Annotated in this window: 50 protein-coding genes (2 of these 50 running past the window's edge); 23 read left to right on the forward strand and 27 right to left on the reverse strand. The window is 70.3% G+C overall.

Annotation, left to right across the window (positions count from 1 at the left end; all coding sequences use genetic code 11):
* Positions 1–277: the 5' end (the start) of a glycoside hydrolase family 18 protein gene (locus ABT352_RS21575; RefSeq protein ID WP_350946664.1), read on the reverse strand. It extends 785 nt beyond the left edge of the window; the window shows 277 of its 1,062 coding nt (coding positions 1–277); it begins with the start codon at positions 275–277; its stop codon lies off the left edge, out of view.
* Between the two features lie 148 nt (positions 278–425).
* On the opposite strand from ABT352_RS21575, the gene ABT352_RS21580 reads away from it, so the two are divergent.
* The 4 genes from ABT352_RS21580 (at position 426) to mug (ending at position 6,626) form a co-directional block, all read left to right on the forward strand.
* Entirely contained in the window at positions 426–1,349 is a 924-nt protein-coding gene (locus ABT352_RS21580) for an LLM class F420-dependent oxidoreductase (RefSeq protein ID WP_350946665.1), read from the forward strand.
* A 233-nt stretch (positions 1,350–1,582) separates the two neighbouring features.
* Positions 1,583–3,334, forward strand: coding sequence for a 3' terminal RNA ribose 2'-O-methyltransferase Hen1 (locus ABT352_RS21585; protein WP_350946666.1), 1,752 nt, complete (start codon positions 1,583–1,585; stop codon positions 3,332–3,334).
* Positions 3,327–5,825 carry a polynucleotide kinase-phosphatase gene (locus tag ABT352_RS21590; protein WP_350946667.1) on the forward strand — a complete coding sequence of 833 codons (2,499 nt, stop codon included), beginning with the start codon at positions 3,327–3,329 and terminating at the stop codon, positions 5,823–5,825. The genes ABT352_RS21585 and ABT352_RS21590 overlap by 8 nt, the downstream gene beginning before the upstream one ends.
* 306 nt (positions 5,826–6,131) lie before the next feature.
* Complete coding sequence (gene mug, locus ABT352_RS21595; protein WP_350946852.1) at positions 6,132–6,626, forward strand: G/U mismatch-specific DNA glycosylase; 495 nt, start codon at positions 6,132–6,134, stop codon at positions 6,624–6,626.
* Positions 6,627–6,808: 182 nt separating this feature from the next.
* Here the strand turns inward: mug and ABT352_RS21600 are convergent, their stop codons facing one another.
* Together ABT352_RS21600 and ABT352_RS21605 are read right to left on the reverse strand one after the other, a co-directional pair.
* Positions 6,809–7,393 (reverse strand): DUF1707 SHOCT-like domain-containing protein, encoded by a 585-nt coding sequence (locus ABT352_RS21600; protein WP_350946668.1) that lies wholly within the window; start codon positions 7,391–7,393, stop codon positions 6,809–6,811.
* Positions 7,394–7,400: 7 nt separating this feature from the next.
* Positions 7,401–8,183, reverse strand: coding sequence for a PadR family transcriptional regulator (locus tag ABT352_RS21605; RefSeq protein ID WP_350946669.1), 783 nt, complete (start codon positions 8,181–8,183; stop codon positions 7,401–7,403).
* Positions 8,184–8,869: 686 nt separating this feature from the next.
* Between ABT352_RS21605 and ABT352_RS21610 the strand changes: the two genes are divergently transcribed.
* Positions 8,870–9,598 carry a metal-dependent hydrolase gene (locus ABT352_RS21610; protein ID WP_350946670.1) on the forward strand — a complete coding sequence of 243 codons (729 nt, stop codon included), beginning with the start codon at positions 8,870–8,872 and terminating at the stop codon, positions 9,596–9,598.
* Positions 9,599–9,788: 190 nt separating this feature from the next.
* Positions 9,789–12,584, forward strand: a complete 2,796-nt coding sequence (gene acnA, locus ABT352_RS21615; protein ID WP_350946671.1) for an aconitate hydratase AcnA — start codon at positions 9,789–9,791, stop codon at positions 12,582–12,584.
* A gap of 129 nt (positions 12,585–12,713) precedes the next feature.
* Here the strand turns inward: acnA and ABT352_RS21620 are convergent, their stop codons facing one another.
* Genes ABT352_RS21620 through ABT352_RS21630 form a run of 3 tightly spaced genes read right to left on the reverse strand, consistent with a single transcriptional unit; the run spans position 12,714 to position 15,779 of the window.
* A complete protein-coding gene (locus tag ABT352_RS21620) occupies positions 12,714–14,504 on the reverse strand; it encodes an ABC transporter permease (protein ID WP_350946672.1) in 1,791 nt (596 codons plus the stop codon).
* A gap of 4 nt (positions 14,505–14,508) precedes the next feature.
* Entirely contained in the window at positions 14,509–15,249 is a 741-nt protein-coding gene (locus tag ABT352_RS21625) for an ABC transporter ATP-binding protein (RefSeq protein WP_350946673.1), read from the reverse strand.
* Entirely contained in the window at positions 15,246–15,779 is a 534-nt protein-coding gene (locus tag ABT352_RS21630) for a PadR family transcriptional regulator (protein WP_350946674.1), read from the reverse strand. The genes ABT352_RS21625 and ABT352_RS21630 overlap by 4 nt, the downstream gene beginning before the upstream one ends.
* A 506-nt stretch (positions 15,780–16,285) precedes the next feature.
* Here ABT352_RS21630 and ABT352_RS21635 point away from each other — a divergent pair.
* The 4 genes from ABT352_RS21635 (at position 16,286) to ABT352_RS21650 (ending at position 20,856) form a co-directional block, all read left to right on the forward strand.
* Positions 16,286–17,395 carry a sugar ABC transporter substrate-binding protein gene (locus ABT352_RS21635; protein ID WP_350946675.1) on the forward strand — a complete coding sequence of 370 codons (1,110 nt, stop codon included), beginning with the start codon at positions 16,286–16,288 and terminating at the stop codon, positions 17,393–17,395.
* Between the two features lie 208 nt (positions 17,396–17,603).
* On the forward strand, positions 17,604–18,368 hold the full coding sequence (locus ABT352_RS21640; RefSeq protein WP_350946676.1) for an ATP-binding cassette domain-containing protein: 765 nt from the start codon (positions 17,604–17,606) through the stop codon (positions 18,366–18,368).
* Positions 18,365–19,612: a sugar ABC transporter permease gene (locus tag ABT352_RS21645; protein WP_350946677.1), complete on the forward strand. Its 1,248-nt coding sequence runs from the start codon at positions 18,365–18,367 to the stop codon at positions 19,610–19,612. Before ABT352_RS21640 ends, ABT352_RS21645 begins: the two co-directional genes overlap by 4 nt.
* Positions 19,613–19,647: 35 nt before the next feature.
* On the forward strand, positions 19,648–20,856 hold the full coding sequence (locus ABT352_RS21650) for an ROK family transcriptional regulator (RefSeq protein ID WP_350946678.1): 1,209 nt from the start codon (positions 19,648–19,650) through the stop codon (positions 20,854–20,856).
* 66 nt (positions 20,857–20,922) lie between these two features.
* Here the strand turns inward: ABT352_RS21650 and ABT352_RS21655 are convergent, their stop codons facing one another.
* Entirely contained in the window at positions 20,923–22,971 is a 2,049-nt protein-coding gene (locus ABT352_RS21655) for a glycoside hydrolase family 44 protein (protein ID WP_350946679.1), read from the reverse strand.
* Positions 22,972–23,194: 223 nt separating this feature from the next.
* On the opposite strand from ABT352_RS21655, the gene ABT352_RS21660 reads away from it, so the two are divergent.
* Positions 23,195–23,842, forward strand: a complete 648-nt coding sequence (locus tag ABT352_RS21660; protein ID WP_350946680.1) for a class I SAM-dependent methyltransferase — start codon at positions 23,195–23,197, stop codon at positions 23,840–23,842.
* A gap of 94 nt (positions 23,843–23,936) precedes the next feature.
* On the opposite strand, the gene ABT352_RS21665 is transcribed toward ABT352_RS21660, so the two are convergent.
* From ABT352_RS21665 to ABT352_RS21675, 3 genes are all read right to left on the reverse strand, one after another.
* On the reverse strand, positions 23,937–24,389 hold the full coding sequence (locus tag ABT352_RS21665) for a hypothetical protein (RefSeq protein WP_350946681.1): 453 nt from the start codon (positions 24,387–24,389) through the stop codon (positions 23,937–23,939).
* A gap of 296 nt (positions 24,390–24,685) precedes the next feature.
* Entirely contained in the window at positions 24,686–25,468 is a 783-nt protein-coding gene (locus ABT352_RS21670) for a neutral zinc metallopeptidase (RefSeq protein ID WP_350946682.1), read from the reverse strand.
* 147 nt (positions 25,469–25,615) lie between these two features.
* A complete protein-coding gene (locus ABT352_RS21675; protein WP_350946683.1) occupies positions 25,616–26,443 on the reverse strand; it encodes a neutral zinc metallopeptidase in 828 nt (275 codons plus the stop codon).
* A gap of 185 nt (positions 26,444–26,628) precedes the next feature.
* Between ABT352_RS21675 and dxs the strand changes: the two genes are divergently transcribed.
* The gene (dxs, locus tag ABT352_RS21680) at positions 26,629–28,548 is read left to right on the forward strand and encodes a 1-deoxy-D-xylulose-5-phosphate synthase (RefSeq protein ID WP_350946684.1); all 1,920 of its coding nucleotides are present in this window, start codon (positions 26,629–26,631) and stop codon (positions 28,546–28,548) included.
* A gap of 67 nt (positions 28,549–28,615) precedes the next feature.
* Here dxs and ABT352_RS21685 read toward each other — a convergent pair whose 3' ends face one another.
* Complete coding sequence (locus ABT352_RS21685) at positions 28,616–29,290, reverse strand: DedA family protein (protein ID WP_350946685.1); 675 nt, start codon at positions 29,288–29,290, stop codon at positions 28,616–28,618.
* Positions 29,291–29,441: 151 nt separating this feature from the next.
* On the opposite strand from ABT352_RS21685, the gene ABT352_RS21690 reads away from it, so the two are divergent.
* On the forward strand, positions 29,442–30,902 hold the full coding sequence (locus ABT352_RS21690; protein WP_350946686.1) for an amino acid permease: 1,461 nt from the start codon (positions 29,442–29,444) through the stop codon (positions 30,900–30,902).
* 50 nt (positions 30,903–30,952) lie between these two features.
* On the opposite strand, the gene ABT352_RS21695 is transcribed toward ABT352_RS21690, so the two are convergent.
* The gene (locus tag ABT352_RS21695) at positions 30,953–33,049 is read right to left on the reverse strand and encodes a 3-hydroxyacyl-CoA dehydrogenase NAD-binding domain-containing protein (protein ID WP_350946687.1); all 2,097 of its coding nucleotides are present in this window, start codon (positions 33,047–33,049) and stop codon (positions 30,953–30,955) included.
* Positions 33,046–34,245, reverse strand: a complete 1,200-nt coding sequence (locus tag ABT352_RS21700; protein ID WP_350946688.1) for a thiolase family protein — start codon at positions 34,243–34,245, stop codon at positions 33,046–33,048. The genes ABT352_RS21695 and ABT352_RS21700 overlap by 4 nt, the downstream gene beginning before the upstream one ends.
* 201 nt (positions 34,246–34,446) lie before the next feature.
* Here ABT352_RS21700 and ABT352_RS21705 point away from each other — a divergent pair, with 201 nt between their 5' ends.
* Positions 34,447–35,439 carry a LacI family DNA-binding transcriptional regulator gene (locus ABT352_RS21705; protein ID WP_350946689.1) on the forward strand — a complete coding sequence of 331 codons (993 nt, stop codon included), beginning with the start codon at positions 34,447–34,449 and terminating at the stop codon, positions 35,437–35,439.
* 156 nt (positions 35,440–35,595) lie between these two features.
* On the opposite strand, the gene ABT352_RS21710 is transcribed toward ABT352_RS21705, so the two are convergent.
* From ABT352_RS21710 to ABT352_RS21725, 4 genes are all read right to left on the reverse strand, one after another.
* Entirely contained in the window at positions 35,596–36,342 is a 747-nt protein-coding gene (locus ABT352_RS21710) for a hypothetical protein (protein ID WP_350946690.1), read from the reverse strand.
* A gap of 126 nt (positions 36,343–36,468) precedes the next feature.
* The gene (locus tag ABT352_RS21715) at positions 36,469–37,314 is read right to left on the reverse strand and encodes a sugar phosphate isomerase/epimerase family protein (RefSeq protein WP_350946691.1); all 846 of its coding nucleotides are present in this window, start codon (positions 37,312–37,314) and stop codon (positions 36,469–36,471) included.
* On the reverse strand, positions 37,311–38,459 hold the full coding sequence (locus ABT352_RS21720; protein ID WP_350946692.1) for a dihydrodipicolinate synthase family protein: 1,149 nt from the start codon (positions 38,457–38,459) through the stop codon (positions 37,311–37,313). The genes ABT352_RS21715 and ABT352_RS21720 overlap by 4 nt, the downstream gene beginning before the upstream one ends.
* Positions 38,459–39,601, reverse strand: a complete 1,143-nt coding sequence (locus ABT352_RS21725) for a Gfo/Idh/MocA family protein (RefSeq protein WP_350946693.1) — start codon at positions 39,599–39,601, stop codon at positions 38,459–38,461. Before ABT352_RS21725 ends, ABT352_RS21720 begins: the two co-directional genes overlap by 1 nt.
* Before the next feature lie 472 nt (positions 39,602–40,073).
* Here ABT352_RS21725 and ABT352_RS21730 point away from each other — a divergent pair, with 472 nt between their 5' ends.
* Positions 40,074–40,718: an HNH endonuclease family protein gene (locus tag ABT352_RS21730; protein WP_350946694.1), complete on the forward strand. Its 645-nt coding sequence runs from the start codon at positions 40,074–40,076 to the stop codon at positions 40,716–40,718.
* Positions 40,719–41,121: 403 nt separating this feature from the next.
* Positions 41,122–41,595, forward strand: a complete 474-nt coding sequence (locus ABT352_RS21735; protein WP_350946695.1) for an ATP-binding protein — start codon at positions 41,122–41,124, stop codon at positions 41,593–41,595.
* 108 nt (positions 41,596–41,703) lie between these two features.
* Here the strand turns inward: ABT352_RS21735 and ABT352_RS21740 are convergent, their stop codons facing one another.
* Both ABT352_RS21740 and ABT352_RS21745 read right to left on the reverse strand, forming a co-directional pair.
* The gene (locus ABT352_RS21740; protein WP_350946696.1) at positions 41,704–42,930 is read right to left on the reverse strand and encodes an HRDC domain-containing protein; all 1,227 of its coding nucleotides are present in this window, start codon (positions 42,928–42,930) and stop codon (positions 41,704–41,706) included.
* Positions 42,927–43,523 (reverse strand): DUF3000 domain-containing protein, encoded by a 597-nt coding sequence (locus ABT352_RS21745; protein WP_350946697.1) that lies wholly within the window; start codon positions 43,521–43,523, stop codon positions 42,927–42,929. Before ABT352_RS21745 ends, ABT352_RS21740 begins: the two co-directional genes overlap by 4 nt.
* Before the next feature lie 699 nt (positions 43,524–44,222).
* Here ABT352_RS21745 and hemE point away from each other — a divergent pair.
* On the forward strand, positions 44,223–45,260 hold the full coding sequence (hemE, locus tag ABT352_RS21750) for a uroporphyrinogen decarboxylase (protein ID WP_350946698.1): 1,038 nt from the start codon (positions 44,223–44,225) through the stop codon (positions 45,258–45,260).
* Positions 45,261–45,332: 72 nt separating this feature from the next.
* On the opposite strand, the gene ABT352_RS21755 is transcribed toward hemE, so the two are convergent.
* Positions 45,333–46,391 carry a DUF4349 domain-containing protein gene (locus tag ABT352_RS21755; RefSeq protein ID WP_350946699.1) on the reverse strand — a complete coding sequence of 353 codons (1,059 nt, stop codon included), beginning with the start codon at positions 46,389–46,391 and terminating at the stop codon, positions 45,333–45,335.
* Positions 46,392–46,545: 154 nt separating this feature from the next.
* Between ABT352_RS21755 and hemG the strand changes: the two genes are divergently transcribed.
* The 3 genes from hemG to ABT352_RS21770 all read left to right on the forward strand — a co-directional run bounded on the left by hemG (position 46,546) and on the right by ABT352_RS21770 (position 49,580).
* Positions 46,546–47,988, forward strand: a complete 1,443-nt coding sequence (gene hemG, locus ABT352_RS21760) for a protoporphyrinogen oxidase (RefSeq protein ID WP_350946700.1) — start codon at positions 46,546–46,548, stop codon at positions 47,986–47,988.
* A gap of 2 nt (positions 47,989–47,990) precedes the next feature.
* Positions 47,991–48,692, forward strand: a complete 702-nt coding sequence (gene hemQ, locus ABT352_RS21765) for a hydrogen peroxide-dependent heme synthase (RefSeq protein ID WP_350946701.1) — start codon at positions 47,991–47,993, stop codon at positions 48,690–48,692.
* A gap of 315 nt (positions 48,693–49,007) precedes the next feature.
* Positions 49,008–49,580: a hypothetical protein gene (locus ABT352_RS21770; protein ID WP_350946702.1), complete on the forward strand. Its 573-nt coding sequence runs from the start codon at positions 49,008–49,010 to the stop codon at positions 49,578–49,580.
* Here ABT352_RS21770 and ABT352_RS21775 read toward each other — a convergent pair.
* Positions 49,562–49,696, reverse strand: a complete 135-nt coding sequence (locus ABT352_RS21775) for a hypothetical protein (protein WP_350946703.1) — start codon at positions 49,694–49,696, stop codon at positions 49,562–49,564. The genes ABT352_RS21770 and ABT352_RS21775 overlap by 19 nt on opposite strands.
* Before the next feature lie 175 nt (positions 49,697–49,871).
* Positions 49,872–50,273 carry a peptide-methionine (R)-S-oxide reductase MsrB gene (gene msrB, locus ABT352_RS21780; RefSeq protein ID WP_350946704.1) on the reverse strand — a complete coding sequence of 134 codons (402 nt, stop codon included), beginning with the start codon at positions 50,271–50,273 and terminating at the stop codon, positions 49,872–49,874.
* Positions 50,274–50,790: 517 nt separating this feature from the next.
* Here msrB and ABT352_RS21785 point away from each other — a divergent pair.
* Entirely contained in the window at positions 50,791–51,279 is a 489-nt protein-coding gene (locus tag ABT352_RS21785; RefSeq protein WP_350946705.1) for an NUDIX hydrolase, read from the forward strand.
* 153 nt (positions 51,280–51,432) lie between these two features.
* Entirely contained in the window at positions 51,433–51,885 is a 453-nt protein-coding gene (locus ABT352_RS21790) for a YbaB/EbfC family nucleoid-associated protein (protein WP_350946706.1), read from the forward strand.
* A 169-nt stretch (positions 51,886–52,054) separates the two neighbouring features.
* Here the strand turns inward: ABT352_RS21790 and ABT352_RS21795 are convergent, their stop codons facing one another.
* The 4 genes from ABT352_RS21795 to ABT352_RS21810 form a co-directional block, all read right to left on the reverse strand.
* Complete coding sequence (locus ABT352_RS21795) at positions 52,055–52,864, reverse strand: hypothetical protein (protein ID WP_350946707.1); 810 nt, start codon at positions 52,862–52,864, stop codon at positions 52,055–52,057.
* A 16-nt stretch (positions 52,865–52,880) separates the two neighbouring features.
* The gene (locus ABT352_RS21800) at positions 52,881–53,270 is read right to left on the reverse strand and encodes a hypothetical protein (RefSeq protein ID WP_350946708.1); all 390 of its coding nucleotides are present in this window, start codon (positions 53,268–53,270) and stop codon (positions 52,881–52,883) included.
* Positions 53,271–53,496: 226 nt separating this feature from the next.
* Positions 53,497–53,865, reverse strand: a complete 369-nt coding sequence (locus ABT352_RS21805; protein ID WP_350946709.1) for a hypothetical protein — start codon at positions 53,863–53,865, stop codon at positions 53,497–53,499.
* A gap of 177 nt (positions 53,866–54,042) precedes the next feature.
* A complete protein-coding gene (locus ABT352_RS21810; protein ID WP_350946710.1) occupies positions 54,043–54,783 on the reverse strand; it encodes a pyrimidine reductase family protein in 741 nt (246 codons plus the stop codon).
* 145 nt (positions 54,784–54,928) lie between these two features.
* Between ABT352_RS21810 and ABT352_RS21815 the strand changes: the two genes are divergently transcribed.
* Positions 54,929–55,315: a hypothetical protein gene (locus ABT352_RS21815; RefSeq protein WP_350946711.1), complete on the forward strand. Its 387-nt coding sequence runs from the start codon at positions 54,929–54,931 to the stop codon at positions 55,313–55,315.
* A gap of 105 nt (positions 55,316–55,420) precedes the next feature.
* Here the strand turns inward: ABT352_RS21815 and glgX are convergent, their stop codons facing one another.
* On the reverse strand, positions 55,421–57,075 hold the 3' portion of the coding sequence (glgX, locus tag ABT352_RS21820; protein WP_350946712.1) for a glycogen debranching protein GlgX. It continues 466 nt past the right edge of the window; the window shows 1,655 of its 2,121 coding nt (coding positions 467–2,121); its start codon lies beyond the right edge, outside the window — the gene reads right to left on this strand; the stop codon is at positions 55,421–55,423.

The raw sequence follows: 57,075 nt of genomic DNA on the forward strand, positions 1-57,075 counted from the left end.
GGGCCGCGTCCACGAAGGTCACGAAGCCCGACGGGCGGGCGACGGCAGGTGTGGCCGACGGTGTGGCCGTCGGCCGCGAGACCGGCCCCGAGGACGTCGCACTCGGCCCGGCCCGCCCGACGACGGCCCACTCGCCGTGCGCCCTGGAGGGCAGCAGCCAGACCGCGGCCCCGGTGCCCGCGGCGAGCGCGATCGAGGCGAGCACCACGAGGGGCCGGGGTGGAGTGCCGGGCTCGCGGGTCCTGCGGGTGCCGGGGCGTTCGGTCGCCACAGACATGTGATCCCCTCCTCGACGGCCAGGGGACGATCGCTGTGAGTCGTCGGCCCGCTACCCGTTGCGTCAGAGGCCAGAACGTTAGCAAGCGTTCCCGCCACGGCGCGGGCTTTCAACGGATGCCGTCCGGAGTGCCCGGATAATGGCTCTCATGAAGTTGAGGATCTTCACTGAACCGCAGCAGGGTGCCACCTACGACGAGTTGCTGGCGGTAGCGCTGGCCGCGGAGCGGCTGGGGTTCGACGCCTTCTTCCGCTCCGACCACTACATGCGGATCGGCCCCGGCGAGGCGGGGGCCGGCTCCACCGACGCCTGGACGACCCTGGCGGGCCTGGCCAGGGACACCTCCACGATCCGTCTCGGCACCATGGTCACGCCGGTCACCTTCCGGCTGCCGGGCCCGCTCGCGATCAGTGTGGCCCAGGTCGACCAGATGAGCCGCGGGCGGGTCGAGCTGGGCCTGGGCACCGGCTGGTACGACGCCGAGCACATCGCGTACGGCATCCCGTTCCCGCCGGTCGGCGAGCGGTTCGGGCGGTTCGAGGAGCAGTTGGAGATACTGGTCGGGCTCTGGACCACGCCGGTGGGCGAGACCTTCTCCTTCGAGGGCGCCCACTACAGGCTGGCCGACTCGCCCGCGCTGCCCAAGCCCGCGCAGAGCCCGAAGCCGCCGATCATCATCGGCGGCACCGGCGCCAGGCGCACCCCACGTCTGGTCGCCCGGTTCGCCGACGAGTACAACGTGCCGTTCCGCACTCCCGAGGACACCTCGGAGGCCTTCGACCGGGTCAGGAAGGCTTGTGAGGCGGAGGGCAGGGAGCCGGTGCTCCTGTCCGTGGCGCAGACCGTCTGCGTCGGCTCCGACGACGCGGAGATCGAACGGCGGGCCGCGGCGACCGGGCAGGACCTCGCCGCGCTGCGGGCGGCGGGCCTGGCGGGCACCCCCGCCGAGGTCATCGAGAAGATCGGCCGGTTCGCCGAGCTGGGCGCCGAGCGGATCTACCTGCAGGTGCTGGACCTGGACGATCTCGACCACCTTGAGCTCATCGCGGACGAGATCCTGTTCCGCGTGTAGGTCACCGGCCTTCGCGTCGTCCACGTCCACGTCACCGCCCGTGGACGGGGTCCGTCCCTTCCCGGCCCCTCCTGTCGCCAGAGGTCACCGCGTCACCGGCGGACCGAACCGGAGCGGGGCGGGGCACGGGCTCACGGGAGATGAGGGGCGCGTCGTTCACGGGCGGGTCGGCCGCGGACCGGCCCGCCGTTAACCGATGGCCGTCCAGGAGGGCGTGCGGCACACTGGGCCGGGTGTTACTGACGATCTCCACCACCGTGCGGCCCGCCACGGACCTCGGCTTCCTGCTGCACAAGCATCCCGGCCGGGTCCAGGAGTTCGGGCAGTCGTACGGCGTGGCACGTGTCCTCTACCCCGAGGCGGGCGAGGAGCGTTGCACGGCGGCGCTGATGCTCGACGTCGACCCGATCCGCCTGGTGCGCTCGCGCGACCGCGCCACGCCCGACTACACGCTGGGCCAGTACGTCAACGACCGGCCCTACGCCGCCTCGTCGCTGCTCGCCGTGGCGCTGGCCGACGTGTTCCGCACGGCGCGCACCGGGCGCTGTGCGAGCCGTCCCGAGCTGGCCGCCGGGCCGATCCCACTGGAGATCACCTTGCCCGTGCTGCCGTGCAGGGGCGGTCCCGGGCTCGCGCACCGGTTGTTCGAGCCGCTGGGCTGGCGGGTCGAGGCGACCGCGCTCCCGCTCGACGAGGAGTTTCCCGAGTGGGGCGACTCGCGCTACGTGCGGCTGGTGCTGCGCGGTGAGGTCCGCCTGGCCGACGCGCTCAACCAGCTCTACGTGCTGCTTCCCGTGCTCGACGACGCCAAGCACTACTGGGTGGCCCCCGACGAGGTGGACAAGCTGATCAGGGCGGGCGGGTCGTGGCTGGCCTCCCACCCCGACCGCGGTCTGATCACCCGCCGCTACCTCGGCCGCCGCTGGGCCCTCACCCGTACGGCCTTCGCCCGCCTCGCCGAGATCGGCGACGACGTGGAGGAGGACCTCGAACCCCCGGTCGAGGAGGACCCCGCGGCCGAGCTCGCCACAGAGGATCACGCCGGGAAAGACGAGGAGGACGGGGAGGACGGGGAGGACACTGCCGCGGAGAGGGCCGCCGAGGAGGGCTCCGCTGCGGAGCGTTCCTCGGGGGAGGACCCCGCCGCGAAGGAGTACGCCGGGCGGAGCGGTCCCGCGCGTGGGGCCTCACAGGAAGGTTCCGCGCCCGCCGACGCCGTCAGGCGCCCGTTGAACACCCTGCGTCTGGAGGCCGTGCTCGCCACCCTGGAAAGGCTGGACGCGGGCACCGTCATCGATCTCGGCTGCGGTTCCGGCCGGCTGGTCGGGGCGCTGCTCGAACGGCCCCGCTTCACCAGGGTGACCGGGGTGGACGTGTCCTCCCGGGCGCTGGCGTTCGCGGCCAGGCGGTTGAAACTCGACCGGATGCCGGAGCGACGGCGAGAGCGGCTGGAACTGTTCCAGGGAGCGCTCACCTACACCGACGCCCGGTTCGCCGGATACGACGCCGCGGTGCTGATGGAGGTGGTCGAGCACGTCGATCCACCGCGTCTGGACGCGCTGGAGCGGGTGGTCTTCGGAGCGGCGCGGCCGGGGCACGTGATCGTCACGACCCCCAACGTCGAGCACAACGTCCGCTACGAGTCCCTGGACGGCATGCGCCACCCCGACCACCGCTTCGAATGGACTCGCGCCGAGTTCCGCGCGTGGGCGGCGAAGGTGTGCGGCGAGTACGGCTACCGCGTCGAGTTCCTGCCGATCGGCGACGACGACCCCGAGGTGGGCCCACCCACCCAGATGGCCCTGTTCGGCCTCGCGGGCGCGTCGGGCGGTTCCGGAGGCACGGAGGGTTCCGCGGGCACGGACGGGTTCGTGAGCGTCGGAGGCGCTGCGGGCCGTACGAGCGTGAGAGGTCCTGTGAGCGCGGGCAAGGATGGGCGCGCGGGCACGGGAGGCGCGGGAGACGCGGGAGGTGGAGATGACTGAGATCGCCGTACCGGAGATGTCGCTGGTCGTGCTCGTGGGGGTGTCCGGCAGCGGCAAGTCGACCTTCGCCGCCAGGCACTTCGCGCCGACCCAGGTGATCTCCTCCGACTTCTGCCGGGGTCTGGTCGCCGACGACGAGAACGACCAGGCCGCCACCCCCGACGCCTTCGACGTGCTCCACTACATCGTCGGCACCCGGCTGCGGCGCGGGCTGCTCACGGTCGTGGACGCCACGAACGTCCAGTGGGAGGCGCGCAAGCAGCTGGTCGAGCTCGCGAAGTCGCACAACGTGCTGGTCGACGCGATCGTCCTGGACGTGCCGGAGGAGCTGGCGGTCGCGCGCAACGAGACCAGGCCCGACAGGGACTTCGGGGCGCGCGTGGTCGTCAGGCAGCGCAAGGAGCTGCGCCGGTCCATGAGCAGGATCTCGCGCGACGGTTTCCGCCGGGTCCACGTGCTGCGCGGGGCCGAGGAGATCGAGGCCGCCACGGTCGTCACCGAGAAGGCGTGGACCGACAGGCGTGAGCTGACCGGCCCGTTCGACATCATCGGCGACGTGCACGGCTGCCGCGCCGAATTGGAGGCGCTGCTGCGCGACCTCGGCTGGAAGATCGACCCCGGTGGTGCGGGGGCCGTGCACCCCGAGGGCAGGACGGCGGTGTTCGTCGGCGACCTGGTGGACCGGGGGCCCGACTCGCCGGGCGTGCTCCGGCTGGTCATGGGCATGGTCGCGGCCGGGACCGCGCTGTGCGTGTCGGGCAACCACGAGCAGAAGCTGGCCCGCGCGCTCAACGGCCGCAAGGTCAGGGTGGCCCACGGCCTTCAGGAGTCGCTGGACCAGCTGGCCGCCGAGCCGGAGGAGTTCAGGCGCGAGGCGCTCGCCTTCATGGACGGGCTGATCAGCCACTACCAGCTCGACGGGGGCAGGCTCGTCGTCGCCCACGCCGGGCTCAAGGAGGCCTATCACGGCCGAGCCTCGGGCAGGGTCCGCTCCTTCGCGCTGTACGGCGACACCACCGGTGAGACCGACGAGTACGGCCTGCCGGTGCGCTACCCCTGGGCACGCGAGTACCGGGGCCTGGCCATGGTCGTCTACGGTCACACGCCGGTTCCCGAGCCCGAGTGGATCAACAACACGCTCTGCCTGGACACCGGGGTGGTCTTCGGCGGGCGGCTGACCGCGCTGCGCTACCCGGAGCGGGAGATCGTCTCGGTACCCGCCGAGCGTGTCTGGTACGAGCCGGTCAAACCGCTCACCGCCCCCGGCCACCGCGACCCCGGCCTGCTCTCCGTCGACGACGTGCGGGGCACCCACCACATCGAGGTGCGCCACGGCGGTGGCCGCGTCAAGATCCGGGAGGAGAACTCGGCCGCGGCCCTGGAGATCATGAGCCGGTTCGCGGTCGACCCGCGCTGGCTGGTCTACCTGCCGCCGACGATGGCGCCCCCGGAGACCTCCCGCCTGGACGGATACCTGGAGCACCCGGCCGAGGCGTTCGCCGAGTTCGCCGCGGCCGGGGTGACCCGGGTGGTGTGCGAGGAGAAGCACATGGGCTCGCGGGCGGTGGCCGTGCTGGCCGCCGACCCCGAGGTGGCGGCGGCGCGGTTCGGGATCACCGACGGCACCGCCGGAACGGTCTACACCCGTACGGGAAGGCCGTTCTTCGCCGACACCACCGAACTGGTCGACAGGCTCAGGCGGGTGTGCGCGCCGCTGATGGAGGAGCTGGGGTCGAACTGGCTCGCCCTCGACTGCGAGCTGCTGCCCTGGTCGGCCAAGGCCGAAGGGCTGATCCGCGGCCAGTACGCGTCGGTGGGTGCCGCGGCCCGTGCGGTGCTGCCCGAGGCGGTCACCGTGCTGGAAGCGGCGGCCGGGCGCGGTTTGGATGTGGGCGATCTGTTGGACCGCACCCGACGCCGTTCCAGCAACGCTGCCCGTTTCAGGCAGGCATATGCGCGTTACTGCTGGCCTGTCTCCGGGGTGGAGGACCTTCGCCTGGCACCGTTCCAGATCCTCGCCTGCGAGGGCCGGGCGACCGCGGTCCAGGAGCCGCACTCCTGGCACCTGGACCTGCTGTCCCGGCTCGACGACCCGCTGATCGCGCCCACCAGGCACGTGTTCGTGGATCCGACCTCGCCGGAGTCGATGGAGGCGGCCACGGCGTGGTGGTCGGCGCTGACCGCCGAGGGCGGCGAGGGGATGGTCGTCAAGCCGGTGGACCTACCGGACGGGCGCAGCCGGGTGCAACCCGGGATCAAGGTGCGCGGGCGGGAGTACCTGCGGATCATCTACGGTCCCGACTACACCGAGAGCCTGGACGTCCTGCGCCGCCGCTTCCTGGGCCGCAAGCGCTCGCTCGCCCTGCGCGAGCACGCGCTGGGGCTTGAGGCGCTCTCCCGGCTGGTCGAGGGGGAGCCGCTGTGGAGGGTGCACGAGGCGGTCTTCGCCGTCCTGGCGCTGGAGTCCGAACCGGTCGACCCCCGTCTTTGATCTCCCTGTCCGGGGTGAAGGCCGGAGTTCTCCCGTCACGGGTGAGCGGGGCGGGGGTGACGCTTCACGGACCGGGTACCCCCGAGGTCTCCCCGCCCCTGCCCCCCGCGTTCCGGTAGTCCTCCTCCTCCGGAGAAGGACGAAGCGCTCGGCTTTTCCGCCGGGGCGGGGGAGGAGATGGGTTAGGTTCGCATCGTGCCGTCCAGGAAACAGCGGGGTGCCCCGCCCGCGAGACGCCCGCCCTCCGAAGGGCGGGCCGTCGCGCGGCCGAGCCGTGCCGAGCTTGAGGCGGCGGGGGAGGCGACGATCGAGGACGTCCTCGGGCCTTCGCTGGAGGTGCTGTTCTGCGGGATCAATCCTGGCCTGTACTCCGCCGCCACCGGCCACCACTTCGCCCGGCCGGGCAATCGTTTCTGGCCCGCGCTGTACCGCTCGGGCTTCACCCCCAGGCTGCTGTCCCCGGCCGAGCAGGACCTGCTTCCCTCCTACGGGCTGGGCATCACCAACGTGGTGCGGCGGTCCTCCGCGCGGGCGGCGGAGCTGTCCGCCGAGGAGTTTCGCGCGGGCGGGGAGCGGCTGGCGAGGCTGGTCGCCGAGGTCCGGCCGAAGGTGCTGGCGGTGGCGGGGGTGACCGCCTACCGGCAGGCGTTCGGCGTTCCCAAGGCGGTGATCGGGCCGCAGGAGTCCCGGATCGGCGGCGCGGCGGTGTGGGTGCTGCCCAACCCGAGCGGTCTGAACGCGCACTGGACGCTGGACGGGATCGCGCAGGAGATGCGGCGGCTGCGGGAGTCTCTCACCTGACGGGCCGGAGCCCCTCGTACCGGTCGTTACGAGTCGAGACGTTTGGCTGGCTGCGCGGTGGCTTCTTCCTGTCGGGCTGTCGGGGCCCCTCGTACCGGTCGGTACGAGGGGCCCCGAGGAACGGCGGGCCGCCCGCTCGCCCGGAGCCGATCGGGGCAAGGGCGGAAGCGCCCGGGAGGAGATCAGAACGAGGCAGGGGGGCCGATCCGGTCGTGGCGCCTCCCGGAGCGTCCCCGTCCGCGGCGGAGCATTCCCAGCACGGCGATCACCAGCCAGGCGAGGAAGACGAACTTGAGCACCCCGAATCCACCGATCAGCACCCCGGCCACCAGCACCAGGAACATGAGGGGGAAGAGCGGAGGCCCGCCACGGTGGCCCAGGTGGTGGCCCATGCGGTGGTGGCTCCAGCCGGGGTGGTGACGGCGGCCCCCGTGCCGGGGAGGGCCCCAGGAGTGGGCATGCCCGCGGCGCCCGTCCGGCCCCCACGGCCCTCCGCCCGGCCCCCAGGGCGATCCGGGGCCCCAGGGGGCTCCCGCGCCCCAGGGACCCCGGGAGTTCTCGGGCTCCTCCTGCCGCCAGGCGTGCGGGCCGGGAAGGTCCGCGCTCACCCGGGCCAGCTCGCCGCCGGTCCGCGCGGCCAGGGTCAGTTCGAGGCGTTCGTCGAGCTCATCACGGGTCAGGCGGCCCTGTGCGTAGTGCTCGCGCAGGGCCTCCATCGCCACGTCGCGCTCGGCGTCTCCGATGCGGAGGTCGTCTCGGGGGATCATGGTCAGGTCACTCCTCGCCGGTGTCGCCGTCGGCCAAGATCTGGTAGAGCTTGCGGCGCGTCTCGATCAGGGTCTGCTTCGCCTGCCGGATCTGCGCGTCACTGCCGGTCTGCAGGATCTGGAGCATGGCGAACCCCGACTGGCGGGTGATGTCCATCAGCTCCCAGGTGCTGTCGTCGACCTCGGGCGTCATCTCCTCCCACGGGGCGCGCACCTCCTCGGAGTGCTCGGCCACGTAGGCGCGGCCGGCGTCGGTGAGGCTGAAGGTCTTGCGGCCCTCGTTCTCCTCGGCCAGGACCAGGCCCTCGTCGGTGAGCTGCTGCAGGGCCGGGTAGACCGCTCCGGGGCTCGGCTTCCAGCCGCCCTCGCTGCGCCGGTCGATCTCCTGGATGATCTGGTAGCCGTTGCGGGGGGACTCGGTGAGCAGGGCGAGGATCGCGGCGCGGACGTCGCCGCGCTTCGCCTTGCGTCCGCGTCCGAACGGCGGCCCGCCGCCGAAGGGCCCCCCGCCGAACGGGCCTCTGCCCCCCCTGCCGCCCCGGCCGAGGTCCCAGGGGAACCCGGGGCCGAAGGGGAAGGGGCCGCCGCGGTGGCCACGGTGCCGGTGCTCGTGCGGCCCGCCCTCGTGGTGTCCGTGGTGTGGCGTGCGGGGGCCGTGCTCCGGGCCGCCCTCGTGCCATCCGGCGGCCATCTGCCGCCATGCCTCCCTGGCCGCGCGCTTCATCTCGCGCCTGACCTCGTGGGATCCGAATCCGGCCCAGGGGCCGCCCATCGCGTTCGACGATGTCATGTCGTACCTCCGTACCGCGATCGTCTTTTGATCGCTCTCGATGCTTCAAAGATATATCGCGAACGTTCTGACGACAACCCCATGTCGCGAAATGGGGGATTTGTCCGATGGTTACACAGAGTAATTTTTGATTACTCTAAGTAGAAGTGAGGCAGATCACGTAATTCTTGCCGGATTCTGGAACAAGTCCTGAGACCTGCACGTTACAAAGGACGTGGACGGGATCCGTTCCGTACCGGAAGGGCTGGGGGGTGCTTTCGGTACGGAACGGTCCCGTCTGTCGTTTTCGCATGTCCGCACTTGATCGCGACCCTTCCGGGTGCGCGTTCCGCCCTCCGGTGAAGACTCCCCGGAGGGCTTCTCGCGCGAGACCCGCCTCATGGGAACGACCACTCCGCCGCGAGGCTTCCCGATCGCCGTTCCAGGCACTGTTCGCCCGTTCCATCCGTTCCCCATTCGTAGGAAGATGCGGATGGCGGTCATCTTTCGTGGAGGGGCGGAGAGATCGAAACGGGCCATCGTCGCCTTCGGGCGACCCTGGAGTCGACGGAAAACGATCAGTGTTCGCGTGCCGGGGCCGTTCCGCCCCTGCGACACGCCGATGGTGTGCGATGGCACGGTCCTCCATCTGGGGGAGGCTTTGACGTACAGTCTCCCAGGGTGATCTTGATGGGGGTGTTTGACCGATGATGGGGCATACGCATGCGCTGACGGGTGCGATCGCCTGGCTGGGGGTGGCGCCCGCGCTGGCCGCGCTGCCCTTGCTGACCGAGACGTCCAGGTTCATCGAGACCGGCGTCATGGTGAACGCGCTCAATCCGGCCGAATTCGTCGCCGGAGCCATCATCTGCGCCGGTGCCGCGATGCTGCCGGACCTCGACCATCCGAGCGCGACGATCGCGCAGACGTTCGGGCCGGTCACCTGGGGGCTGAGCAAGGCGGTCTCGTGGCTCGCCGGTGGCCATCGCAACGCCACCCACTCGCTGGTCTTCGCGATCGCCGCGGGTTTCGGCGCCCACTACCTGGCCAACACCTATCCGATCGGCCGCGACATCCTGGTGGTGCTGCTCATCGGCCTCGCGCTGCGGGCGATCGGCATCGGCATCCCGGGCAAGAAGTTCGCCTCGGCGATGCTCAACATCGGTATGACGGCCGGGCTGTTCGTGGTGTTCCGCAGCGACAACGTGGGATACGCCTGGCTGGGGCTGGCGGTCGCGATCGGATGTCTCACCCACGTCGTGGGTGACTGCTGTACGGAGAAGGGATGTCCGGTCCTCTGGCCGATGCGGCAGAAGTGGCTGCTGCCGTGGAAGATCGGCATCAAGACGGGGCGCGCCTTCGAGCAGAAGTTTCTCGCCCCGGTGCTTTCCGTCGTCGTTCTCGGGCTGCTGTACCTCCGGCTCGCTCCGCAGTGATCATACTGGGGGGTAATTTGATGTCGAGATACCCGGAGGGATATCTTGATGTCGAGACATTTGTCGCGGCCTGTCGGTGACCTGGAAGTTAGGCAGACCTAACAGTTCGGGGCACTCGGGCGGTGCGGCAGGATTCAAGCGCGCCCTATGTGCCGGCGCGCCAGACATCAGGTGATGAGGGAGGCGAACCGTGTCCGCGAACAGCTTTGGCAGCCGTGACACGCTCCGCGTCGGTGACGCGGAATACGAGATCTACCGGCTGGACGCCGTGGAGGGCTCGGGGCGTCTCCCGTACAGCCTGAAGATCCTTCTGGAGAACCTTCTCCGCACGGAGGACGGCGCGAACATCACCGCCGACCACATCCGCGCGATCGGCCAGTGGGACCCGAAGGCGAACCCGAACGTGGAGATCCAGTTCACGCCGGCCCGCGTGATCATGCAGGACTTCACCGGCGTCCCGTGCGTCGTCGACCTGGCCACCATGCGCGAGGCCGTCCGCGACCTGGGCGGCGACCCGGCCAGGATCAACCCGCTCGCCCCGGCCGAGATGGTCATCGACCACTCGGTCATCGTCGACTTCTTCGGCGGGGCCGACTCCTTCCAGCGCAACGTCGAACGGGAGTACGAGCGCAACCGCGAGCGCTACCAGTTCCTGCGCTGGGGCCAGACCGCCTTCGACGAGTTCAAGGTCGTCCCGCCGGGCACCGGCATCGTGCACCAGGTCAACATCGAGCACCTCGCCCGGGTCGTGATGACGCGAAGCGTCGAGATCGACGGCGAGACCGTGCTGGCCGCGTACCCCGACACCTGCGTCGGCACCGACTCCCACACCACCATGGAGAACGGCATCGGCGTCCTGGGCTGGGGCGTGGGCGGCATCGAGGCCGAGGCCGCGATGCTCGGCCAGCCGATCTCCATGCTCATCCCGCGCGTGGTCGGTTTCAAGCTGACCGGCAGGCTCCCCGCCGGAGCCACCGCCACCGACCTGGTCCTCACGATCACCGAGATGCTCCGCAAGCACGGTGTCGTCGGCAAGTTCGTGGAGTTCTACGGTGACGGGGTCTCCAGCGTGCCGCTGGCCAACCGGGCGACGATCGGCAACATGAGCCCCGAGTTCGGCTCGACCTGCGCGATCTTCCCGATCGACGGTCAGACGACCGAATACCTCACGCTGACCGGCCGCTCCGCCGAGCAGGTCGCCCTCGTCGAGGCCTACGCCAAGGCCCAGGGCATGTGGCTCGACCCCGAGGCCGCCGAGCCGGTCTTCTCCGAGTACATCGAGCTGGACCTGTCCACGGTCGTCCCGTCGATCGCCGGCCCCAAGCGCCCTCAGGACCGCATCGCGCTGTCGGACGCCAAGAGCGCCTGGCGCGCGGCCGTCAAGGACTACGTGTCGAGCGTCCAGGGCCCGCTCGACGAGGCGTCCGGCGAGTCGTTCCCCGCCTCCGACCCCCCGGCCGTCTCCCGCCAGGACAACGGCGACAAGCCGACCCCGGCCGGCCACGACGGCGACCGGCCGCACAAGGTGGTGCGGGTCACCCTCGCCGACGGCACCGACTTCGAGATCGACCACGGCGTGGTGACGATCGCCGCGATCACCAGCTGCACCAACACCTCCAACCCGTACGTCATGATGGGCGCCGCGCTGCTCGCCAGGAACGCGGTCGAGAAGGGCCTGACCCGCAAGCCGTGGGTCAAGACCTCCCTCGCCCCCGGCTCGCAGGTCGTCACCGGCTACTTCGAGCGCTCCGGCCTGCAGCCGTACCTCGACAAGATCGGTTTCAACCTGGTCGGCTACGGCTGCACCACCTGCATCGGCAACTCGGGCCCGCTGCAGGAGGAGATCTCCGCCGCGATCCAGGACAACGACCTCGCGGTCACCGCCGTGCTGTCGGGCAACCGCAACTTCGAGGGCCGGATCAACCCCGACGTCAAGATGAACTACCTGGCCTCGCCGCCGCTGGTCGTCGCCTACGCCCTCGCGGGCACCATGGACCTCGACCTGAACAACGAGCCGCTGGGTGTGGGCTCGGACGGTGAGCCGGTGTTCCTCGCCGACATCTGGCCCGCGCCCGAGGAGATCGCGGCGGTCGTCGCCTCCTCGATCGACCAGGAGATGTTCCTGCACGACTACGCCGACGTGTTCAAGGGCGACGAGACCTGGCGCTCGCTGCCGATCCCGACCGGCAACACCTTCGAGTGGGACCCGGACTCGACCTACGTCCGCAAGGCCCCCTACTTCGAGGGCATGCCTCCCAAGCCGGAGCCGGTGACCGACATCTCCGCCGCCCGGGTGCTCGCGAAGCTGGGCGACTCGGTCACCACCGACCACATCTCCCCGGCGGGCGCGATCAAGGTCGGCACCCCCGCCGCCGACTACCTGAAGGAACACGGCGTCGAGGTCAAGGACTTCAACTCCTACGGCTCGCGCCGCGGCAACCACGAGGTCATGATCCGCGGCACCTTCGCGAACATCCGGCTGAAGAACCTGCTGCTCGACGGCGTGGAGGGCGGCTACACCCGCGACTTCACCGCCCCGGGTGGTCCGCAGTCCTTCATCTACGACGCCTCGGCCAACTACCAGGCCGCGGGCATCCCGCTCGTCGTCCTCGCGGGCAAGGAGTACGGCTCGGGCTCCTCGCGCGACTGGGCGGCGAAGGGCACCGCCCTGCTCGGCGTTCGCGCCGTCATCGCGGAGTCCTACGAGCGCATCCACCGCTCCAACCTGATCGGCATGGGCGTGCTGCCGCTGCAGTTCCCCGAAGGGGAGACGGCGAGCTCGCTGGGCCTGACCGGTGAGGAGACCTTCGACGTCATCGGTGTCGAGGCACTCAACGAGGGTGGCGTCCCGCAGACCGTGACGGTGCGGGCCGACGACAAGGAGTTCCAGGCGATCGTGCGCATCGACACCCCCGGAGAGGCCGACTACTACCGGCACGGGGGCATCATGCAGTACGTCCTGCGCTCCCTGCTCGCCAAGAGCTGAGCAGGGGGGCGGGGCCGCACGCCGGCCCCGCCCGCTCGGGGGCACACCCCGGACGAGAACCGCTCGGCGGGACACCATCCCGCCGGGCGGTTCCGTGCTTTCAGAGCTTCCACCGCTGAGCGGGGCCGGTCACGCCGTTTCCGCGCTGAGCGCCCGCGCCACGGGACGGCGGGCAGCCAGGCGTGCGGGCAGGGCGGTGAGTGCCGCCGTCGCCAGGAGAGTCGCGAGTGTGGCACCGAGCAGCCAGGAGAAGGGGGGGTCCACCGCGTTCCCGGCGGCGAAGAGCGAGAGCAGGCCGATGCCCGCGGGGACGCCGACGACGGCACCGCCCAGCGCGGGCAGGAGCTGGGCGGTGGACAGCCCCGAGGCGACCTGGCCGGGGGTGGCGCCGAGCGCACGTGCGACGGCCATGTTCGCCCGGGCCTCCATGGCGGTGGTCCAGGTGAACGTGACGGTGTTCACGACGGTGAGGGCGATCACCAGGATGGTGACGGCGAGCATCAGCCGGCGGTCGTGCTCGCCGCGCAGGTTGGGCAGGATGGAGGAGCCGTCCAGACCGTAGCCTCTCTCCGGCTGGGCGTAGAGGGTCAGCAGGGCCACGATCGCGATCACCGTGGTGGCGGTGGAGCACGCCTGCAGCACGGCGCGACCCGGTCGGCGGGCGGTCAGCCGCAGCCCGAGCAGCAGCGGCGTGGGCAGCAGCGCGGACAGCGCGGTGAGCCAGGGGCGGTGACGGGGCTGGTGCGCGGTGGCGGACAGCGCCGTGACGGTCGCCGTGCGACTGGCCCGCAGCGTGGGACGCAGCGTGGACAACACCGCCACCGCCACGGCGAGGACGGTCGTCGCTGCGACGGTGGCGCCGCCGGGCCCGGCCACGTCGCCGATCCGGCCGGCGGTGGGGCCGGCGACGGCGGGCACGACCAGGCGGGCGATCACCAGCCCCAGCGCGTCGCCGGCCAGCGCCAGTGCCAGATACTCGGTGAACAGGACGGTGGCGATCAGACCAGGGGTGGCGCCCACGGCCTTGAGCAGCCCGGCCCGGCGCGTCTGCTCGACGGCGCGTCCCGCGGCCAGCGCCGCGACCCCGGTGACGGCCAGGAAACCGAGCAACCAGCTGCCGACGACCAGGATCGGCCGGCTGTTCCTGAGGACGACCATGTCGTGCTCGGCCGTGAACTGCCAGGAGTGGACGTTCACCCCGAGGGCGGCGACGCGGGAGGACTCCAGGAATGCCTCGGTGGCGGCCGGGTCGCGCAGCTTGAGGTCCAGGGCCGTGGTCACCGGGAGATCTTGGGACGACGCCAGGGCCCGGGCATCCGACCGGGTCATCCAGGCCAGGCCGCTGTAGTCGATGGGACCACCGTACGGGCCGATCTGCGCGGCCCCGGGGTAGATGGAGGTGGCCGCGGTGACGGCGATCCCGACGACGGGATACGACCGGCCGGCGATGACGACGCGGTCGCCGACGCCGACGCCCAGCGCGGTGGCGAAGCCGCGTTCGAGGACCGCGCCGCCGGAGCGTACCCACTGCCCCGAGGTCACCAGCGGCCGGTTGAGCGTGCCGGGCCTCTCGGCGAAGCCGTGCACCACCACCGGGGACGAGGTGGAGGAGCGCGCGGTGAGGGTGGCGTAGACGATGCGGTAGGGGCCGTGGTGGGCGACCACTTCGGGATCGTTCGCCAGCGAGGTCAGGGCCGAGGTCACGGCGGGGCCCGTGTCACCGGAGAGCGCCACCACGTCCGGCCCGGCGGTGGCCGCCCGGGTCTGTTCGTACAGCGCGTCGCTCGCGCCGCGCAGGGACAGGCCCAGGGCCATCGTGGCGGTGGCCACGGTGACCGCGAGCAGGAGCGTCAAGGCCTGGAGCCTGTGCCGGCGCACGTCGGCCGGCACCAGGCGCGCGACGAGCATGATGTGGCCCATGAGCTCAGCCCTCCAGCCCGATCAGCCCGCCGAGCCCGCGCGGGTGGGAGCCGGCCAGCCGGGTGTCGTCGACGAACATCCCGTCGCGCATCGAGATCAGCCGGTCCGCGGTGGCCGCGACCCGTTCGTCGTGCGTGACGACCACGAGGGTCTGTCCCCCGGCACGCAGATCTTCGAAGATCCTCAGCACATCGAGGGTCGCCGCGGTGTCGAGGTTGCCGGTCGGCTCGTCGGCCAGGACGACCAGCGGGTCGTTGACCAGCGCGCGGGCGACGGCGATCCGCTGGCGTTGACCGCCGGACAGTCGTGAGGGCAGGTGGCGGGCGCGGTCGGCGAGCCCGACCCGTTCCAGCAGCAGGCCCGCGCGCCGTCTGGCCTGGCGGCGCGAGCGCCCGGCCAGCAGCGCGGGCAGCTCCACGTTCTCGGCCGCCGACAGTTCCTCCACCAGGTGGAAGGCCTGGAAGACGAACCCCACCGACCGGCGCCGCATGCGCGCCAGAGCTCGCTCGTTCAGCGTGTCGATGCGCCGTCCGGCCACCCACACCTCTCCATCGGTAGGCCGCTCCAGGCCACCCAGCAGGTGCAGCAGGGTCGACTTCCCGCAGCCGCTGGGCCCCATGACGGCCAGTGTCTGTCCCTGCGGCACCTCCAGGTCGACCTCGTCCACCGCGCGGACCCGGCTCTGCCCCCGGCCATGCGTCTTCACCAGGGCGCAGGTCCGGACCGCGGCACTTGACACGTTCATCCACCCTCGATCTCGTCATCGGCCCTGGACCAGGCCCGTTCGCAGGCATCCAGCCAGCGCAGGTCCGCCTGCAACCGCAGCACGACCCCTTCCAGCAGCAGGCCGGCGCCCGACCCCGCCGGCTGGGCCAGCGCCGCCTGCTGCGCCTCACGCAAGCGGCGCAGCAGTTCACGGCGCTGCGCCGCCACCAGTTCCACCGGGTCGGCCAGCCGGGCAGCGGCGGCGGCGGCGAGCTTGAGATGAAACTCCGCCAGGTCTGGTTTCGGCCAGCCCACCTCGGCCAGCCAGGCGGCCACCCGTTGTTGCCCGTCCGGCGTCAACGCGTAGACCTTGCGCTCCGGCCGCTCGGGCAGGCCGTCCGTCCGCTCGCAGACAACGAGCCCCGCTCGCTCCAACCGGGCCAACGTCACATAGATCTGGCCACGGTTCATCGACTCGCCCAGCGGGCCAAGACTGCGTCGCAGTCGAGCGTGCAAGTGATATCCGTGCGCCGGCTCCTTGGCGAGCATCGCCAGCACTGCGTCCTGCATGTCACCCCTAACGGTTGGCTAATAGATAGCGGTTATCCATGCGGGGTGTCAAAACGGGCACCCGGCGATCTTCTGCACCGGTTCGCCGTCGGCTTCGGCCGAGAAATGAAGGGAAAGGCCGATCGGAGCAACGGGCGATCCTCGGCGACCGCGGACGAACAGGTGCACTCGCGGCTGTCACGCGTGAACCGTGGGGGCGTCCTCCGTCGCGGGCCGCGGCGCGACCCGGGGCCGGTTTGACGGCGACGATCGTGGTCAGGTGACATCTGGCCTGGCGGGTCGCACACGGTCCCGAGACGGTTAAGGGTGCGTTTCTGGATTGTTACCGGCCACAACAAACTTTACCTATGGAGGGTCTGGCGCTCCAGGCCAACGGCGGAATACGTTGCCGCAAACAACATTCAACGGAATGGTGAGCCGAGACCCGGCACAGCCGTACCCGCGAATTCGGCATGCCGCCCGTCCGTACCCCCCGTCTTTCTAAGAGAAGAAAGGACCCGTGCACCATGCGCAAGGGGATCCTCAGCCTTACCGCCGCCGCCGCGGCGATGACCCTCGGCCTCACCGCTTGCGGGAGCGACAGCCCCGACACCAGCGCCGCCCCTGCGGAGAGCACGGCACCCGCCGCCGAGGGGAAGGTCGGCGTCATCCTTCCTGACAGCAAGTCCTCGGCCCGCTGGGAGACCGCGGACCGCAAGTACCTGGAGGAGGCCTTCAAGGCCGCGGGTGTCGCCTACGACATCCAGAACGCCCAGGGCGACAAGACCCAGTTCCAGACCATCGCCGACCAGATGATCACCAACGGGGCCACGGTCCTGATGATCGTCAACCTTGACAGCGGCACCGGCAAGGCCGTGCTCGACAAGGCCAAGGCGCAGGGCGTGGCCACCATCGACTACGACCGCCTCACCCTCAACGGCGGCGCCCAGTACTACGTCAGCTTCGACAACACCAAGGTCGGCACCCTGCAGGGTGAGGGCCTGGTGAAGTGCCTGACCGACAAGAAGGCCGAGAAGCCGATCGTCGCCGAGCTCAACGGCTCGCCGACCGACAACAACGCCACGCTGTTCAAGAACGGCTACGACGGCGTGCTCAAGCCCAAGTACGACTCGGGCGACTACGTCAAGGGTCCCGACCAGTCGGTCCCCGACTGGGACAACGCCCAGGCGGGCACGATCTTCGAGCAGATGCTCACCGAGCAGCCGAAGATCGCCGGCGTCCTCGCCGCCAACGACGGTCTCGGCAACGCCGCCATCTCGGTACTCAAGAAGAACAACCTGAACGGCAAGGTCCCGGTCACCGGCCAGGACGCCACCGTGCAGGGCCTGCAGAACATCCTCGCCGGTGACCAGTGCATGACGGTCTACAAGGCGATCAAGAAGGAGGCCGACGCGGCGGCCGAGCTCGCCATCGGCCTGGCCAAGGGTGAGAAGCCCGCGGCGACCGGCTCGGTCAAGGACACCGAGAGCGGCGCCGACGTGCCCGCCGTCCTCCTCGACCCGCAGCCGATCTTCTTCGACAGTGTCAAGGACGTCGTCGCCGACGGCTTCGTGACCAAGGACGAGCTGTGCACCGGCGACTTCGCCGCCAAGTGCACCGAGGCCGGAATCCAGTAGGGCATGGAGGGTGCGGCCGGTCGTTCTCCGGCCGGCCGCACCTTCGCGCTCGACCGCGGCATCCCCCACCCTGTGACACCGAGAAGACACCGAAAAGACGCGGCAGGCGAAGCGTCTCCCGGCGACGGCGACAGGGCGGGGCGCCGCTCGCAGGCGCCCGACCCGCGCGAACTTCGCCGCGCGAAATGAACACAGGGAGCACAACCCCATGACCCCCGCACTGGAACTCCGCGGGATCGACAAGAGTTTCGGTCCCGTACAGGTCCTGCACGACGTCTCCCTCTCCGCGTACGCCGGAGAGGTGACCGCGCTGGTCGGCGACAACGGCGCAGGAAAGTCCACTCTCGTCAAGTGCGTCGGCGGCATCCACCCGATCGACTCCGGTGAGTACTTCTTCGACGGCAAGCCGATCCAGATCGGCAGCCCGCGCGACGCGGCCGAACTGGGCATCGAGATCGTCTACCAGGACCTCGCGCTCTGCGACAACCTCGACATCGTCCAGAACATGTTCCTCGGCCGCGAGCACAAGCGCGGCATCGTCCTCGACGAGGACACGATGGAGGAGATGGCGGCCAAGACCCTGGAGAGCCTGTCGGTCAGGACCGTCAAGTCCATCCGCCAGCTCGTCGCCAGCCTGTCCGGCGGCCAGCGTCAGACGGTGGCGATCGCCAAGGCCGTGCTGTGGAACAGCAAGGTCGTCATCCTCGACGAGCCGACCGCCGCCCTCGGCGTCGCCCAGACGGCGCAGGTGCTGGAACTGGTCCGGCGCCTGGCCGACCAGGGCCTGGCCGTCGTGCTCATCTCCCACAACATGAACGACGTCTTCGCCGTGTCCGACCGGATCGCCACCCTCTACCTCGGCCGGATGGCGGCCCAGGTCAAGACCTCGGACGTGACTCACGCGCAGGTCGTCGAACTGATCACCTCTGGCCGCAGCGGGGACCTCGGCCTCACCAACGGAGTCACCGTATGACCGCCACGATCTCGCAGAAGACCGTACCCGAGGCACCCTCGATCAGAAGCAACTTCCGCGGCTACGCCGAAAGGGTGCGCGGAGGCGACATGGGCGCGCTGCCCGCGGTGTTCGGCCTCGTGGTGCTCTGCACGGTCTTCGCCGTCCTGCGCCCCGCCTTCCTGACCGCGGGAAACTTCGCCAACCTGTTCACCCAGGGCGCCGCGGTCACCGTGATCGCCATGGGCCTGGTGTTCGTGCTGCTCCTCGGTGAGATCGACCTGTCGGCGGGCTTCGCCAGCGGGGTCTGCGCCGCGGTGCTCGCGATCATGCTCAGTAGCCAGGGGCTGCCCTGGTACGTGGCGGTGGGAGCGGCGATCCTCACCGGTGTGGTGATCGGCACCACGATCGGCTCCATCGTCGCGAAACTCGGCATCCCGTCGTTCGTGGTGACGCTCGCGGCCTTCCTCGCCTTCCAGGGACTGGTCCTGCTGCTCGTCAAGGGCGGCACCATCATCGCCATCCGCGACGAGACCATCCTCTCGATCGCGAACAAGAACCTGCCGCCCACGCTGGGCTGGATCCTGCTGGCCGTGGGCGTCGCCGCCTACGCCGGACTCCAGCTGGTGCGCTCCCAGAAGCGTGCAGCCCGAGGGCTGACCTCCGACCCGATCTCGCTGATCGCGGTGCGGGTCGGCGCCCTCGCTCTGCTCGGCGGCCTCGCGGTCTACTTCCTCAACATCGAGCGCAGCCGCAACGTCGCCGTCGTCTCCCTGGCGGGCATGCCGCTCGTGGTCCCCATCATCGTGGTCCTGCTGCTGGTCCTGACGTTCGTGCTCCGCCGCACGGCGTACGGCCGGCATCTGTACGCGGTCGGCGGTAACGCCGAGGCCGCGCGCCGGGCGGGTATCAACGTCGACCGGATGAAGATCAGCGCCTTCATGATCTGCTCTTCCATGGCCGCGGTCGGCGGCGTCATCGCCGCCTCGCGGGCCAGTTCCGTCGACCCCAACACCGGCGGCAGCAACGTGCTGCTCTACGCTGTCGGCGCAGCCGTCATCGGCGGCACCAGCCTGTTCGGCGGCAAGGGCCGGGTGCTGGACGCCATCCTCGGCGGCGCCGTGGTCGCGGTCATCGAGAACGGTATGGGCCTGATGGGTTACAGCTCCGGTGTGAAGTTCATGGTGACCGGCTCTGTCCTGTTGCTCGCCGCCGTGGTGGACGCCCTGTCTCGCAAGCGGGCGGCCGCCACCGGCCTAAGGTGACCAGCGACTCCGATTCACCGAAGGAACACCACGCCATGCGGGCAGGTCCCTCCCAAGAGGAGATCAGGCGTCACAACCTTGGGGCCCTGCTCCGGCACGTCCATCTGAGCGGGCCCACCTCGCGTGCGGAACTCACCAACCGGATGGGCCTCAACCGCAGCACCATCATGGCCCTCACCGCCGATCTGACCGCCGCCGGGCTGGTCAGGGAGGAGCTCCCCAGGGAGACGGGCAGGGCGGGACGTCCGTCCCTGGTGGTCCGCCCCGAGTCGGCGCGGGTCTACGTGTTCGCCTTCGACGTGGGCGTCGACCGGCTGGTCGCCGCCCGCGTCGGTCTGGGCGGCACCATTCTCGACCGTCGCGAGACGATACGGCGGCGCGGGGACTTCTCCCTTGAGGAGATCGTCGGTCCGCTCGCCGCCTTCGCCCGGCAGATGCATCGCAAAACACGGCCGGACACGGTGTGCGTCGGGGTGGCGGCGGCGTTCTCCGGGGGAGTGGGCCGCGGCGACGGGGTCGTCAGGTTCGGTCCCAACATGGTCACCGTGGAGGACGTGCCGTTCGCCGACGAGATGGCCCGCCGGCTCGCTCTCGGCCTGCCGGTCACCGTCGGCAACGACGCCAACCTCGCAGCCCTCGCCGAGCAGACCCGAGGCGTCGGTGTCGGCTGCCGCGACCTCGTATACCTCCACGGTGACGTCGGCATCGGCGGGGGAGTGATCGTCAACGGTCAGCTGCTCGGCGGTCACCTGGGCTTCGGCGGCGAGGTCGGACACATGATCGTCAACCCCGACAAGGGCCGCCTCTGCGGGTGCGGCTCGCACGGGTGCCTGGAGGCGGAGGTCGGAGAGCGTGCCTTCCTGGAGGCCGCCGGCCGCTTCGGCTCCCAGGTCGGCAGGGACGCCGTCCGCGCCGCGGTCGACGCCGCCGACCGCGGAGACGTCGTCGCGCAGGCGGCGCTGAGCCGCGTCGGCGACTGGCTCGGCCTGGGCGTCTCCAACCTCGTCAACCTGTTCAACCCCGACATGGTCGTCTTCGGGGGCACGCTCAGGGAGATCTATCTCGGCTCCGCCGCGCAGGTCCGCAGCCGCCTCGCCCTCGACGCCCTGCCTCCGTGCCGTGAGCAGCTGCGCCTGCGCACCTCGGCCCTCGGCGATGACGCCACTCTCGTCGGCGCCGCCGAACTGGCCTTCTCCCAGGTCCTCGCCGACCCCCTCGAAGTCCTCGCCCGCGCCGGTTCCTGACCCCACGCGGGTTTCCCTCTCCGAGCGAGATCGGCCGACGGACCCGTTGTACGGAAAACTGGCTGGTCAGGCGATGGAGCAGGGGGTGCCGTCGAGGGTGAAGGCGGTGGGTCTGTCGTTGGCGGTTCCGGTCAGGCTCGCCAGGAAGCCGAACTCGGCGCTGCCGCCGCCCGCGGCGAGGGTGCCGTTCCAGGAGGCGTTGGTGACGGTGACGGCCGCGCTGTTCTGGGCGTGGGTGCCGTTCCAGGACTGGGTGATCTTCTGGCCTCCTGCGAAGGTCCAGCCGACCTTCCAGCCACTGACCGGGGTGGTGCCCAGGTTGGTGATCTTCACGCCGCCCTGGAAGCCGCCCTGCCACTGGTTGACGACGGTGTAGGTGACACTGCAGGAGGCCGAGGGGGTCGGGGTGGGCGTGGGAGTCGGGGTGGGGGTCGGCGTGGGCGTGGGGTCGGTGCCGCCCGGCGGGATGACGACGGTGGTGATGGAGTTGGCAGGGAAGGTGCCGGTGAAGCCGTCCGCGCCCACGGGCTGGTCGGCGGCCCGCTGGATGGCCGTCAGGTCGGCGGCGCCGTAACGGTAGACCTGGGCGGTCGACGAGCCGGTGCGGCCGGCGATCGCGACGTCGCTGGTCAGCTCATCGCCGGTCTTGTTGACCACGACGAGGGTGAGCGCCTCGTCGGAAGCGCGCTCGGCGGCGTAGACGGCCAGTTTGCCCTGGTCGGCGCTGGCCGCCCTGACCGAGGTCTCTCCGAACGCGCCGCCCTCGCCGTCGTAGTTGCGGTACATCCGGAAGGCGTGCGCCACCGGTTGGGTGGGCTCGGGCGCCGTCCACAGCGTGGCCAGGTCGAGGCGCTCGCGGCCGAAGATGCCCAGGATGTCGGCCTGGGCCAGCGCGCCGTTGATGTGGCCGTAGGCGCCCCAGCTGTACTCGGTCATGGCGACCTTGGTGCCCGGGTAGTGCTGGGCGGCCAGCTCGCGCATCCGGGGGATCATCCGCACCGGTTGGTTGATCCAGCTCTCGTCGACGTAGGCCGGGTCCCACAGCTGCCGGGTGGAGCGCAGCCGACGCTCCTGGGTGGCGGCGTCACCGGCGTCCTGGTTGTGCACGCCGGCCTGCTGCGGGTAGATGTGGATGTCGAAGTAGTCGAGGATGCGCGTGCCGTGCTCCTGCTCGTAGGCCCTCATCTGCTGCAGGTACCACGGGCCCAGCTGGACGCCGCCGTGTGCCGCCCGGTCGGGCGGGTCGCTCCAGCAGCCCGTCCTGCTGCAGGTGTCCTGGTCGAGGCCGGAGTAGAAGATCGAGTTCAGGCCCCAGCCGACCGGGCCGAGGGTCTTGGCGCCCGGGTCGGCCTCCTTGATCGCGGCGGCGTACTCGTAGGTGCGGTCGCGCAGCTCGTCGTAGCCCAGTCCCGTGGGGCGCACGTCCCGGTGGGTGGAGTGCCACAGGTCGGGCTCGTTGTCGAGGTTGTAGTACTTCACCCCGCCGGTGGCGGCGGAGCCGTACCTGCCCTTGAGGTGGGCGATCCAGTCCTTGACGTACTGCGGGCCGACCTCGACGCTGGTGTCCTCCGGGTCGTTTCCGGTGATCGGCGTGCCGTCGGGCTTCTTGCCGTCGCCGCAGTCGGTGGCCCACGGGTCGACGGACTGCTGCTCGCCGTACTTGGTGACGCTGAACCCGCACGCCTTGGCCCGTTCCTTGGCCACCCAGCCCAGCAGCGGCACGGTGAGGATGCTCTGGGTGCCGGTCGCCCTGTTCCGTTCGACGAACCTGTCCGTATCCGAGCCGTCCGGCAGGTCGCCGGGGCTGGGGTTGTCGTTGGGGATGTTCTCGAAGTACCAGTCCGAGGCCCGGTTGGTGGTGTCGTTGCGGAAGTTGTAGCGGGTTGTGGCGTTGCCGCCCCAGCGGTGGACCGGCAGCCGCAGGTCGCGGGCGAGCGACTCGTCGGCGAAGTTCATGCCGTAGATGTCGGGGCTGATCGCGTGCCTGTCGGCCAGGTCGACGCTCAAGGCCGGGCCCGTGACGGCGGCGCCGGCGAGGCCGGTGAGGTGGCCCAGGCCGAGGCCCGCGACCAGCACCCCGGCCGTGGCCGACAGCAGCGCTTTTCTGTGGCGCACGTTGGTTCCTTCCGATGCGTGTGGGAGCTCATGCGCGCCCCCACACGCCATGGGAGCGCTCCGCGCAGCTTTGGGTCCGGGGCCCGGGGTGTCAAGCAAGCGCTTTCCGGGGTGGGGAAACGCCAGGACGGCACTGAAACTTTCGGCTCTCACGGGAGCCTCGTACCAGCATGCGTCGTGATTCTTCCGACTTGCCTGGGTGCCAGGAACTACTGTCGCGGGCATGGTTGAACACGATGTCCTCGATGCCACCCGTGCGGCCTACGATGCCGCCGCCCCCCTGTACGCGCAGTTGTTCCGCGAAGAGTTGCGTGACAGGCCCATGGACCGCGCGATCCTGGGTGCCTTCGCCGAGGTTGTGGGCGCGAGTGGCGACGGTCAGGTCGCGGACCTGGGGTGCGGACCCGGCCATATCACTGCTTATCTGGATGAGCTGGGGCTGGCGGTGTTCGGTGTCGACGCCTCTCCCGCGATGATCGAACTGGCTCGGCACGCCTATCCGGGCCTGCGGTTCGACGTGGGCTCGATGGCCGCCGTGGACATCGCCGACGGGGTGCTGGGCGGCGTACTCTCACGGTGGTCCGTCATCCACACGCCACCGCGAGAACTCCCCGTCATCTTGGCCGAGTTCTACCGCGTACTGGCACCCGGCGGTCACCTTCTGATCGGCTTTTCGGCGAGCGATGATCCGTCTCACCCGACACAGGTCTTCGACCACGCGGTCGCACCGGCCTACCGGTGGTGGCCGGATCACCTCGCCGCGACGCTGCGCGAGTCCGGGCTCGCCGAGGTGGGCCGGATGGTGCGTCAGCCTCAGCCCACCGACCGACGGCAGTTCCAGGAGATCCACCTGCTCGCCCGCAAAGGGTAGAGCGCCGGTCGTGTAACCCGGGGTGGGGTCGGATGACTCACGGAAGCCGGGCCGTCGGCACCCGGGGCCACGGGTGCCGACGGCGGTGCGGGTGTTACTTCACGAGGTCCGCGACCAGGTGGCGCAGCTCGATGTGACCGGCCTTGAGCTCGGCGACGTCACCCTCGACGCGCTTCATGGAGAGCTCGAGGTTTCCGGCGGAGCGCTTGACCACGGAGATCTCCTCGCGGAGCTCGGCGTGACCGGTGCGCATCTCGGCGCGCAGTTCGTCCTGTCCGGTGCGGAGTTCGTTCACCTCCGTACGGAGCCCGGCCATCTCTGCCCGGAGGCTGTCCTGTCCGGTGCGGAGCTCGTCCAGTTCCGTGCGGAAGCCCGTCATCTCCGTACGGAAACCGGTCATCTCCGTCCAGAGTTCCGTCGTCACGGTTCGCAGGTCTTTCAGGACATCCAGGATCCCTGCGTTGATCACCTTGCTCTCCTGGCTCTGCGCGCGGAGCGCGGCGACGTCTGTCTCCAGGACGCGCAAGCGGATGTCGGTCGTGTCCAACTCGTCTTTCTCCTTGCCCTTGTACCAGCGGGGGGACCGGACCTGGCTCCGTGGCGTGGAGGGCGCTCACGGGGAGGGGTGTTCAGGCGGCGTCGCCAGACTACTGAATGTCATCGGTTCGTCGCCACTCGTGTTCGCGTTCTGCGGTTGTCTCGCGCCGGCCGGTGGCGGGGGTGGGTTTCGCACCCCCGGAGGATGTGGCTTGCACCGGGTGGAAAAGAACGACCACCCGTCGCGTGCTCGCGGGAACGGCGGCGGGTGGTCGCGAGAGAAAGGGCGAGAGAAGGGGGAGGGGGTCAGGCGACCTTGGACCTGGGGGCGGAGAAGGTGTTGCAGGAGCCGGGGGTCTCCTGGTCGAAACCGCGGGTCACCCAGTAGGCGACGTTCTTGGCGGTCCCGTGGGTGGCCGTGCTGTAGGCGGCGCTCAGGACGTACTTGAAGTCCGACTCCTCACGGTTCAGGGAGTGCCAGATGCTGCCGATGAAGGCGCCGCTCAGGCACTCGGCCTGGAGCTCGATCTTGCGCAGCTCGCGCAGCACCGCCTTCTCGTTCTTGTAGTCCCGTGAGGCGAAGGCCGTCATGATCCCGGAGAGCTGCTGGACGTGGTGGCCGTACTCGTGGGCCAGGGTCTGCAGCAGGAACAGCTCGGTCGCCTGGGAGAGGATGTCCTTGTTGAGGTAGAAGGTGATCTTCTTGTTCGCCGGGCAGTAGACCGCCTGGGCGTCCTTGGGGAACTTGCCGCAGCCGGTCGGGACGCCGATGCGCGAGGTGACCGCGAACCTGGGCTTGGAGAAGGGCAGCTTCACCTTGGCGAACTGGTACTCCCAGCCCTCGTTGAGGCAGTCCAGGGCGAAGTCGAGATAGATCTCCGCGCTCTCCCGGTCGTCGTTGTAGACCGGCTGCTCAGGGCAGGCGTCCGGTTCGAGCTTGCCCGTCTTGTAGATCGGGTTGGCGGTCAGGGCGGCCTGGCCCGTGGGCACGGGCGCGAGCCGCCCGCCGCTGATCTCCGCGCCCGCCGTACCGGCGAGCAGCGTGCTCACGAGCACGCCGGAGAGCAGTGCGATAAGGGGGATGCGCATGATGCCCAACCCTAGGGAAGGTTCAAGAGGGGGTAAAGCCGATATGCGGCCATGCTTGGAAAGCATGGCCGCATATCGCGGGGTTCGTGCCGAGGGTCAGGAGGTGCGGGAGGCGCTGAAGATCAGGTGGTGCGGGGTGTGCCGGGGTCAGGCGACGCGACCGGTCGGGGCCGACCAGGTGTTGCAGGCGGAAGGGGAGCCCGCGTTGAAGCCGCGCTCCATCCAGTAGGCCTGGCTGCGGCCCTTGCCGTGGTCGTTCTTGGGCCAGTTCTTGTGCCCGTTGTCGCGGACCCAGCTGACCATCGCGTCCCAGTGCGCCGGATCGACCGGGAGGTCGTCGGCGGCCTGACGCAGGAAGGCGGAGCCGAGGCAGTCGGCCTGCAGTTCGAGGCGGCGGGAGAAGGCGAGCTTGGTGGACGAGGAGGCCCGCCAGATGCTGCTGCTGTAGTAGTTGATGATCCCCGCGAGGTGTTGCACGTGGTGGCCGTACTCGTGGGCGATGAACTGGGCGTGGTTGGGCACGAAGGGGTTCTTCAGGACCTCACGCGTGACACCGATGTAGATGGTGCGGTTGCTGGAGCAGTACATCCCCCCGGCGCTGCTGGGCCACCGACCACAGGGGGTGGTCACCTTGGTGGTGGAGGAGAAGCGGAGGTTGGGGTGGGAGAACGACAGGTTCGTCTTCCTGAACTGGGTCTTCCAGGCCCGATTCAGACAGCGAACCGTCTTGGTGACGAAGGTCCGGTAGGAGGCCGCGCTCCCCGCGCGGATCTGTCCGGCCTGGCAACGCATCGTGGGCAGGGTGCCGGTGCGGTAAAGAGGGCTCGCCGTCGCGGCGGCCCGGCCGCGCGGGGGCGCCTGCCTCCCCGCGGAGGTGGTCGTACCCTGTGCCGTCTCGACGGTCGGCGCGACCTGCTGCGAGGCCAAGGTCGCGGTGGCCGACGAGGCGGAGGCGCCGGCTGTGTCCAGGGTCATCACCAGGGCAAACGTCAACGAGACGGCAACAAGCGATGATAGTTGCCTAAAGGGGAGAGTTTTCATGGTGAGGCAAAGGTTATTGCAACTGTGGATAAAACGTGCAGAATCGCCGCTCCTGGGGGTTGCGTCCCCCATCGCAACTAGACTCGTCGTGACGTTGACTGGACAGAGGGGATGATTCCGTGAGCGAGCGGACCGGGCAGCCTGGAAATCTTCTGGAGTCGGTCAAGGGGCCAGAGGACCTCAAGCGCCTGGCGGCGGACGAGCTACCGGTCCTCGCCGCCGAGATCAGGGACCTCCTGATCGCCTCCACCGCCCGCAGCGGCGGCCACCTCGGTCCCAACCTCGGTGTCGTCGAGCTGACGATCGCGATGCACCGGGTCTTCGACTCGCCGCACGACCGCATCCTGTGGGACACCGGTCACCAGGCGTACGTCCACAAGATGCTCACCGGCCGGGCCGGGCAGTTCGACACGCTCCGCCAGGAGGGCGGCCTGTCGGGCTACCCCAGCCAGGCCGAGTCCGAGCACGACATCATCGAGAACTCCCACGCCTCGACCGCGCTGTCGTACGCCGACGGCCTGGCCAAGGCGTACCGGCTGCGCGGCGAGGTCGACCGCACGGTCGTCGCGGTGATCGGGGACGGGGCGCTCACCGGCGGTATGGCCTGGGAGGCGCTCAACAACATCGCGGCGCGCAAGGACCTGCCACTGATCATCGTGGTCAACGACAACGGCCGCTCCTACTCGCCGACCATCGGCGGACTCGCCTCGCACCTGGCCTCCCTGCGCACCGATCAGCGCTACGAGGACGTGCTCGAGTTCGTCAAGGGCAACCTGACGAGGGTCCCCGTGGTCGGCGCCCCCGTCTACGACGCCCTGCACGGCGTCAAGAAGGGCCTCAAGGACGTCCTCGCCCCGCAGGTCATGTTCGAGGACCTCGGCCTGAAGTACATCGGCCTCGTCGACGGCCACGACGAGCAGGCCGTGGAGTCCGCACTGCGCAGGGCCCGCGACTTCCGCCGCCCGGTCATCGTGCACGTGCTCACCAAGAAGGGCTTCGGCTACTCCCCGGCGGAGAACCACGACGAGGACTGCTTCCACTCGCCGGGCGTCTTCGACCCGCTCACCGGTGAGGAGAAGCCGAAGCCGCACGGCTGGACCAACGTCTTCGGCCAGGAGATGGTGCGCCTGGGCGCCGAGCGGCGCGACATCGTGGCGATCACCGCCGCGATGCTCGGCCCCACCGGCCTCATCCCGTTCTCCGAGGCCTACCCCGACCGTCTCTACGACGTCGGTATCGCCGAGCAGCACGCCCTGACCAGCGCCGCCGGTTTGGCGCTCGGCGGTCTGCACCCGGTGGTGGCCGTCTACGCCACCTTCCTCAACCGGGCCTTCGACCAGCTCCTGATGGACGTCGCCCTGCACCGGCTCCCGGTCACGGTCGTGCTCGACCGGGCGGGCGTCACCGGCGACGACGGCGCCAGCCACAACGGCATGTGGGACCTGTCGATCCTGCAGGTCGTCCCGGGCCTGTCGGTCGCCGTTCCCCGCGACGAGCCCCGCCTGCGCGAGCTGCTGGCCGAGGCCGTGGAGATCGACGACGGCCCGAGCGTCGTGCGCTACCCCAAGGGGGCGGTGGCCGCCGAGACCGAGGCGGTCGGACGCCTCGGCGAGATGGACGTGCTGCGCGCGGGTGATCCCGACGTGCTGCTCGTGTCCGTGGGGCCGATGGCCGAGCTGTGCCTGGAGGCCGCCGACCTGCTCGACGCCCAGGGCATCTCCGCCACGGTGGTCGACCCGCGCTGGGTCAAGCCGTTGGACGAGGCCCTGGTGCCGGCCGCCCGCGCTCACAAGCTGGTCGTGGTGGTCGAGGACAACGGCAGGGTCGGCGCGGTCGGCGACGCGGTCGCCCGCATGCTGCGCGACGCCGACGTGGACGTGCCGGTCCGCACGTACGGCATCCCGCAGCGCTTCCTCGACCACGCCAAGCGCCCGAAGATCCTCAGCGAGATCGGCCTGACCTCGCAGGACATCGCCCGTCAGATCACCGAGGCGATCGCGAAGCGCTCCGCGGACCTGGAGGAGCACCCGAGCCGCTGAACCGCGTCCCCTCCGTCCGCGCGGTACCTCCACCGTGCGGATCCCCGGTAGCCCGCGTCGATCCGGGTCAACCGGGGATCCGCTCGCTCGCGTCGCCGGAGCCGGTCGTGTGGCCCGAGCCGTCGGCGTCACCCGTGCCCGCCGCCTCGCGCGCCGGGCGGGCACGGTGGTTGATCACGACGAGGCCCGCGACCACGACCGCCACGCACCCGAGGATCGGCACCAGCAGATGCCGGTTCTGCCGCAGGGCCTCACTCGCGAGGGAGCCCAGCCACAGGTAGACGGTCACCCAGGCCGCGCCGCCCGCGAGGGTCCAGCGGATGAAGCGCGCGTACGGCACGCTCAGGGCCCCGGCGACGATCGGGGTGAGCGAGCCGGTCACGGGCAGGAAAGGGGCGGCGGCCAGGGCCGGGCCGGTGCCGGCGCCGCTGTCGGCGCCGGTGCTCGTGGCCAGCCGCTCGGCCCGCGACCAGCGCCGTTCGCCGATCCTGCGTCCGAGGCCGCTCAGGCGCAGCCGCGATCCGTACCGGCGGCCGACGAGCCAGCCGCCGGTGGCGTACAGGGCGTACCCGGCGCACCCGGCGGCCGCCACCGCCGCGATCTCCCACGGACCCGTCAGCGCCGCCCCCGCCACGAGGATCGCCGCGACCCCGGGTATCAGCGAGCCCGCCACCGTCAGCACCGCGAGGAGTATCGAGCCGACCAGGTACGGAGACGACGACTGCAGCATGTCCAGGAGCATGCCCCCAGGATCGCGGCCGGGAGCGGCGGACGGCATCGGGGACCTTCCCCTAGACAACCCCGACTTTGAAACAGCCTTGAGTTTCGCCGTTCGTCCGCCGATCCAATGGGCATGTGACCTGCGACACAGAACCGGCGGTCGAGGAGGGGCCATGGGGGTCTTGCGCGTCAAGTCGGTGGAGCAGTCGATCTCGGACACCGAGGCACCGGAACACCGGTTGCGCAAGGACCTCAGCGCGCTGGACCTCACCGTCTTCGGGATCGGCGTCGTCATCGGCACCGGCATCTTCGTACTCACCGGCCGGGTCGCGAGGGAGATGGCCGGGCCCGCGGTGGCACTGTCCTTCGTGGTCGCGGGCATCGTCTGCGCGCTGGCGGCGCTCTGCTACGCCGAGTTCGCCTCCACCGTCCCGGTGGCGGGATCCGCCTACACCTTCGCGTTCGCCACCCTCGGTGAGTTTCCCGCCTGGATCATCGGCTGGGACCTCACGCTGGAGATGATGCTCGGCGCCGCGGTCGTCGCGGTCGGCTGGTCGGGATACCTCACCTCGCTGCTGGCGTCCCTGGGGATGACACTGCCGGAGACGATCGCGGGGGAGGGGGCGGCGTTCAACCTGCCCGCCGCGCTGATCGTGCTGGTTCTCACCGCGATCCTGGTCGTCGGGATCAAGCTGTCGTCCCGGTTCAACCTGATCATCGTCACGATCAAGCTCGCGGTGATCCTGCTGGTCGTCGTGGCCGGGCTGTTCTTCGTCAGGGGCGCCAACTACTCGCCGTTCGTCCCGCCGTCGAAGGCGACCCCGGCCGTGGAGGGGCTGTCCGCGCCGCTGATCCAGGTGCTGTTCGGGATCAGCCCGGTGGCGTACGGGGTACTGGGCATCTTCAGTGCCGCGGCCATCGTGTTCTTCGCCTACATCGGCTTCGACGTGGTCGCCACCGCGGCGGAGGAGACGCGCAACCCGCAGCGGGACCTGCCCATCGGCATCCTGTCCTCGCTCGCCATCTGCACGGCGCTGTACGTCGCGGTCTCCCTGGTCGTCGTCGGAATGCAGCCCTACGGTCAGCTCAGCGAGGCGGCGCCGCTCGCCGACGCGTTCAAGGCGGTCGGCCAGACGTGGGCCGCGTCGCTGATCAGCGTCGGCGCGCTGGCCGGTCTCACGACGGTCGTGATGATCCTCATGATGGGCATGTCGCGGGTGATGTTCGCCATGTGCCGCGACCACCTGCTGCCGAGCGGGCTGGCCAAGGTGCACCCCAAATACCGGACCCCGTACGTCATCACCATCATGATGGGTGTCGTCGTCGCGGCCCTGGCCGGGCTGGTTCCGCTGTCCACCATCGCCGAGCTGGTCAACATCGGCACGCTCTTCGCGTTCGTGGTGGTCTCGATCGCGGTGGTCATCCTCCGCCGCACCCGCCCCGACCTGCCGCGTTCCTTCCGCACCCCGCTGGTGCCGGTGGTTCCCGTCCTGTCGGTGCTCGCCTGCGTCTACCTGATGCTCAACCTCCCCGTGGAGACCTGGCTCAGGTTCGTGGTGTGGATGCTGCTCGGGATCCTGCTCTACTTCGGGTACGGCTACCGGCACAGCAGGCTCTCGGAGCGCTCGCGGTGATCTCCTTCTCGCGGCCCGTTCCCGAGGGAAGGGGCCGCGAGAAGGAGACGTCAGGCGGGGACCGAGGCCACGCCCGGCGGCAGGAACCGCGGCTCGGCGATGCCCGTCCGGTCCAGGTACGGGGTGACGCCGCCCAGGTGGAACGGCCAGCCCGCACCGAGGATCATGCACAGGTCGATGTCCTGGGGAGCGGAGACCACGCCCTCCTGGAGCATGAGGCGGATCTCCTCGGCCAGCGCCCGCAGCGCCCGCAGCCGCACCTCCTCCGCCGTCGACGGGGAGGTGCCGCCGGCGAAGAGGGCGACCGCCTCGGGGTCCAGCGAGAAGTCCGGCGCGTAGACACCGGGCCTGCCCGCCGCGACGAGCCGGGCGAGGTTCTCCGACACCCCGTAGCGGGCGGGGAAGGCCTCGTGCATCGTCTCGGCGACGTGCAGCGCCACGGCCGGGCCGACGAGTTGCAGCAGCGCGAACGGGGTCATCGGCAGGCCCAGCCCGTCCAGCGCGTGGTCGGCGACCTCAAGCGGGGTGCCCTCGTCGACGGCGCCGATGACCTCGCCCATGAAGCGCGTCAGCAGGCGGTTGACCACGAACGCGGGCGCGTCCTTGACCAGCACGGACGACTTCTTCAGCGACCGTCCGACGGAGAAGGCCGTGGCGAGCGTCGCGTCGTCGGTCTTCGCTCCCCGCACGATCTCCAGCAGCGGCATCACCGCGACCGGGTTGAAGAAGTGGAAGCCCACGACGCGCTCCGGGTGGCGCAGCCCCGAGGCCATCTCGGTCAGCGACAGCGAGGAGGTGTTCGTGGCGAGCACGCACTCGGCGGAGACGACCTCCTCCACCTCGGCGAACACCTTCCGCTTGACCTTCATGTCCTCGAAGACCGCCTCGATGACGAAGTCGGCGTCGGCGAACGCGTCCTTGGTCAGCGAGCCGGTCACCAGGGCCTTGAGCCGGTTGGCCTGGTCGGCGGAGAGGCGCCCCTTGCCGAGCAGCTTGTCCACCTCGGCGTGGACGTATCCCACGCCCTTGTCGAGGCGGTCCTGGTCGAGGTCGGTCAGCACGACCGGGACCTCCAGGCGGCGCGCGAACAGCAGCGCCATCTGCGAGGCCATCAGGCCCGCGCCGACGACGCCGACCTTGGTCACCTTGCGGGCCAGCGCCTTGTCGGGGGCGCCCGCGGGCTTCTTGGCCCGCCGCTGGACCAGGTCGAAGGAGTACAGGCCGGCGCGAAGCTCGTCGCCCATGAGGAGGTCGGCGAGGGCCTCGTCCTCGGCGGCGAACCCCTCGTCGCGCGAAGCGGTGCGGGACAACTCGACCAGCTCCAGCGCCCGGTAGGGGGCCGGGGAGGCGCCGTGCAGCCTCATGTCGAGCAGGAAGCGCGCGTCGGCGACCGTCTTGGCCCAGTCGTCCCCGGTGTGGTCGGTGCGGGAGACCGTCACCTCGCCGCGCAGCACCTGGGCGGCCCAGCGCAGCGACTCCTCCAGGAAGTCGGCGGGCTCGAACATCGCGTCGGCGACGCCGAGCGCGAACGCCTCCCCGCCCTTGATCATGCGGTTCTGCGCGAGCGGGTTCTCGACGATCAGCTTGACGGCCGCGGCCGGGCCGATCAGCCGGGGCAGCAGCTGGGTTCCGCCCCAGCCGGGGACCAGGCCGAGGAAGCACTCGGGAAGCGCCACCGCGGCCACGCCCGAGGAGATGGTCCGGTAGGTGCAGTGCAGCGCGACCTCCAGGCCGCCGCCCATGGCCGCGCCGTTGACGAACGCGAACGAGGGCACGTCCAGCTCGCCGAGACGGCGGAACACGTCGTGCCCCAGCCTGCCGATCAGCAGCGCCTGCTCGCGCTCGGAGACCAGCGCGGCGCCCTTGAGGTCGGCGCCGACGGCGAAGACGAACGGCTTGCCGACGACACCCACGGCCGCCAGGTCGCCGCGTGCGGCGACCGCGTCCAGGGCCTCGCCCAGCGAGGTCAGCCCGGCGGGGCCGAACGTCGAAGGCTTGGTGTGATCGAAGCCGTTGTCCAGCGTGATCAGGGCCATGGTGCCCGCCCCGTAGGGCAGTTCCACGTCGCGCACGGCCGCCCGGGTGACGACCTCGTCGGCGAAGAGCCGCGTGATGTCCGTCTCGCTGTTCGTCTTGTTGTCCGTCACTTCTCGCCCTCCCAGCCGAGGTTCTCCCAGATGACCGTTCCGCCCATGCCCAGGCCCACGCACATCGTGGTCACGCCGTAGCGGACGTCGGGGCGCTCCCCGAACTCGCGGGCGAGCTGCGTCATCAGACGCACCCCGGAGGAGGCGAGCGGGTGGCCGAAGGCGATGGCGCCGCCGTAGGGGTTCACCCGGGGGTCGTCGTCGGCGATGCCGAAGTGTTCGAGGAACGCCAGCACCTGCACGGCGAACGCCTCGTTGATCTCGAACAGTCCCATGTCGGAGACGGAGAGCCCGGCCAGCCGCAGGGCCCGCTCGGTGGACGGGATCGGCCCGACACCCATCACCTCCGGGTCCACGCCCGCGAAGGCGTACGAGACCAGGCGCATCTTCGGCGCGAGGCCGAGCTCTTCGGCGACGTCGGAGGCGGCCACGACGCAGCCGGTGGCGCCGTCGTTGATGCCGGAGGCGTTGCCCGCGGTGACCCGGCCGTGCGGGCGGAACGGGGTCTTCAGCCCGGCGAGGCCCTCCAGCGTGGTGCCGGGGCGGGGGGCCTCGTCGGCCGTGGCCAGCCCCCAGCCCTTCTCGGCGGACCTGGTCGCCATCGGGACCAGGTCCTGCTGGATCCTGCCGTCGGCGTACGCCTTGGCGACCTTCTCCTGGGAGGCGAGGGCGAAGGCGTCCGCGCGGTCCTTGGTGATGGAGGGGTAGCGGTCGTGGAGGTTCTCCGCGGTCATGCCCATGACGAGGGCGGATTCGTTCACGAGCCGTTCGGCCAGGAACCGGGGGTTGGGATCGACGCCCTCGCCCATGGGGTGGCGGCCCATGTGCTCGACGCCACCGGCGATCGCGACGTCGTAGGCGCCGAAGGCGATGCCGCCGGCGACCGAGGTAACCGCGGTCATCGCGCCCGCGCACATACGGTCGATCGAGTAGCCGGGCACGGTCTTGGGCAGCCCGGCCAGGATCGCGGCGGAGCGGCCGAGGGTGAGGCCCTGGTCGCCGATCTGCGTGGTGGCCGCGATGGCCACCTCGTCGACGCGCTCGGGAGGCAGATTCGGGTTTCGCCGGATCAGCTCGCGGATGACGCGGATCACCAGGTCGTCGGCGCGCGTCTCGGCGTACAGGCCCTTGGGGCCCGACCTGCCGAATGGTGTGCGCACACCGTCGACGAATACGACGTCACGAGACGAAGGCACGGGTTCGCTCCTCGTTGCTGGATGGCTTCCCCACCATGCTACTCGTCAGTAACAAGGTTTGGTGCGACCGGGTGGACGGGAGGTGGGTAAGTTGTCCCCAGGAGTGTGCGGGCTCACGCCCCACCTCGCGGGCCCGTGTCCGGGGTGCGGGGCGAGGGTAACTCTGACAGACTTTGGAAAACGCTTTCCAGGAGGTTGTCGGTGGTCACGCTTGAGGATGTCGCCCGGCATGCGGGCGTCTCGCTCGCCACGGCGTCACGGGTGCTCAACGGCAGCACCCGGCAGGTGGGCGCACCCCTGCGGGCCAAGGTGGAGCTGGCCGCCGCCGAGCTGGGATACCGCACCAACGTGGCCGCGCAGACCCTCGCCAGGGGTGCGAGCAATGTGATCGGCCTGGTCGTCCACGACCTCACCGACCCCTACTTCGCCGCGATCGCCGACGGGGCGATGCGGGTCGCCGAGAGCCAGGGGCTCATGGTCATGATCGGCACCACCCACCGTGACCCCGAGCGGGAGATCGCCTACGTCTCGACGCTCAACGCGCAGCGGGTCCGTGCCGTGCTGCTCGTCGGCTCCCGGGTCACCGACCCGCGGACGACCCAGAGGCTCCGGGCGGAGCTCGACCGCTACCGGGAGTCCGGGGGCCGGGTCGCCTGCGTGGGCCAGGATCTGCTCGGCGTCGACACGGTGGTGCCGGACAACCGCCGGGGCGCCGCCGAACTGGCCCGCGCTCTCGCCGGGCTGGGACACCGGAACTTCGCGATCCTCGCCGGGCCCGACTGGCTGATCGCGCCCAGGGACAGGGTGGAGGGCTTCGCCGGCGCGCTGGAGGAGCTCGGCCTGCCCGCGCCGCGCGTCCTGCACGGCACCTTCGACCGGGAGGGCGGCTACGCGGCGGCCACCCGGACCTCCGGGGTCACGTGCGTCTTCGCCGTCAACGACGTGATGGCGGTGGGCGCCCTCGCCTCCTTCAGAGACCGGGGCGTCCGGGTGCCCGAGGACGTGTCCGTGGCCGGGTTCGACGACATCTCCACCCTGCGCGACCTGGTTCCCTCGCTGTCCACGGTGCGGCTGCCGCTCGCCGACATGGGCGCCCGTGCGCTGGAGCTCGCCCTCGGCCCGTCCGAGGAGGTCCGGGCCGAGGCCGTGAGCGGCGAGGTGATCCTCCGGGAGAGCAGCCGCGGCCTGGGATGACATGACAGGCGGCCACGGCCCGGAGAGGTACGGCAGAGGCCACGGCCCGGGGTGACACGACAGGTGGCCCGGATACCCCTGGGGCGGTCCGGGCCGATCGTGTGTCGCGGGAAAACGCGGCGAAACGCGGGAAAAAGGGAGACGGGGGGAGCGGGGTCAGCGCATGCCGGGAACGGGGTTTCCCCGCTCGTTGACCGGCGGGACCATGATCTGCCCGCGCAGCCAGCGGATCGTCCTGATGACCCCGTCACCGTATCCGGGAGAGTGCTGGCGCCCTCGGCCGAGCTGCCGGGACACGTCCTCGGCCGCGCTCTCCTCCATGCCGAGGTTGAGGCCGGTCGGTCCGTGCATGGGGCGAGGCGTGTTACGGACCGGGGACTTCCTGCGGGTGCCGAGCACCCATTCGCACACGGCGACGGTGCCCGCGCACCACTCCTTCTCCCACTCGCCCGCGGCGTTGGGCCGGCCCTGGCGGGCCAGCTCGGCGACGGCGGCGATCTCGTCCTCGGTGCGCAGGATCACGCCACGCCCGCCGACCAGGTGTCCCCAGCCTTCCGAGGAGCGGCGGCCGGGGATGGGCAGGCCGTCCTTGGCGCCGATCAACCAGTTCAGGGTGCTGATCACCCCGTCGGCCGGCAGGACCCGGCCCTCGCGCGGAACCCGCTCGGCGGCGTCGATCTCGGCGCGCGCCTCCGCGAGGGTGGGCGGGGATCCCGAGGAGGGACGACCGCTGATCGGCGCCTGCTCCCGCTTTCCCAGGGCCCAGAGAATCGCCTCTCCCTGGCCCGAGGGGGCGGAGTCGGGGTTGGCGGCCTCCCACTCCCTGATCGTCTCCAGCACGGCCATCACGTGTTCCGGCGGCCGCTGTATGGCGGGGCGGGCTTCGCTTTCTGCGGTCGTCATGTCCCTACCGTACGAGTACCTGACACGTCACTCCACCGTGAAGCGGTAATCCGGGCTCGGCGAATACGTTTTTCCTCCCGCTGGAACGGTCCTTCGCTCAGAAAAATCGTGGCGGGAGAGTGCCCGTCACCCTCCGACGAACTCGGCGAAGGCGGCCTTCACCCTGGACAGGATCTCGTCGGGGTCGGCCGCCCACACCTCGGCGTTGAAGATCTCGACCTCGACGTCCCCCGTGTAGCCCGCCTCGGCCACCGCCCGGGTCATCGGGGCGAAGTCGATGACGCCCTCACCCATGATCCCCCGGCCGAGCAGCACGTCGGCGGGGAGCGGCGACAGGAAGTCGCACACCTGGTAGCTCGCGATCCGGTCCGAGGCCCTCGCGATCTGCTCAAGCACCCGCGGGTCCCACCACACGTGGAAGGTGTCGACGACGACGCCCACCTGTTCGCAGGGGTGCGCCTCGGCGAGGTCGAGTGCCTGGGCGAGGGTGGACAGCACGGCCCGGTCGGCGCAGTACATCGGGTGCAGCGGTTCGAGGGCGAGCCTCACCCCGCGTTCGCCCGCGTACGGTGCCAGCACGGCCAGTGCCTCGGCGACCCGCTCCCGCGCCGCGGGCAGGTCCCGGGAGATCGTGCCGGGCGGCTCGCCGGGCACCACGCCGGGCAGGCCGCCGACCACCATGACCAGGCAGGCGGCGTTCAGCGCCGCGGCCTCGTCGATCGCCCTGCGGTTGTCGTCCAGGGCGTTCTGCCCGCCCGAGGTGAGGAAACCGCCCCGGCACAGCGACGACACCCGCAGCCCGGCGTCCGCGACGAGCTTCACGGTCTCCTCCAGGCCCGCCGCGGCGACGTCCTGCCGCCACAGGCCGATGGCCTCGACGCCGTGCCGCACGCACCCGTCGACGGCTTCGGCAACCGACCACCGTTTCGTGGTCCACTGGTTCAGCGAGAGACGGCTCGTTCGCGCGATCACAGGCCGTTCACCGCCAGCAGGGAGCGCATCCGGGAGACCGCCAGCTCGGGATCGGCCAGCAGCCCGGCCCGGTCGGCCAGCCGGAACACCTCGGCCAGGTGGGGCAGGGATCTGGCCGCCTGAGCGCCGTTGACCATGCTGAAGGCGTCCTGGTGGCCGTTGAGCCACGCGAGGAGGACGATGCCCGTCTTGTAGTTGTACGTCGGCGCCTCGAAGATCTTCCGTGAGAGCGGGACCGTGGGCTCCATGATCTCGTCGTACCGTCGCAGGTCGCCCGCGTCGAGTGCCTCCAGGGCCGCGGCGGCGGCGGGGGCGATCGCGTCGAAGATCCCCAGCAGCGCGTGGCTGCCCGACGCGATCAGCGAGGGGTAGTTGAAGTCGTCGCCGGTGTAGAGCCGTACGCCTTCGGGCAGTGCCGCGCGCAACCCGATCTCGTGCTCGGCGTCCAGCAGCGAGACCTTGACCCCGTCCACCTTCGCCGCGTGGTCGCGGATCAGGGAGAGGAACGACGCGGTCGCCTCGGTCACGTCGCGCGAGCCCCAGTAGCCCGCCAGGTTCGGGTCGAACATCTCGCCCAGCCAGTGCAGGATCACCGGGCGGTCGACCCCGGAGAGCAGCTCGCCGTAGACCCGGTGGTAGTCCTCCGGGCCCCGCGCGATCGCGGCCAGCCGGCGGCTCGCCATCACGATGACCCCGGCGCCCGCGTCCCGCACGGTCTCGATCTGCTCGGTGTAGGCCGCCACGATCTCGTCCAGGGTCCGGGCGTGCGGGGCCTGGTCGGTGCCCGCGCCGCAGGCCACCAGTTCCGCCGGGTCGCCGAAGGCCTTCGCCTCGGCGGCGCTGCGCCGGATCAGCTCGCGGGTGGCCGTCCAGTCGAGCCCCATGTTGCGCTGGGCGGTGTCCATGGCGTCGGCGACGCGCAGCCCGTACGACCACAGATGGTGGCGAAAACGCAGGGTGGCGTCCCAGTCGACGGCGGCGGGGGAGCCCGGGGTGTTGTCGCCGAGGGGATCGGCGACCACGTGGGCGGCGGCGTAGACGACGCGGCTCACGGCGGGGCCCGCGGGCCTGCTCCAGGTGACCGGCTCGCGCAGGGTGTGCTCCCCGCCGGGCAGCGCGATCCGCGCGGTCCTCGGCGCGGCCATCACGGCTCCACCGGCAGGCGGCGGCCCTCCGTGGAGGAGCGCAGGCCCAGCTCGGCGAGGCGGACGCCGCGCGCTCCCGAGGCGAAGTCGTAGGGGAAGGGCGCGTCCTCGGCCACGTGGCGGACGAACCGCTCCCACTGGATCTTGAAGCCGTTGTCGAACTCCGTGTTGTCCGGCACCTCCTGCCAGCCGTCCCTGAAGCGGGCGGTGGCGGGCAGATCGGGGTTCCACACCGGCTTGGGAGTGGCGGCGCGGTGCTGGATCCGGCAGTCGCGCAGACCGGCGACCGCGCTGCCGTGCGTGCCGTCGACCTGGAACTCCACCAGCTCGTCGCGGTTCACCCTCACGCTCCAGGAGGAGTTGATCTGCGCGATGATCCCGCCCTCCAGCTCGAACACCCCGTAGGCGGCGTCGTCGGCGGTGGCCCGATAGGTCTCACCCCGCTCGTCCACCCGCTCGGGGATGTGGGTGACGGCCTGGGCGTAGACCGAGGTGACCCGGCCGAACAGGTTCTCCAGCACGTAGGCCCAGTGCGGGAACATGTCGAGGACGATGCCGCCGCCGTCCTCGGAGCGGTAGTTCCACGACGGGCGCTGCGCCTCCTGCCAGTCGCCCTCGAACACCCAGTAGCCGAATTCGCCGCGCACCGACAGGATCCTGCCGAAGAAGCCGCCGTCGATCAGGCGCCTGAGCTTGAGCAGGCCGGGAAGGAAGAGCTTGTCCTGCACGACGCCGTTCTTCACCCCCTTGGCGGTCGCGGTCTCGGCGAGCGCCAGCGCGTCCTCGTACGTCTCGGCGGTCGGCTTCTCCGCGTAGACGTGCTTGCCCGCCTCGATCGCCGCGAGCACGGCCTTCACGCGGGCCTGGGTGACCTGGGCGTCGAAGTAGATCAGGTTGGCGTCGTCGGCGAGGGCGGTGTCGAGGTCGGTGGTCCAGGACTCGATGCCGTGGTCGTCGGCCAGCCTCTGCAACTTCTCGGCGTTGCGGCCCACCAGCACCGGTCTGAGCAGGACCCTCTCGCCGCCCGACAGGGGCACGCCGCCCTGCTCGTTGATCGCCAGGACAGAGCGGACCAGGTGCTGGCGGTAGCCCATGCGGCCCGTGACGCCGTTCATCACCACGCCGATGCTTTGCGGGGACATCTTTCTCCGACCTCTGAGGAAAGCGCTTTCCTTTCCACCGTACGACAGTCGTCCCGCCTGCGGCAAGCGCCGGGCGATGTCCGGATGAGCGGGATGCCGGCCGGTGCCCCTCGGAGTCGCGGGGCGGGAACGCCGGCCGGGGCCGGGGCGAGGTCGTCGAGGTGGTCCTGAGGTCCGGACCGGAGGATTCCCGGCGTTTCCCGGAGATATTCCGGCGTTCACGAGATCTTTACAACACGTTCGCGAGAAAAGGGCGGGTGAAAGAGAGTCTCGCGTTTTCCGTGTCCCACGTCATCGCAGCTGAAACGCGTCCGAGCGCGCATCAGGGCAGTATCCGACCAAGCGTGTCCTGACTCGTCGTCAAAGCATGACATTTCCGTATTTGTCATGAGTTGAGACGTTCCGTCTGTCCTCCTCTCGCCGTGCCCAGACCCCTCGACTGGCCGAGGTGGAGCGACAGAAGGGGCCACTCGTGAAACGAGTCGTCACCGGGATTTCCGCTGCCCTCACGCCGATTCTCCTCATCGTCTCCCTGGCCGTCTCCCTGACGGCAGGGGCGGCGTCGGCGACCCCGCCCAACATTCCCTCCGCGGCCACCGCCGCGAGCAGGCTCGCGACGCTCACCGTCGCCGCGGAGACGAACCAGTCCTCCTACAGCCGGTCGTTGTTCAATCACTGGATCACCATCAGCGGCTCCTGCAACACCAGGGAGACGGTGCTCAAAAGGGACGGCACGGGAGTGGTCGTCGACTCCGCTTGCGCGGCCGTCTCCGGCCGGTGGTACTCCCCGTTCGACGGCGCCACCTGGACCGCCGCGAGTGACGTCGACATCGACCACATGGTGCCACTGGCCGAGGCGTGGCGTTCGGGCGCCTACGCGTGGACCAGCGCGCAGCGCCAGGAGTACGCGAACGATCTGGGCGGGCCCGAGCTGTGGGCGGTGACCGACAACGTCAACCAGGCCAAGGGCGACCAGGACCCCTCGACGTGGCGGCCACCGCTGGCGAGCTTCCACTGCACCTACGCCAGGGCGTGGATCCAGGTGAAGTACTACTGGAAGCTGACCCTGCAGAGCTCGGAGAAGAGCGCCCTGCAGAGCATGCTCGCGAGCTGCTGAGCCTCCCGCCCCGCCGGCCCCCGCCGTCCCCGCCCTGTCCGGGGCCGCCGTCCCCCGCGCTCCGGGGCCGGTGTCCCCGAGCCCCCCGGGGGCGGTGGCGGTGGGGGCCCGGCCCCCGGAGCCGTGACGTCGCGAAGAGGATGATCATCTTGGTTGCGTGATATTCCGTGGCACTGAATGTCCGCCGAACTCCATATCGGATCGCATTCCTCATGAAAGGCCGACATTGAGACCGGTGCGGGTGAATGCCCCGGGTTATTCGACGGCCGCGCGGAAAATGCCGGGAAGCGCTGGGCTGTCATGTGTCGAGCCGGACACGAAGGGTAGTCGTTCTTCGAAGGGATTCCCCGCGAAGGTGGATGTGAAGACGGCGATTCGTGAAACCAGGTGGAGGGCTTCGGGCATGAAGACGGGAAAACTCGCGGAGGTATTTCTGGACAGCGCCTACGAATCGGTCGGACGGGCCCGCCATGAGACGCGTGAGGCCCTCGGTCCCGACCACGTCCTGCTGTCCGATGTCGTCCAGGTGGTCTCCGAGTTGCTGGCGAACGCCGTGGAGCACGCCGACCCCGGCCTGGTGGACGACCTGATCGGTCTCACCCTGACCGCCACCCACGACTCCGTCCACGTCGAGGTCTCCGACCCCGGCTCCGCCTCTCGTGCGCCGCACATCTCGTGGCGCCGGCCTTTCGAGGCCAGACGCGGTCGGGGCCTGCTCATCGTCGACCGGCTCTCCGGTGGACGCTGGGGGACCCGCGAGCACGGCCGCGGGCTGGGCCGGACGGTGTGGTGCGCCATCCCCTACGTGCGGCCGGAGCCGGTCGGTGACGAGAGCGACGAGGCGGAACGCCCTCTTTCCGCGGCCTGCCGGAACTGAGCCGGCCTGGAGCGTTCCCGAGACCGGGGATCCGGGCCGGTGTGGACGTGCTCGGCCCGGTCCCGGGAATGGAACGGGAAGTGATCTACTTTGTAAAGGGCGGGGGCCTCACGCCTGACCCTTGATCTCCAAACGGAGCAGGGCCTTGGCGATCGGATGGGCCGTCAGCCCGATCTGCCACTCCCTGGCACCCAGCTCACGCAGCCGGGCGACCACGCTCTCGTCACTGATGACCGGGGGTGGCTCCCAGGTCAGGCGGCGTATCGCGTCGGGCTGGATCAGGTTCTCCGCGGGCATGTGATGCTCGTCGGCGAGCGCGGCCACCACGGCCCTGGCGGCGGCGAGCCGGCGGGCGGCCACCGGGTCGCGGTCCATCCACCGGTTGGCCGGTGGCGGCCCGTCGCCGGGGGCGCTGGGCTGCGGCAGCTCCGAGTCGGGCAGTGAGCGGGCGGCGCCGATCGCAGCCAGCCAGTCGCGCAGGTGCCGCCGGGCGCTGCGGCCGGTGAACGGGGGAATGTCGGTGAGCGCCTTGGTGGTGCGGGGCAGCTCAAGCGCGGCTGTCACGATCGCCGAGTCGGGCAGGACCCGGCCGGGGGCGACGTCGGACTGGCGGGCGAGTTCGTCGCGGAGTGTCCACAGCTCCCGCACCACCGCCAGCCCGCGCAGCGAGCGGACCTTGTGGATCCCCGAGGTGCGCCGCCACGGGTCGGAGCGCGGGGCCGGCGCCTTGTGCGCGAGCACGGCGGCGAACTCCTCCCGCGCCCACTCCAGCTTGCCGCTGGAGATCAGCTCCTCGTGCAGGACGTCGCGGAGCTCGATCAGGACCTCGACGTCGAGGGCGGCATAGCGCAGCCAGTCTTCCGGCAGAGGTCGGGTGGACCAGTCGGCGGCCGAGTGGCCCTTCTCCAGCCTGAATCCGAGGACGTTCTCGACCATCAGGCCGAGCCCGACCCGCTCGTAGCCGAGCAGTCGACCGGCCAGCTCGGTGTCGAACAGCTCTCGCGGGTGGAAGCCCACCTCCGCCAGGCACGGCAGGTCCTGGGAGGCCGCGTGCAGCACCACCTCCGCGTCGGCGAGCGCCGCGTCGAGCTCCGACAGGTCGGGACAGCGGATGGGGTCGATCAGGGCGCTTCCCGCGCCCGCGCGGCGCAGCTGGACGAGATAGGCGCGGCCGCTGTAGCGGTAGCCGGAGGCGCGCTCGGCGTCGACGGCGACGGGGCCTGTGCCCTCGGCGAAGGCGCGTACCACGCGCGCGAGAGCCGCCGGATCCTCGACGACGGGTGGGATTCCCTCACGAGGTTCCAGCAGCGGGACTACGGTCGTCTCATCGGTCACGTTCTGAAGGGCTCCGGATCTTCGCGACGGCGCGGCGGCAGGGCCGCCACGTCGGGTGGCAGGGGTGGCATGCCCGCGGCAAGGCACATCAGGTCGCACCAGGCGGCGACATGGCCGGAGAGGTCCTCCTGCAGCGGCGACCAGGATGCGCGCAGCTCCAGCTCCGTGGTCACCGGGTCTTCGGCCTTGTTGCCGAAGCCCTCGGAGACCGCCCGGGTGACGGTGCCTCCGGCGGCGGCGTAGCCGGCGCCGTGGGCGTCGAGCGACTCGGTGAGCCAGCTCCACGCGACGGGTCCGAGCAGCGGGTCTTCGGTGATCTCCGGCTCCATGTCGGCCCGTACGTAGGCGACGAGCCTGAACTGGCCGTCCCAGCCGCGTTGGCCGTCGGGGTCGAAGAGCACGATGAGGCGGCCGACCGCGAGCTCGTCGTCGTCGCGGTACACCGACGCGCCGATCGCGGCCGAATAGGGGGCCAGGCGCTGCGGGGCCGGGATGTCCTCCAGCTCGATCTCGGGCCTGACCTCCGCGGGGCGCATGCTCGCCACCGCGCGCCTGAAGGCGGCGGGAGCGGGCGGCGCGTCACCGACGGTCATATCGGAAGCGTAGGTCGAAACTGATCGCATGGGGACCACTGGGGTGCGTATAGGAGCCATTGGAACCGATCAAGCCGTTGCCGACGGCCTGCGAGGGGCGAGGGTGAGCCCGCCGACGGGAACTTCCGGGAGGAGCTCGTGACCGTGCCCGGCGCGGACCCGTTCCGTGTCGGCCCATTCGTGACGCTCGCCCCGGTCGTGACCGCGGGGATGGGACCGTTGGTGGGGACCCCGCCCGCTGGTGCGGGAGGCACGGTGCTCACCGCGACGTTCGGGTGAACTCCACATGGTGGACATCGCACGGGCCTTTCGTCGGGTCGTGGTCCGACGTTGGCACGTCGCGCCGACATTTCCGCGCAGCGTGCTCGGCGTGTCCCCAAAGTGGTGCGGGAATCGATGCCGCGCGGTGACTTGGCGAACATTTGGACCAGCCGAGGGCCGGGCCAGGATCGCCGATGAGAGGAACTGTACCCGGAAACATGATCGCCTCGCTCCGCCTGTTCTCATCTGCCGCGTGCCAACATCGGATTTCAGTGGACGAAGCTCTCAAAACCGGTAAAGCGCGATCGTTGTCATCACTTGACAGTGTCTGTGGGGTGTGACGTGCGATCTCATTGAATAGTCGGTGATTTCGTATTGAACTCATCGGTCGAGGGCCTTGGTGAGCCGAGCGGTCTGTCGGCATGGCACCCTGGTGGGGTGACTTCCGAGCTCGTCGACTCCGCTTTCCTGCGCGCCTGCCGCCGCCGGTCCGTTCCTCACACGCCGGTGTGGTTCATGCGCCAGGCCGGTCGCTCGCTGCCCGAATACCGGGCGCTTCGCGAGGGAGTGCCGATGCTCACGGCCTGCGCCACCCCCGAGCTGGTCGTGGAGATCACGATGCAGCCGGTCCGCCGCTACGGCGTGGACGCGGCCATCCTCTTCAGCGACATCGTGGTCCCGCTCAAGGCGATCGGCGTCGACCTCGACATCAAGCCGGGCGTCGGACCGGTGGTGGCCGCGCCGATCAGGGACGCCGAGGCGGCCAAGGCGCTGCGGCCGATCGAGCCGGACGACGTCTCCTACGTCACCGAGGCCGTCCAGGCGCTGACGAAGGAGCTGGGCGGGACCCCCCTCATCGGGTTCGCGGGAGCGCCGTTCACGCTGGCCTCCTACCTCATCGAGGGCGGCCCCTCCAAGAACCACGACCACACCAAGGCCATGATGTACGGCGAGCCGGAGCTGTGGCACGCCCTCATGGACCGGCTGACCCAGATCACCCTGGGCTTCCTGCGCGTGCAGCTCGCCGCCGGGGCCTCCGCCGTCCAGCTCTTCGACTCCTGGGTCGGCGCGGTGTCACCCGACGACTACCGCGAGTTCGTCCTCCCCTACACCAGCCGGATCTTCGCGGGCCTGGCAGACCTGGACGTCCCGCGCATCCACTTCGGTGTCGGCACCGGCGAGCTGCTCGGCCTGCTCGGTCAGGCGGGGGCCGACGTCGTGGGCGTCGACTGGCGGGTCCCGCTCGACGAGGCCGCCTCGCGGGTCGGCCCCGGCAAGGCGCTGCAGGGCAATCTGGATCCGGCGATCCTGCTCGCCCCCTGGAAGGTCGTCGAGCGCCGCGCGGGCGAGATCCTCGCCCGCGCGGCCGAGACCGAGGGCCACGTGTTCAACCTGGGCCACGGAGTGCTGCCCGGCACCGACCCCGACCAGCTGGCCCGCCTCACCGACTTCGTCCACGAGACCTCGGCCCGCTGACCGGACCCGGCTCCCCGGCCGGAGACGCCCCATCGCGGGCGGTCGGACGCCCGGCCCGCGCGCCCCGGGCGTTCACCCGGGGGCGCCTCCCCGCCCCGGGCTCATGGGAACCGGTCCTCCGCCCCCGCTCTCCTTCGCGTCCTCGCCGTCCTCCGCCTCGTCCTCGTCGTAGCGGTCCGGCTCGGGGTCCGCGGGCGCGGGGCCGAGCGGCCCGTCGCCACGTCCTGAGCGCCGTCCGCGGCGCATGAGGGCCACCGCGAGCCAGACCAGGCCGATGAGGACGAGCCAGGGGAGCAGTACGCCCAGGAGCGTCAGGCCGACCTTGACGGCGGTGACGAAGGCGCTCCACCCCGTCCGCAGGCCGCCGAGGAAACCGGACGGCTCGTCCTCCTCCTGCGGAACCACCGTCGCGGGGCCGACCAGGTTCAGCGTCAGCGTCGCCACGCTCGTCTGTGAGGCGAGGGTCTTCTGCCTCGCCTGCAGGGACTCCAGCTCGCTCTCGCGGTTGGAGACCTCCCGCTCCACCTCGAGCACCTCGCCGATGGTGTTGGCCCGCTTCAGCAGTGTGCGCAGCGAGTCGAGCGCGGCCTTCGCCGACTTCAGCCGGCTCTCCACGTCGGCCACCTGCTCGGTGACGTCCTCGGTGTTCTGCTGCAGCGACTCGCGGGTGCCCAGATCCTTGCCCAGCCGGTCGAGCGCGCCGGGATAGTTCCCCGGCGGGATCTTGAAGACCAGCGTCGCGGAGCCCTCGCCGCCGGAGTGGGCGTCCGACCTCTCCATGGCCAGGTAGCCGCCCGCGGCGGTGACGATCTGCCGTGCCCGCTCGGCGGCGGCGGTGACGTCCTTGGCCCTGACCGTCATCTCCGCCGTGTAGATGATCGCCCTGTCCTGTGGGACCACCTTCACCTGGGCGGTCTTCTGTGCCTCGTTCTTCGGGGCGGTGTCCCTGCCCGAGGCGTCCTGCGGGGCCGCCTCGCCGACCTGGACGTCCCCCCGCGCACCGGAGCCGGCGGCGGGTGCCGCGGCGTCGGACGCGCTCTGCGACTCGACCCCTCCTCCGCAGGCGGACACCAACAGCGCCAGGACCACCAGGGGAGCGGCCAGGCGCGGACCACACCGGATTCTGCTCACTGATCTCATGAACCTCCTGACGCCCGGCGCGGTGAGGCGGTTCGACGCGGGCAGTCACGATGGCGTCACGTTCTTCACGCCGCCGGGTCACGGAGGTACCGGGAGCGTGAGCGGGATACGCGGGCGCGGGGAGGGGGCGATACGGTCGGGAGTCATGGAAGGCAAGCGGAGGCATGTGGTGGTCGTCGGCGGCGGGATCGCCGGGCTGGCCGCCGCGTGGCACCTGCGAGGGCGCGGCGAGCACCTCAGGGTGACCGTTCTCGACGGCGCCTCGCGGATCGGCGGCAAGCTGCACGCCACCGAGGTGGCGGGAGTCATGATGGACGCGGGTGCCGAGGCGATGCTCGCCCGGCGGCCCGAGGGCAAGGAGCTGGCCAGGCTGGCCGGGCTGGGCGACGAGCTGATGTCTCCCGGCACCGTCAAGGCGGGCATCCTGACCAGGGGTTCGCTGCGGCCCATGCCGGAGGGACACGTCATGGGCGTTCCCTCCGACGTCCTCGCGCTGGCCAGGTCGGGCGTGCTGAGCCCGGCGGGCCTGGCCCGGGTGCCCCTGGACCACATCCTTCCGGCCACGCGCGTCACCACCGACGTGTCGGTGGCGGCCTACGTCCGGGCCAGGATGGGCGAGGAGGTGGTCGACCGGCTCGTCGAACCGTTGCTCGGCGGCGTCTACGCGGGCAGGGCCGAGCGGCTGTCGCTGGACGCGACCATGCCGAGGATCGCGATCGCGGCCAGGTCGGAGCGGTCGCTGCTCGCCGCGACCAGGGAGATCGTCGCCGACACCCCCAAGGACGCCGGCCCCGTCTTCACCACCCTGAGGCGAGGGATGGGCAGCCTGCCCGAGGTCGTCGCCGCCGCCTCGGGGGCCGAGATCAGGACCGGCGTCACGGTCAGGGAGCTGCGTCGGACCGAGGACGGCTGGCTGCTGGTCACCGGACCCGTCCCCGCCCCGGAGACCGTCGAGGCCGACGCGGTGATCATCGCCGTTCCCGCGCCCGCGGCGAGCCGTCTGCTCGCCGGGGAGGTGCCCCGGGCCGCCGCGGAGCTGGCCAGGATCGAGTACGCCAGTATGGCCATCGTCACCCTCGCCTACCCGCGCGAGGCGTTCCCCGCTCCGCCGACCGGCAGCGGCTACCTGGTCCCGGCCGTCGACGGGCGGCCGATCAAGGCCGCCACGTTCAGCTCGGTCAAGTGGCCGCACCTGGCCGAGAACGACCCCGGCCTGGTCCTGCTGCGTTGCTCGATCGGCAGGATCGGCGAGGAGGGCGTGCTGCAGCGCGACGACGCGGAGCTGGTCGCATTGGCGATCGCCGAGATGGTCGAGGTGATGGGCGTGCGCGGGCTGCCCCGCGACTCGCGGGTGACCCGGTGGGGAGGGTCTCTGCCGCAGTACGAGGTGGGCCACCTCGACCGGGTGGCCCGCATCCGGTCGGCCGCCGCCGACCAGCCCGGCCTGGCCCTGTGCGGTGCCGCCTACGACGGTCTCGGCATTCCCGCCTGCGTCGCCACCGCCCGTACCGCGGCGGCCCGGATTCTCGACCACCTCGATCCCGCGAGAGAATGGCGGGACAGCACCGATTCGTTGACAAAGGGGTGACGATGACGGACGCCAACCCGCGCCCCAAGGCGCGCGACCTGAACCAGGTGATCCGCTACACGATGTGGTCGGTCTTCAGGATGAAGGAGCGCTGTCCGGGCCACCGGGAGGGCATGGCCGCCGAGGTCGAGGAGCTCATGGCCCAGATGGGCCGCAAGGACGTGGTCACCCGCGGTCTGTACGACGTGTCGGGTTTCCGCGCCGACGCCGACTTCATGTTCTGGTGGCACGCCCCGACGGCGGAGGACCTGCAGGAGACCTACTCGCGCTTCCGCCGCACCGGCCTGGGACAGCTGGCCGAGCCGGTCTGGTCGGCCATGGCGCTGCACCGACCGGCCGAGTTCAACAAGTCACATATCCCGGCCTTCCTGGCCGAGGAGGAGCCGCGGGCGTACGTGAGCGTCTACCCGTTCGTGCGTTCCCTGGAGTGGTATCTCCTGGACGACGCCGACCGCCGCCGGATGCTCGCCGAGCACGGCAGGATGGCCCGCGACTACCCCGACGTGCGGGCGAACACCGTCGCCTGCTTCTCGCTGAACGACTACGAGTGGATGCTTGCCTTCGAGGCCGACGAGTTGCACCGCATCGTCGACCTGATGCGCGTCCTGCGGGGCGCCGAGGCCCGGCGGCACACCCGCGAGGAGACGCCCTTCTACACGGGGGTCCGCAAGCCGCCGAGCGAGCTGATCGCGGCGCTGCCGTAGCCTCCGCGCGTTCCTTCGCCGCGGGGCTTCGGCCCGGCGGCGAAGGGGAGGCGCGGCCGGGCACACTCCGTGAACCTCTCGAAACCCGTGAGGTTCGGGAGTTTCGTGAGGTGAGGGAAGTGTCTCCTGTGACGGCCCGGCGGAAAATAATCCGCTGAAGGTCTCTTTGTCGTCCCTTGGCTTTGTCATACTCGGGGAAAATCACCCGTCTATGTGAGGCCGAAGGTGAAAAGGGGCGAAGATCTGGCACGATCCAGGCGACGTGCTCGGGGGCGCCGGAGAAAGAAGTCTCGCTCACCCGTTCTCGAGGTCTCGGTGGCCGTCACCGCCTTCGCCGTGGGGGCCCTCGCGGTGAGCGGGTGGTTTTCCGGTGATCAGGCCTCGGCGGGCGGGATGACCCCGGCGCCGGTGCCGAGCGCCGTTCCCCGCGCCGCCGCACCGCCGCAGTCCCCCGTGTCGGGCGCGGTGGTGGCCGCCGAGGTGGACGGGAAGGGGGCGAAGAGCGAGGAGGAGGCCGCGAAACGGTCCAAGGCCGAGAAGAAGCGCCAGAAAGACAGGGAGACCGAGGCCTCGGGGCCGTCCAAGCACACCGACAAGAAGGCGGTGGCCTACTTCGAGAGCCGTAAGGCGACCAAGCGGGTCAAGGACATCCGCATGGTCGGCGGCTATCTGCGGATATACACGGACCTGCCGGAGAGCGCGAGCAACTCGAAGCAGGCGATCAAGCTCTGTGAGGCGGGGGTCGACTATCTCGTCGGAGAGCTCGGCGTGCCCAGCCCCGTGGTCTTCGTCCAGGCGGAATTCGGGGAGAACGGCAACCCGGTCCTGGCCAACGTCCTCGGCCCCGACGACCCCGACTGCCGCCTCACCTATCCGAGTCCGCGATAGTCGACGCGGCGCGCCACCGGGGCCACTCGGACCCGGGTTTTGCCGCAGATCGAGCAGCGCTGGGTGACCACCCGGCCGATGGTCTCGATGATCTCCCATTTGTGGCGGAGATGCACGAGGACTCCTTAGACGATCACACTAAGCGAAACCGTGAATACCATGGGTCGTCTCGCTCTGCCCCTCCTGGCGGCTCGTTAACCTTCCGGGCGGAGCGACATGACTGTCCGAACGCGTTGAAGGCCCCACCGGAGGTGCGCTCCGGCGAGGCCTTCACGGGTGTGAGCCGGTAGCTTACTCGACGGGCTCCAGCCTCAGCGAGACGGAGTTGATGCAGTATCGGTCGTCGGTGGGGGTGCCGTAACCCTCGCCGTGGAACACGTGGCCCAGATGCGAGTCGCAGGTCGCGCACCTGACCTCGACGCGGGTCATGCCCATCGAGCGGTCCTCGATCAGGGTCACCGCCTCGGACTTCGACGGCTCGTAGAAGCTCGGCCAGCCGCAGTGGCTGTCGAATTTGGTATCGGACCTGAACAGTTCGGCGCCGCAGGCGCGGCAGCTGTAGACACCCACCGTCTTGGTGTCGACGTACTCCCCGGTGAAGGCGCGCTCGGTCCCCGCCTGGCGGAGCACGCGGAACTCCTCGGGAGAGAGCTGGACGCGCCACTCGGCGTCGCTCTTTACCACCTTGTCCATTCCACCAGCCTATGCGGTCTCCGGGGTGGGCGGAGGGAGGAGATCCGGGGACGGGGGGCGATCGGAGGGGGTGTGTCCGGGAGGCCGCCCGCGTGTTGTGCGCGTCCGGAAAAATCTTGAAGGGCGAAGCATCCTTTTGTGGCCGTTTTGGCGTCTTTAGGTATGTGGAGGGTGTTTCACCTTCCCGCTGAGGGGGGAGATCATCTGCCGGCCGCTCCACGCTCTGCGGATCGGCCATGATGCCACCGTCCGGGCGGCGCGCCAGCGTCCGGACGCCGGTGGGTACGACAGATGATCATGCTGGTCCGTCCCGTCGAGTGCCCGGTCCCGCCGCCGTGGCGGCTCCGGGGCGGACCACCCGTTTCGCCCGTCGTTCCGGCTCGCTGCCTTAGGGTGCGCTTCCGAGGGGGACCCGGTGACTCCCGGTCTCGCGGTGTGCTCCGGGTGCCGGTTGACCTACGGTTGTCCCTGACCGGCGGGCGACCGCCCGCGCCTCCCCTGCCCAGGACGGACTCCCTTGAGCGACCGCGACAACAGCACGGCACCCGTCGACCCCCGCCCGGCGGGCCGCTCCCACATCGGGGTCAGCTGCAGCTTCGTCTGCCACGACGGCGAGGGCCGCGTCCTTCTTCACCTGCGCGGCCCCAAGGCGAGAGACAGCCGCGAGGTGTGGGACTCCGGGGCGGGCGAACTCGGTTTCGGCGAGGACTTCGAGGAGTGTGTGCGGCGCGAGGTGGGGGAGGAGTTCGGCGCCACCGCCATGGAGCTGGTCCAGGTGGGGGTGGCCAACGTGAGGCGGACCTCGGGAGACGCGCCGACCCACTGGGTGTCCGTCCAGTTCGCGGTTCTGGTCGACCCGCGCGAGGTCACGCCGTCGGAGCCGGACCGCATCGGGAACCTGACCTGGTTCGGCGAGGACGAACTGCCGACCGGCCTTCACCCCGCGCTGCCGGGCCTGCTCGCCCGGGTGGCACCTCACATCGGCTGGTCGGCCGCACGCGCCTGAACGGCGCCCCCTGGAGAGCGCCGAGCCTGTTCGGGCCCGTCGTCGGGCGACTTCCTTGAGGTGGATGGTGGCTGTTTACCCGCGTTATCGCCATATGGGGCATTAGAGTGCGTATGGCATTTTTGATCTTGACTCGTTTCCTGGAGGATTCGGATGACCACGGCTGACGGCCGCTTCGGGCGGACGGGTAATCCTGAGGTGGACCAGCTGGCGGAGGGGTTCGACAAGCTCTCGGCGCGCTACGAGCGGATGCGTGAGGAGCTGACCGAGATGCGGGCCCACGGCGAGGCGGCCGACGGGCTGGTGAAGGTGGAGGTCGCTCCCGGCGGGGCACTGCTGGGCGTCGACATCAATCCCAGGGCGATGAGACTGGGCTCGGAGGCGCTGGGAGAGGCGATCATGGAGGCCGTGGGGGAGGCCTCGAAGATGGCGGCCGCCCGGATGGACGAGGTACTGGCGCCCCTGCTCGGCGGCATGACGGGGTTCAGTGAGGCGCTGCAGGGGCGGATGCCCACCCTGGACCCGGAGGGTGGTCTCTCCGCGGATCCACGGGTCGCCGAGGCGCTGCGGAACCTGCGGGAGATGCGCGACAAGTACCAGGTCTGAGGCGGCTCCCGCACCGGGACCACGGTGACGCCGACGTGCACGCGATGCGCGACGAGGGCTCCGGCGCCGGGTCGCGTCCGTGTCGGCGCGCGCCGGGTACGAGATCCGACGCGGTCGCACACGACGCGGGGCGGGGACACGTCATGTCCCCGCCCCGCGTCATGTGCGATCAGGTGTAGGACCAGCCTTCCCCCGGCGATCTGGTCGCGCTCTTGCGCACGATGTCGTCGAAGTCCGTCCTGCCGTCCGTGCCGTCACTGTCGAGGTTGGCCTGCGGCAGGGGGAACTGGTTGTCCGCGCCCATCAGTGCCGTCAGGTTGCCCAGGCTGAAGATGACGGCCGCCGTCGCGCCGACGACCGCGTTGACCGTCGTGCCCATCAGCAGGAGCCCGGACGACTCCTGAGTGGCCTTGGCTATCGCCACCAACGTGGCGCCCTGCGCGGCGACCGGCGGTACGGCCGAGGCCATCATCTGCTTGCCGATCAGCTCGACGATCTCCGAGGCGATGATGATGCCCAGGAGGCCGTCGACGATCGTTCCGGCGTTGTTGACGATCTTATGGATCTCCGACTGGGCGCCCTGCACCGCGGTGGCCATCTGCGACGCGGCCGTCTCCAGCTGCTGGACCTCCTGGAAGACGATCGACATGAACCTGTCGAAGGCCTTGCGGTCCTCGCCCTCGGGCCAGGCTGCCTGAACCGCCTTGACCTCGTTGTCCCACTCCCTCGTCCGCAGGTGCAGGAGTTTCAGGTTGACCGTACGCCAGTCGTTGAACGCCTCGGTGATCGCCTGGTCGTCCCCCGGCTGGGCGAGCAGCCATACGGCCGCCGCGCCCGCCGCGGGCTTGGCCAGTGTCCCGGCCAGCTGGATCTTCGCCAGGGTGGCGGCCCACGCGGGGCCGTAGGTGCCCAGGAGCTTCATCCCGCCGATGGTGGCGACCCCGGCTATGGCACCGGTGAAAGCCTCTTCGCCCGCCATGGAGCCTCCTTCCCGTTCAGTCGGTGGGCCCCAGGGCCTTGCCCTTCGTCGCCCTTTCGAGGTCGGCCACGTCCAGCGCGATCTTGCCCTGGAGGTCGGCCGTCTTCAGCGTGTCCTGTGCGCGAATGGCGGTCGCCAGTTCGGCCTCCCGGTAGTGGTGCACCACGCTGAGCAGTCCCGCGTTGATGCCGTCGAGGCATTTGACGAAGTCGGCGGCCTGCTTGGCCTGGTACTCCCGGGACGGTGTGTAGTTGTTGGCCACCGTGACCGCGCCGATGGCGCCCCACTGGTAGGCGCTGAGCCGTGTGTTCTCGGCCAGGGTGCTGACCTGCTCCGCGATCGGCCGGAAGACCCTGATCAGGTTCTGGGTGGCGGCCTTGAGGGCCTCTGTGTTGACGTCGACCACTGTGCGTCGGCCTCCTGGATGTCACGCGTGCCGCACCCCCGTGGCGCGACTCCCGGTTTCCTGTCTATGAACGAGGAGTAAATCAGGAGAACCAACAACATCACAGGTATCTCTCGATCTTTGTGACAAAGATCAAAAAGCCCGGCGCGGTCGAGCGGGCTCGACCCGCCGGGCGCGGGAAAGCGGCGGGAGCGCGGCGGGAGCGCGGCCGGAACGGGGGTGAGGGTCAGCCTCGGCGTCGCCGGGCGGCGGCGAACGTCACGTTCACGCCGATGATCCCGACCCACATGAGCGCCAGGATGAACATGAGGACTGATTCGCTCAGGCCGGTGTAGGACACCGCGACCGTCCCCGGCACCCCGAGCCCGAGGGAGATGATCGACAGGGCGAGCCGCTGCCCGGCGTCCAGGGACGGGCGGACCCCGGGGCTCTCCCTGCGCGCCTGGGCGAGCCGGTCGTCCACCCGTTTGTCGATCTCCTGGTCCATCTTCTCCAGGAAGCCCTCGACGAGGGAGTCTTCGTATTCCGGCCCCAGATGCCTGCGGGCCTCGAGCGAGGCGCGCAGGTCGTCGTCGGAGGAAGGGGTTCGTGGCATATTCGAGATATATCGTTTCTGTGCGGGGAAGTCCAGGCGAATGCCGGCCCGGCCTCGCGGAACCCTCGGCGAGGTCACGGGACCCTTTGAGTCCTCGGCGTCCTCGGCGTCCCTGAGCCCTCGCCGTCCTCTGTGTCCTCGGCATCCCTGCGCCCTCGGCGCGGTGGGGATCGGGCCTCAGACGGTCTCGGTCTCCTCGTCACGTCGCCGGACGTAGCGGGTGAAGAGGAACCCCTCGTCCTCCAGGACGTGGGCGAGGCGCAGGCGAGCGAGCGAGGACGGGCCGTCGAGGACCCTGGCGGCGTCTCCGCCGATCAGTATCGGGCTCACCGTGAGACAGAGTTCGTCGACCAGATCCGCGGCGGCGAACTGGGCGTTCACCTTCGGGCCGCCTTCGCACAGCATCCGGCCCAGGCCGCGTTCGGCGAGTTCCCTCACCGCCAGCGCCGGATCCACCCGCTCGCCCCCGGCCACGATCACGTCGGCGTTCCTGGCGGCCTCCTCGCGGCGTTCCCTGGGGGCCGCCTCACAGGTGACGACGATCGTTCGCGCCTCGGGGTCCGCGTCGGTGAACAGCGGGCCCGACAGGTCGAGATCGAGCCCGCGGGTGATCACCGCCACCGGCGGGACGGCGGGGCGTCCCTCGCGCAGCCCGCGCCACGACGGCCTGGCCCGTACCGGGCCGTACCCCTCGGCCCGTACGGTCGCCGCCCCGGCCACGACGACGTCGGCCAGCCCGCGCAGCACCCAGAAGACCTGGCGGTCGCCCCTGCCGGACAGTTCGCCGGACAAACCCTTCAGCCAGGTCCCGCCGTCGGCGCTGGCGACCATGTTGATCCTGAGGCACGGGTCGTCCGGATAGGCGTAGACCCGCGCGAGATCGACCTCGGCGGAGGTCTCGGGATGGATGAGGCGCATGGCCCTACCTTCGCACGGAGGCGAGCTGTGAACTTTCCCGGAATGGTCGATAACGGTTGGGGTGGCTTGTAGTGACTTCGGATGACTCCCGATACATGATTCATCCTTGAAGAGACGGGAGGGTCGTGTGAGGCTTGTCACGATCGTGACATGGTTGATCACCGCGATGGCCGGGATCTACCTGCTGTACCTGTGGCTCTCCGGGGGAGGGCTACGTCAGCAGGCGACCAAGGTGACTCGCTTTCCGACGTTGTTGATCTTCGCTCATCCGGTCCTGGCGATCTCCGCCCTGGCCTGCTGGGTCGTCCACGTGGTCACCTTGGACCCGCTCTTCGCCTGGCTGTCGTTCGGTGTGCTCTCGGCCTCCGCGCTGCTGGGCTTCACCATGTTCACCCGCTGGCTGGGCGCCGGCCGCCACGCCCGCGGCGCCGAGCAGCGCTTTCCCGTGGTCGCCGTCCTGCTGCACGGCGCCGTGGGAGTGGTGACGTTCGTGCTCGTCCTGCTCACCGCCGCGGTCGCGTCCGGTGCCTGAGAGTCCGGCGCTTGAGGGTTCAGGGGGTCGAGAGTCCGATGTCGGGGGCGTCCGGCGTCTGAGAGCCGTCTCTCCTGTTCGCCGCCCGAGGGGCGTACGGGATCCCTACAGGCGCGCGCAGCGCAGGATCCGCACCGAGCGCCCGGTCACCTCCACCGAGGCCTCGGCCGGCCAGGACCCCTCGGAGAAGGGGAACGTCTCAGGACCGTCGTCCGCGGTGTCCAGCACGTGCTGCCATCGCTTGCCGTACTTCGCCTCGGGGAGGCTGAAGGCCATGTTCTCGTGGTGGGCGTTGATCAGGAGCAGGAACGAGTCGTCCACGATCCGCTCGCCTCGCGTGTCCGGTTCGGTGATGGCGTCGCCGTTCAGAAAGACGGTGAGCGACTTGGCGTAACCGGTGTGCCAGTCACCGGCCGACATCTCCACCCCGGCCGGAGTGAGCCAGACGATGTCGCGGGTCCCGTCGTCGGCCTTGTGGCCGTGGAAGAAACGCCGCCGCTGGAAGACGGGATGCTCTCGCCGCAGTTTGGACAGGCTCCTGACGAAGTCGAGGAGGTCTCCCTCGCTTCCGGCCAGCGACCAGTCGATCCAGGAGACCTCGTTGTCCTGGCAGTAGGCGTTGTTGTTGCCGTGCTGGGTCCTGCCGAACTCGTCGCCGGCCGGCAGCATCGGCACGCCCTGGGAGACGAACAGGGTGACCAGGAAGTTGCGGCGCTGGCGCCGGCGCAGGTTCACGATCTCCGGGTCCTCCACCGGGCCCTCGGCCCCGCAGTTCCACGACCGGTTGTCGTCGGTGCCGTCGCGGTTGTTCTCCAGGTTGGCCTCGTTGTGCTTGTGGTCGTAGGAGACCAGGTCGGTCAGGGTGAACCCGTCGTGGCAGGTGACGAAGTTGATGGAGGCCACCGGGCGGCGCCCCGAGATGGCGTAGAGGTCGGCGGACCCGGTCAGCCGGGAGGCGAACTCGGGCAGCGCGGACCCGCTCCCGCGCCAGAAGTCGCGCACGCTGTCGCGGTACTTGCCGTTCCACTCCATCCACAGCGGCGGGAAGTTGCCCACCTGGTAACCGCCCGGCCCCACGTCCCACGGTTCGGCGATCAGCTTCACCTGGGAGATCACCGGATCCTGCTGGATCAGGTCGAAGAAGGCGCTCAGCCGGTCGACGTCGTGCAGTTCGCGGGCGAGGGCGGAGGCCAGGTCGAACCTGAAGCCGTCCACGTGCATCTCCAGCACCCAGTAGCGCAGCGAGTCCATGATCAGCTGGAGGGCGTGCGGAGAGCGGACGTTGAGGGAGTTCCCACAACCGGTGTAGTCGAGGTAGTAGCGCCGGTCGCCGTCGTGCAGGCGGTAGTACGACCGGTTGTCGATGCCGCGGAAGCCCAGCGTGGGACCCATGTGATCACCCTCGGCGGTGTGGTTGTAGACCACGTCGAGGATGACCTCGATGCCCGCCTCGTGCAGCGCCCGCACCATCGCCTTGAACTCCAGCACCTGCTCACCGCGCTGGCCCGAGCCGGAGTAGGCGGCGTGCGGGGCCAGGTAGGCGATCGTGTTGTAACCCCAGTAGTTGGTCAGCCCTCTGGCGACCATCGCGTGCTCGGGGACGTACTGGTGCACCGGCATCAGCTCCACCGCGGTGACGCCCAGGCTCAGCAGATGGTCGATGACCGCCGGGTGGGCCAGTCCCGCGTAGGTGCCGCGCTGCTCCTCGGGCACCGCGGGGTGGCGCATCGTGAGCCCGCGCACGTGCGCCTCGTAGATCA

Source organism: Streptosporangium sp. NPDC000563 (assembly GCF_040299985.1).
Classification (GTDB): Bacteria; Actinomycetota; Actinomycetes; order Streptosporangiales; family Streptosporangiaceae; genus Streptosporangium.

What these genes read in the sequence shown, in the direction of transcription:
- ABT352_RS21580 (WP_350946665.1), top strand. Translation starts at nt 426, where the DNA reads ATGAAGTTGAGGATCTTCACTGAACCGCAGCAGGGTGCCACCTACGAC.
- ABT352_RS21590 (WP_350946667.1), top strand. Translation starts at nt 3,327, where the DNA reads ATGACTGAGATCGCCGTACCGGAGATGTCGCTGGTCGTGCTCGTGGGG.
- ABT352_RS21600 (WP_350946668.1), bottom strand. Translation starts at nt 7,393, where the DNA reads ATGATCCCCCGAGACGACCTCCGCATCGGAGACGCCGAGCGCGACGTG.
- ABT352_RS21605 (WP_350946669.1), bottom strand. Translation starts at nt 8,183, where the DNA reads ATGACATCGTCGAACGCGATGGGCGGCCCCTGGGCCGGATTCGGATCC.
- ABT352_RS21610 (WP_350946670.1), top strand. Translation starts at nt 8,870, where the DNA reads ATGATGGGGCATACGCATGCGCTGACGGGTGCGATCGCCTGGCTGGGG.
- ABT352_RS21620 (WP_350946672.1), bottom strand. Translation starts at nt 14,504, where the DNA reads ATGGGCCACATCATGCTCGTCGCGCGCCTGGTGCCGGCCGACGTGCGC.
- ABT352_RS21625 (WP_350946673.1), bottom strand. Translation starts at nt 15,249, where the DNA reads ATGAACGTGTCAAGTGCCGCGGTCCGGACCTGCGCCCTGGTGAAGACG.
- ABT352_RS21630 (WP_350946674.1), bottom strand. Translation starts at nt 15,779, where the DNA reads ATGCAGGACGCAGTGCTGGCGATGCTCGCCAAGGAGCCGGCGCACGGA.
- ABT352_RS21635 (WP_350946675.1), top strand. Translation starts at nt 16,286, where the DNA reads ATGCGCAAGGGGATCCTCAGCCTTACCGCCGCCGCCGCGGCGATGACC.
- ABT352_RS21640 (WP_350946676.1), top strand. Translation starts at nt 17,604, where the DNA reads ATGACCCCCGCACTGGAACTCCGCGGGATCGACAAGAGTTTCGGTCCC.
- ABT352_RS21645 (WP_350946677.1), top strand. Translation starts at nt 18,365, where the DNA reads ATGACCGCCACGATCTCGCAGAAGACCGTACCCGAGGCACCCTCGATC.
- ABT352_RS21650 (WP_350946678.1), top strand. Translation starts at nt 19,648, where the DNA reads ATGCGGGCAGGTCCCTCCCAAGAGGAGATCAGGCGTCACAACCTTGGG.
- ABT352_RS21660 (WP_350946680.1), top strand. Translation starts at nt 23,195, where the DNA reads ATGGTTGAACACGATGTCCTCGATGCCACCCGTGCGGCCTACGATGCC.
- ABT352_RS21670 (WP_350946682.1), bottom strand. Translation starts at nt 25,468, where the DNA reads ATGCGCATCCCCCTTATCGCACTGCTCTCCGGCGTGCTCGTGAGCACG.
- ABT352_RS21675 (WP_350946683.1), bottom strand. Translation starts at nt 26,443, where the DNA reads ATGACCCTGGACACAGCCGGCGCCTCCGCCTCGTCGGCCACCGCGACC.
- ABT352_RS21685 (WP_350946685.1), bottom strand. Translation starts at nt 29,290, where the DNA reads ATGCTCCTGGACATGCTGCAGTCGTCGTCTCCGTACCTGGTCGGCTCG.
- ABT352_RS21690 (WP_350946686.1), top strand. Translation starts at nt 29,442, where the DNA reads ATGGGGGTCTTGCGCGTCAAGTCGGTGGAGCAGTCGATCTCGGACACC.
- ABT352_RS21710 (WP_350946690.1), bottom strand. Translation starts at nt 36,342, where the DNA reads ATGACGACCGCAGAAAGCGAAGCCCGCCCCGCCATACAGCGGCCGCCG.
- ABT352_RS21720 (WP_350946692.1), bottom strand. Translation starts at nt 38,459, where the DNA reads ATGGCCGCGCCGAGGACCGCGCGGATCGCGCTGCCCGGCGGGGAGCAC.
- ABT352_RS21725 (WP_350946693.1), bottom strand. Translation starts at nt 39,601, where the DNA reads ATGTCCCCGCAAAGCATCGGCGTGGTGATGAACGGCGTCACGGGCCGC.
- ABT352_RS21735 (WP_350946695.1), top strand. Translation starts at nt 41,122, where the DNA reads ATGAAGACGGGAAAACTCGCGGAGGTATTTCTGGACAGCGCCTACGAA.
- ABT352_RS21745 (WP_350946697.1), bottom strand. Translation starts at nt 43,523, where the DNA reads ATGACCGTCGGTGACGCGCCGCCCGCTCCCGCCGCCTTCAGGCGCGCG.
- hemG (WP_350946700.1), top strand. Translation starts at nt 46,546, where the DNA reads ATGGAAGGCAAGCGGAGGCATGTGGTGGTCGTCGGCGGCGGGATCGCC.
- hemQ (WP_350946701.1), top strand. Translation starts at nt 47,991, where the DNA reads ATGACGGACGCCAACCCGCGCCCCAAGGCGCGCGACCTGAACCAGGTG.
- msrB (WP_350946704.1), bottom strand. Translation starts at nt 50,273, where the DNA reads ATGGACAAGGTGGTAAAGAGCGACGCCGAGTGGCGCGTCCAGCTCTCT.
- ABT352_RS21790 (WP_350946706.1), top strand. Translation starts at nt 51,433, where the DNA reads ATGACCACGGCTGACGGCCGCTTCGGGCGGACGGGTAATCCTGAGGTG.
- ABT352_RS21795 (WP_350946707.1), bottom strand. Translation starts at nt 52,864, where the DNA reads ATGGCGGGCGAAGAGGCTTTCACCGGTGCCATAGCCGGGGTCGCCACC.
- ABT352_RS21805 (WP_350946709.1), bottom strand. Translation starts at nt 53,865, where the DNA reads ATGCCACGAACCCCTTCCTCCGACGACGACCTGCGCGCCTCGCTCGAG.
- ABT352_RS21810 (WP_350946710.1), bottom strand. Translation starts at nt 54,783, where the DNA reads ATGCGCCTCATCCATCCCGAGACCTCCGCCGAGGTCGATCTCGCGCGG.